Genomic DNA, 49,620 nt, shown 5'->3' with positions numbered 1-49,620 from the left:
GCGGCGGCCGCCGGATCCTTATGCTCCAGGGCCAGCTGCCTCAACACCGCGCAGATGCGCTCGAATACGGCTTCGTCGGGCTCTTCGGAGGCCCGGTAGGCGTCCAATTGGCTTTTGAGCACGTCTTTCGTTTCCAAGAATATGTCCACCATGTCCGTGCGCAGCGCCATTTCGCCGCGACGGATCGCGTCCAGAAGGTTTTCGAGCAGGTGCGTGGTGCCGGCCAGCTGCGTGAAGCAGCCGAACGTCGCCGCACCGCCCTTGATCGAGTGGGCGGCCCGGAAAATGGCGTTGAGCTGCTCGATGTTGGGCGAGCCCACGTCCAGCTCCAGCAGCAGCTGCTCCATCTGCGCGAGCAGCTCATCCGCCTCGTCGAAAAAGGTCTCGTAAAACTGACTGAGATCCAAACCAGAACTCATGGCCGGTACGCCTTCATAAATGAACTCGCCTACGCGCCCGGCTGCTCATTGAGCAGTTCGGACGCCAATTCCACCAGCACGTCGGGATCGACCGGCTTGGACAACCAGCCGCACACTCCCAGATCCCGGGCGGCCATCTTGCTGTCCACGTCGTCTTCCGTGGTCAGCACGAGAACGGGCACGTCCACGTACTGGTCCTCTCCCCGCAGACCCTGGATCAGCTCCAGGCCGCCCATCACGGGCATGTTCCAGTCGCTGACCACCAGGTCGATGGGATGGCTGCGGGCCATTTCCAGCGCTTCCTGGCCATTGCCTGCCGTCACGACCTTCCAGCCCGCGCCGGTCAGCGTCGCCTGCACAATCATGCGCATCGTGGCCGAATCATCGGCCACCAGTATCGTTGCCGCCATCGTTATTGAACCCCTTCGGCGCGCGGGGTGCTTTCCGCTGCGCCCTGATTGGTTTGCCCGGCGGCCCTAACCGCAGCCTGGGCCGCCTCCACCGCCGTTCCGACCTCGCGTGCATCGCGCGCGCTCACGTCGGCGGCCGCGGCGTTTTCATTCTCGATGCGCCGCTGGGTGCCCTGATTGAGCACCACAAGGCTGATACGTCTATTAACGGCTGCATACGGATCATCTTTAACCAGGCTCATGCTGGACGACAGCCCCTGGATCCGCATGACCTTGCTCTCGCTCATGCCGCCGGCCACCAGCTCCTGGCGGGACGCGTTGGCGCGGTCGGCCGACAGTTCCCAGTTGCTGTAGGCGCGCTCCCCGCGCGCGTATTGCGACGCGTCGGTATGGCCCGAGATGCTGACCTTGTTGGGCAGCTCGTTCAGGACCGGCCCCAGCTCACGCAGGATGTCGCGCATGTACGGCTGCACCTCGGCGCGACCGGTGGCGAACATGGGGCGGTTCTGATTGTCGATGATCTGGATTCGCAGGCCTTCGGTGGTCATGTCGATCAGCAGCTGCGGCCGGAAGCTCTTGAGCACCGGGCTGTTCTCGATCACGTTTTCCAGGCGCTTCTTGAGGTTTTCCAGGCGATGGTGATCGCGCCGTTCGGCGTCCACCATCGGCTGGGCCTCGACCCGGTTGCCCTGGGCGCGGCGCTCGTCGCCATCGCTGCGCAGCGGATCGCGGCCACCGCCAGGCACGGCGCTGGTCTCGGCCGAGCTGCTGGGTCCGCCGGTCAGCGCCACCCGCAGCGGCATGCGGAAGTACTCCGCGATGCCCTTGAGCTCTTCGCGCGGCACGATGCTGATCAGCCACATCACCAGGAAGAACGCCATCATGGCCGTGATGAAGTCGGCGTAGGCGATCTTCCAGCTGCCTCCGTGGTGGCCGCCGCCCCTGACCTTCTTGCGGCGGATCACCACACGGTGGTTGTTTACGGTGCTCATGGCCCGCTGCTCCGTCAGGCCTTGCCGGTGGACTTGGTCTGCCGGACGTGCTCTTCCAGCTCACCAAAGGTCGGGCGCACGGCCGAGAACAGCACCTTGCGGCCGAACTCCACCGCCAGCTGGGGCGGATAGCCATTCATGCTGGCCAGCAGCGTGGTCTTGATGCATTCCAGCACCTTGACCGCCTCGGCCGTGCGGCGGTCGACGCGCGAGGCCAGCGGTCCGACGAAGCCGTAGGCCAGCAGAATGCCCAGGAACGTGCCCACCATGGCCTTGGAGATCAGGTCGCCCAGGATCGCGGGCGGCTGGTCCACCGCCGCCAGGGCCTTGATCACGCCCAGCACCGCCGCCACGATGCCGAAGGCCGGCAGGCCGTCGGCCATCTGTTGCAGTGCATGGGTGGGGATTTCGCGCTCGTGGCGGTAGGTTTCGATTTCCTCGTCCATGAGCGTTTCGATTTCGAACGAGCTCATGTTGCCGCTGATCATGATGCGCAGGTAGTCCGTGATGAACTCCATGAGCTTGTTGTCCTTCATGATGCGCGGGTACTCGCTGAAGATCGGGCTGGAGGCCGGATCCTCGATATGCGATTCGATGGCCATCAGGCCTTCGCGGCGCGCCTTGTTCAGCAGGACATACAAGAGCGCCATCAGCTCCATGTACACCTCTTTGCTGTACTGCGAGCTCTTGAGCGCGTCGGGCAAGGCTTTCTTGACCAGCATCAGGGACTTCTTGCTGTTGCCGGCCAGGAACGCGCCGAAAGCGGCTCCGAAGATCAGCGTGAGCTCGAAAGGCTGGTACAGCGCGCCCAGGTGGCCGCCGAGCGCGATGAAGCTGCCGACGACCGAGACGCTCACCACGAGATAACCGATAACAATCAACACATCAGGCCCCTGCCAACGAAGTCTAAAACCGGCGTCAATGATCCCCTGTTCCCCCCGACCCAAAAAGGCGGGTTACGGGGAGTTTTCCAGGGCTTTTGATGTATTTGGACGCCGCCGCTCAGGAACGGGCGGCGTCGGAGGCAGGCACGGGGCGGCTGCCGGCGCGCGCCTTGGCGGCCGCGCGCGTCTTTCCGGCGCGGGGTGGCGGCCGGCAAATGGCGCACACGAAGTCGGATTGCGGGTCGTGCGCATGGGCGATGAAATGGCCGCCGCACTGGCGGCAGGCCGACAGTTGCAGCATGCCGCTGTCGAAGAAGCGGACCAGCATCCAGGCACGGGTGAAGCTCAGCACTGGCTCGCCGGACTCGGCGTTGTCCACGCCCGAGTTTTCCAGGTACAGCCGGTAGGCGTCGATGACCGCGCGGATGCCCTTGCTGGTGGTGCGCGCGTTCAGGAAGGAATAGACGTTGTAGAACAGCGAGGAATGGATATTCGGCAGCCAGGTCATGAACCAGTCCACCGAGAAAGGCAGCATGCCCTTGGGAGGCGAGCAGCCGCGTATTTCCCGATACAGGCGCGCCAGGCGGTCGTGGCTGAGACTGGTCTCAGCCTCCAGCACCTGCAACCGCGCGCCCAGTGAAATCATCGAGCTGGCAAGCAGAATGTCGTCGGCTTCCTGCGAAACGCTCTTGATGGCCATGACTGATTATCCGTGTGGGATCCGGAAAGGCCGTCAGGCCAGCTCTTCGACCGGCTGTTTCGCCAGCAGGATCGTCGCATGCGCTTGCTGCAGCGCGCCGCCGAGCACATCGTGCGTCAGCGCGGACAGCAGGCTGTAGTCATCGAAACGGAAGCGGCACAGCAGCGAGCTGGAGCTGGCCAGCTTCACCAGCTGCGCCGGCGACAGGCGCATCAGGATATCGGCGACTTCGTTGCTGAATCCCAGACGGAACATGGATGCGGCATAGTCGTCGCGCAGCATGCGCTGCGCCAACAACAGATAGGACAGATTCACTTCACGAATATCTGCCAGCAAAGAATTCTCGACTTGTTGCACGCCCGACTCCCTATTCCCTATCCCACGCAAGGGGCTTGATTACCAAGGGCAACGCATGTTTTGTTGCATGATTGCCCGCTGCATCCTGTTTTAATGCGAAATGTATCATTTGTTCGCAATTTAAGTAAAATTTACCACAGGTCATGTCATTTTCTATGACTTATATGACAAATCTTTGTTGATATTGCGCAACTTGCGATTTTAGATACACCTTGACATGCAATTCTTGGCCAAATTTACGTCAATTTGCCAAATAGGCATTCAAAAAGTTGCGTGCTTTAAGGAATGAAAAGAGCGCATTTGCCGACAATGACAACTTGCCGATCACTTATCCTTGCCCCGCTTTAGTGCAGCCGCGCGTTTGTCGACAATGTCGCAAATTGACAACGATCGACGGCGCGTGAAGATGGACACCGCCTGACCTTTCCGCAATGCCCCACGCAGATGACAGCTTGGTCGAATATGCCCCGCTAGTGCGGAAGCTGGCCCTGCAATTGCTCGCCCGCCTGCCGGCCAGCGTCGAGCTCGACGACCTCATACAGGCCGGCATGATCGGCCTGCTCGATGCTGTCCGTCGTTATCAGGAAACCGCCGACGCGCAGTTCGAGACCTACGCCACCACCCGCATCCGCGGCGCCATGCTGGACGAGTTGCGCGGCCAGGACTGGCTGCCTCGCAGCGTGCGCGCCAAGGCGCGCAAGATCGAGCAGGCCATCCAGCAGCTCGAGCAGCGCCTGATGCGCGCGCCCACCGAGGCCGAGATCGCCCAGCAGCTGGAATTGCCGCTGAATGAATACCAGGCGCTGCTGCACGACGCGCAAGGCGTGCAGATCGTGCATTACGAGGATTTCACGACCGACGCCGATACCGGCCCGGGCGCGCAATCGGACTGGAGCGCCACGCTGAACCACGGCTCGGCCACCGGCAATCCGCTGGATTCCCTGCTGGCGGGCGATTTCCGCCAGGCGCTGGTGCACGCCATCGACGCCCTGCCCGATCGCGAAAAGCTGCTGCTGTCGCTGTGTTACGAGCAAGGCCTGAACCTGAAGGAAATCGGCGCGATCATGAACGTGACCGAGGCCCGCGTCTGCCAGCTGCGCTCGCAGGCCACGGCGCGGATTCGCGCCAAGCTGAAGGAACAGGCCTGGCAGGATCTGCCCAAGGAAGGGCAGATCGCGCAGATTATTTAGCGCTCTGTTTACAGGGTTCGCACGCGAGCTGTTCGTGCCAAGCGTGCAAGATCCCGGCGAATTCCGCCGTTATTCCCCCCATTTCTTCGCGCGAGCGACAGCTAACCTTCAGACTGGCGCGCATCATGGCGCCGGCATGGGCCGGCGCCAGCGCACTCGCTCTACCGCCCCCCAGGAATACGCAATGACCGATACCGACGCCGTCACCCAGGCGCTAGCCGCGGCCTACGACGAAACGCCTTACCAATCGAATGCCTTCTCGATCTCTGCCCCCGGCCATCTGCGAGCCGTGGCGGCGCTGTATGGCATCAGCGCGCCGCCCGTGGCGAACGCCCGCGTTCTGGAATTGGGCTGCGCCGCCGGCGGCAACCTGCTGCCCTACGCCGTCGCCCATCCCGAAGCCCGGGCCGTGGGCGTGGACCTGTCTGTGCAGCAGATCGAAGCCGGCCAGTCCATCGTCAAGGCCATGGGCCTGAAGAATCTGGACCTGCGCGCGATGAGCATCACGGACATCACGCCCGAGTTCGGACAGTTCGACTACATCATCGTGCATGGCGTGTTCAGCTGGGTGCCGCCGGAAGTGCGCGAAGCCATCTTGCGTGTGTGCCGGGAAAACCTGGCGCCTGAAGGTATTGCCTATGTCAGCTACAACACCTATCCAGGCTGGAAGGCGTCGGACGTGGTGCGGGATGCGATGATCCTGAACAGCCATGACGCGCAGACGCCGGAGGAACGGCTAGCGCGGGCCAAGGATATGCTGGCCATGCTGGAAAACGGGCTGTCCAACAACAATCCGCTACGCTCAGCCTTGCAGCAGGCGGCGCGCCAGGTACGCAAGCAATCCGACTATTACCTGATGCACGAGCACCTGGAGGAGGTCAACGCGCCCTGCTATTTCCTGGAATTCGTCGCCGCGGCCCAGCAAGCGGGGTTGGCCTATCTGGCCGATGCGGAACCGCAGTCCATGATCTCCACCAACTACGGCGACAACGTGGCCATGCTGCATGGCGCCTTGTCCGCCGATGCCGGCCGTGAAATGCGCGAGCAGTATCTGGATTTCGCTGTAGGCAGGCAATTTCGCAAGAGCCTGCTGATCCACGCCGACCGAGCAGAGAAAATCCTGGATCGTCCCGAAGCGAACGCGCTGGAAAAAATGCATGTGGCTGCGCGCCTGACACAAGCGCGGGCGCCAGCCGGCGCCCCGTCCAAGGAACGACACTATCTGACCGCAAATGGCGTCGGCTTGTCTTCCCAGGCGTCCAGTTTCGTGGCCATCGCCGAAGCCCTGCGGCTGGCCTGGCCCCGCGCCCTGACCTTCCAGGAACTCCTGGACGCCGCGCGCCCAAAGGCAAAGAAGACGACGACCGATGCACAACTGGGCGAGGAAATCCTGACCCATCTTGTGCTGCTCCTGAACGCCAATGCGCTGTGCTATCGGCTTGAACCCGTGGGCTACGCCCATGAAGAGCCGCAGCCTCGCTGGATCCCGGGCCTGACGCACCTGCGTGCCATCGACATCCAGGGCAGCAGAATGATTGGCCAATACAACCTGTGGCATCAATCCCTGCGCCCGCCGGTCGACGAGGTACACCGATTCGTGGGCCAGCACATCGACAAGGGCACTTCGCTACCCGAACTGCGCACCAGGCTGCGCGATGCACTCGCATCTGGCGAACTGGCACACCCCAATGGAAAATCAATGAAGCGCGTCCGCAACCTGGATCCTGTTGCACAATCCCTCTTGTCTGACGTGCTGAATCAGTTGCGCACTCTCGGTCTGCTTATATAGAAGGGCAGCGCGATCATCGCCAGGCATGGGAAAGGGGCTATCTGCCCCTTTTTTCTTATGACGCGGCGCACAGCAGCCACAGCATGGCAATGATCGAAAAGCACGCCTTTCTCAAATTTGCCCTAAAGAATGTTTTTTGACTGCCGTAATCCTGGCAACGGATGAACTTGAAAACCTCAAATTCAGTTCCTCACGTTACAGTTGGGCGGCCTAGCTGCCCGGTTTGAAGAAGCCTTTCTCTCCTTGGGAGCCTAAACATGGCTGCAGTCATCAATACCAACTACTTGTCGCTGGTTGCCCAGAACAACCTGAACAAGTCCCAGTCCGCCCTGGGTACCGCCATCGAACGCCTGTCGTCGGGCCTGCGCATCAACAGCGCCAAGGACGACGCCGCCGGCATGGCCATCGCCAACCGCTTCACCGCGAACGTCAAGGGCCTGACCCAAGCCGCCCGCAACGCCAACGACGGCATCTCGCTGGCTCAAACGACCGAAGGCGCGTCGAGCGAAGTCAACACCCACCTGCAGCGCGTGCGCGAACTGGCCGTTCAGGCCGGTAACGGCAACTACTCGCAAGAGCAGCTGGATTCGATGCAAGATGAAATCAACCAGCGCCTGTCCGACATCAACCGCATCTCGCAACAGACCGACTTCAACGGCGTGAAGGTCCTGTCGGCCAACGCCAAGCCCCTGACGCTGCAAGTTGGCGCCAACGACGGCGAAACCATCACCCTGAACCTGTCGGAAATCAGCGTCAAGACGCTGGGTCTGAACGGCTTCAACGTGAATGGCAAGGGTGTGGTGGACAACCGTTCGGCCAACATCAATGATCTGACTGGCCCGAATGTCACCGCGTCTGCATCTGGTTTGCCGAACCAATATGATGTCACGACCAAAAACGTTGATGCGAAGGCGTCTGATTTGCTGGGTAAGTTCAAGAACGGTGACAGCATTACCGTTGATCCCGCCGGCACGCCGACGAAGTATACATATGATGCTACTGCTGGCAACTTCACCTACACCAAGGTTGACAACAGCGCAAATATCGAAGCGGCAATTAAGGGCAAAATCGGTTCGACCCCTGTAAGCGCTACCTATAAGAACACCAAGGAAACGGTCGATATCAAGATCGATTCCAACGGCAATATTACTGATACCAGCGGCAAGGCGCTGTATTGGGATCCCACTGCCGGCAACCTGTCTGCGACCGACAATAAGGCTGCTGGCGGCAATCTGTCCCAGGCTAAACTTAAAGATCTGACCGACTATGCAGCAGGCGGCTCGGCTACCGTGGATCGGTCGGGTGTGGCTCTGAGCATCGGCGGCACTACCTACAAGGGACGAGCTGCTGCTGCTGATATTGCCTTCCAAACCACCGCAACCACCGACCAAGTTCTGACAGCCCTCAACGGCAAGACTGGTTCGGCCACGATGGGCACTGGCATCCAGGCCGCCACTGTCGATATCAGCGCTACCGGCGTCTTGACGCAGAAGGATGCAGTCGTGCCCGCCAACAACAACAAGCTGTACCTCGACGGCAAGGGAGAACTGAGCATCGTTGAAAAAACCGTTCAACGCTTCCAGTTCGATCAGCTCACGGGCAAGGTCCTGGCCATTGCCGGTGGCGATACCTTCAAGAACGATGGCGCCAGCAAGTCCATGTCCACGGATCCCAATGCCGCCTCCATCGGCAAGGAACTGAAGATCGACTCGAGCGGCAAGATGACGTTCGAAGCCCAGAGCAAAGGCGACAAGACCACCGACCCGCTCAAGACCCTGGACTCCGCGTTCAAGGTCCTGAACAAGCTGACCGGCGAGCTGGGTGCTGTGCAGAACCGTCTGGAATCGACGATCGCCAATCTGAACAACGTCGTCAACAACCTGTCGGGCGCCCGCTCGCGGATCCAGGACGCGGACTACGCCACGGAAGTGTCGAACATGTCCAAGAACCAGATCCTGCAACAGGCTGGTACCTCGGTTCTGGCGCAAGCCAACCAAGTGCCGCAAACCGTTCTGTCGCTGCTGCGTTAATCACGCCTCAGCAGGAACGGCCGGGCAGGTCCGGACCGCGAGGTCCGGCTTGCCCGACCTGGCACGGGGACCTTCGGGTCCCACCCAAGCACAAAGCCGGCGCAAGCCGGCTTTGTGCTTTCCAGCGCGCGGGCCACTCTGACCACAGATCCCGGATCTGCCGCGGTCGCCGGATCGCATGCTGCGCGCCGCCAGGCGCGAGAAAACCCGCCTGAACTTGCATGACAGCACGGCTTCCCCTTCGTGTCGCGTCCGCCTTCCGGACACATGCCTACACCCTGCTGGCAAGTGCCTGCCGCAGCCGGCCTTTTGCCCGCTTATTCGTTTTTTTGACCGCTACGCGCGCCCCTCATAATTGCGGTCGCATGATTTTGTATCTATAGTTTTCTCAACATGACCGCCACGCCGTCCGATCCCCTCGCTACGCAGCATGACAGCACTCCGGATCGCAATGATCAGGCGCCGGCGGATGCCCAACGCCTGCTCGAGGAAAACCGCGCCCTGCGCGAATTGCTGGCCGCCCAGGTCAGCGCGCAGCTGCCCCGTCCGCCCGGCGTGGTCCGGCGCCTGGCCTGGTGGCTGATCAGCGCGCCCGGGGCCACGCTTGTCCGCTGGCGCAGCCTGCTTGGCCGCGAAGACGCGCCCCCCATCACCGGCAAGCGCGTGGGCTGGGCCACGCTGACCGTGCTCTACACCCTGGCGATCTACGGCGCGCTGGTGCTGCTGGTCGTGTACTGGAGCACGCCCAATTCTGAGCGCACCGGCGCGTCGGCCGCCAGCCCCGTGCGGCTGCCGCTGCAGCCCTTGCAGCCGCTGCCGGGCCTGGGACAGGAACATGCCGATAGCGCCCCGGAAGAATCCCGCCACGCGTCGGAGCGCGAGCCGGCGCCGCCTGCGTCCGCCGCCACGCCATCAACGCCCGCAGCCGATGCGCCGGCGCGCGCGCCGCATGCCGACACGCCGCAGACTGAGACCCCTGCCACGGCCACGCCTCAGCCAGCCCCGGCGCCCGCGCCCGTCCCCACTCTCCGAGTCACCGAAATCCCCGCCGAACCGCGCGACAGCTGGCTGGATGCATTGAAGGCAGAGCTGCAACGCTGCGCCGGATTGAGTTTCTTCGACCGGCCGGACTGCGCCTGGGCCGCACGCAAGCAATACTGCGAACCCAACCAAGGATGGGGCACCGTCAAGGAATGCCCCGCTCGCCCGTGAACGGCCCGTGGACGCGCTGGTCGGCCCATCCGCGCCCACGTCTCGCCTCGTCAGGAACGAGCGAAAAAATATCCGGCAAGACGCAGCAAGACGCTCCCCGAAACGCGAAAACTACGCGACAATAACTCTCCATCAGGCTCATTCCCGAGCCGCCCACGCAGGAACCTCAGACATGGACTCCGTCAACAACGCCGTCAATACCGTCCTGGCCATGCGCGACGCGCAAACGGTCGATCAGGTCCAGGCCACCCTGCTCAAGAAGGTGCTGAACATGCAGTCGCAAACCGTAGCCACGCTGATGCAGGGCGCCGTGCCGGCCATGGCCCAGGACGCCACGCTGGGCTCGCGGGTCAATACGCACGCCTGAGCACGCGGGCCTCGCTGCGCCCGCCTGCCCTTGCGGCGATTGCCGAATCCCCACACAGCAATGGCTGCGTGGGGATTTTCTTTTTGCAGCCTGCGGTGGCGAGGATCGGATATCAGCCCGATCACCGTGGCTTGCGCAACATGGAGCACCCGAACGACGAGACTGAATTCAGACTAAAATAAGTCCGATACATCTATTTAGCTGGAGCTCTGCCCATGAAGTACTCAACACAGGTCAAACCGATCTCATATCTCAAGAGTCATGCGGCCGAAATCGTCACGACCCTGTCCCAGACGCGCGAACCGTTGTTGATCACCCAAAATGGCGAGGCCAAGCTCGTCGTCATGGATGTGCAAAGCTATGAAGAGCAGGAACAGGCGATTGCCTTGCTCCAGCTGCTTGCGCAAGGCCGCAGGGAAATAGAGGAAGGCCGGACGATCCCGGCCACGGATGTATTCGCGCGGATTGAAGCCATGGACCAGGAAGACCCTGCATGACGCATCGGGTCGTGTTTCTTCAGTCCGCAGCCGACGATCTGTTCGAGATCCGGCGCTATGTCATCAAGCACTTCTCTCCGTCCACCTGGCTGGACGCCTACGCGAAGATCAAGAAGGCGGTCCTGAATCTGGAGCGCTTTCCCGGCGCCGGCCATGCGCCGCCCGAGCTGCCCGCCACTCACTTTCTCGAGATCATTGCCGCCAAGAACCGGGTGATCTACGAAGTCGTCAGTGACGTCGTTTACATCCACGTCATCTGCGATTGCAGGCAGGACTTCAAAACGAAACTGGCGAGACGGCCCTTGCGCGCGCTCAGGCCGTAGCACGACAGCCCGGCAGATGCCCCGATGCAAGCCGAACCAGCAGCCCACAACGGCACGGCACCGCGCCGTGCATGTCCGCCGCAACCGTGCGGGCCGCTATATCGTTTCACCGCCACGCAGCTCAATCCGCAGACGAGCCCGCGTCGCCGCCTGCTGCAACTTCTCACCCAACACCTCGCGCGACGGCAAGGCCGTCAGGTACTCGGCGACGTGTATCCCTGATCGGTCCAGTTCCAGCAGTTCGATCTGCTCGCGCTTCTTGCCCGTGCACAGGATGATTCCCAGCGGCGCGGCCTCGCCGGGCTCGCGTTCGTGCCTGTCCAGCCAGCGCAGATACAGCTCCATCTGGCCCTTGTGCGCCGCCTCGAAGTCGCCGATCTTCAATTCGACGGCGACCAGACGCCGCAACTTGCGGTTGTAGAACAGCAGATCCAGATGGAAGTCCTCGTCGTCGATCTGGATGCGCTTCTGCCGCGCCAGGAAGGAAAAGCCCGCGCCCAGTTCCAGCAGGAAGGATTCCATCTCGCGGATGATCGCGCCTTCCAGGTCGCCTTCCTGCCAGCTGTCCTGCAGGCCCAGGAAGTCCAGGATGTACGGGTCGCGCATCACCAGCGCCGGCGACATGCGCTGCGCGCCGGCCAGGGTTGCCAGTTCCTGGGCGATCAATTCATCCGGTTTTTGGGACAGCGCCGTGCGTTCGTAGAGCATGGAGTTGATGCGCTCGCGCAGGGTGCGCACGCTCCAGCGTTCGATGCTGGCCATTTGTGCGTAGTAGTCGCGTTGGAGCGGGTCTTTCAACGGGATCAGGGCGATAAAATGGGTCCAGCTCAATTGTCGTATCAGCGATACGACAATCTGCTCGTCTGGAAAGGTCGTGGCGAACTGCACCATGCGGCGCAGGTTCTTGACCGAAAAACTGCTGCCATACTCCCGCACCAACTGCGCCGCTACATTGGGCAGCACTTCCTCGCCGTAGTCGGCCCGCCGCCCCTCAAGTACTTGCGCGTGGATGCGTTGGCCGATACGCCAATAGAGCATCGTCAACTCGCTGTTCACCGCCGAGGCGGCACGCTGCCGAGCCCCCTCGATCAATATCCGGATATCCCCCAGCAACGCCTCCGGCGCCGTCTCGGGCACCGTCGCTACGGATGTCTTGCCTTTGGCCATGCCATCACCTCCCATAGGATGGATGAGTCGGCCATCGCACCATGCCAAGCTGCCACATGCCCGCACACCCTGGGCGTGAACATAGCGCAGGGCCGCCATCCCGGTCCGGCCGACAGTGACAAATCTGTCCATCCTTGTCCGCCCCTTCTGGCGCTGTTCCCCCCAAAGCACGCGGCGCGCACCCGCATCGGCCAGACAAAAAAAATCCCCGCGCAGCGTCGCCGCCGCGCGGGGATTTCGCAGACAAACCGCGTCTGCTTACTTCTTCTTCATCGGCGGCAAGTCCGTGCACACGCCTTCGGCCACTTCCGCGGCCATGCCGACCGATTCACCCAGCGTGGGGTGCGGGTGGATGGTCTTGGCGATGTCGATCACGTCCGCGCCCATTTCCACGGCCAGGGCCACTTCGCTGATCAGGTCGCCGGCGTGGGTGCCCACGATGCCGCCGCCCAGGATGCGGTGCGTATCCGCGTCGAAGATCAGCTTGGTGAAGCCCTCGTCGCGGCCATTGGCGATGGCGCGGCCGGAGGCGGCCCAGGGGAACACGCCCTTCTCGAACTTGATGCCCTGCTTCTTGGCCTCGTCTTCCGTCAGGCCCACCCAGGCCACTTCCGGATCGGTGTAGGCCACCGACGGAATGACGCGGGCGTCGAAGAAGGACTTCTGGCCGGCCGCCGCTTCCGCCGCCACGTGGCCTTCATGCACGGCCTTGTGCGCCAACATGGGCTGGCCCACGATGTCGCCGATGGCGTAGATGTGCGGCACGTTGGTGCGCATCTGCTTGTCGACCTCGATGAAACCACGGTCGGTGACGGCGATGCCCGCCTTGTCGGCGCCGATCTTCTTGCCGTTGGGGCTGCGGCCCACGGCCTGCAGCACCAGGTCGTAGCGCTGGGGCTCCTTGGGCGCGCCCTCGCCTTCGAAGCTGACGTAGATGCCGTCCTTCTTCGCCTCGGCGCCCACGGTCTTGGTCTTCAACATGATGTTGTCGAAGCGGTAGGCATTCTTCTTCTGCCACACCTTGACCATATCGCGGTCGGCGCCCTGCATCAGGCCGTCCAGCATTTCCACCACGTCCAGGCGCGCGCCCAGCGTGGAGTACACCGTGCCCATTTCCAGGCCGATGATGCCGCCGCCGACGATCAGCATCTTCTTGGGGATCTCGCGCAGCAGCAGCGCGCCGGTCGAGTCGACGATGCGCTCGTCCTGCGGCAGGAACGGCAGCTTCACCGACTGGCTGCCGGCGGCGATGATGGCCTGCTTGAAGCGCAGCGTCTGGACCTTGCCGTCCTTGCCCGTGACTTTCAGGTGATGCGGATCGACAAACTCACCCACGCCGTGTGCCACGGTGACCTTGCGCGCCTTGGCCATGCCGGCCAGGCCGCCGGTCAGCTTGGCGACCACGCTGTCCTTGTAGCCGCGCAGCTTGTCCAGGTCGATCTTCGGCTCGCCGAAGCTGATGCCGTGGGCGGCCAGCTCGCGTGCCTCGTCGATGATCGCGGCGTTGTGCAGCAGCGCCTTGGACGGGATGCAGCCCACGTTCAGGCAGACGCCGCCCAGCGTGTCGTAGCGCTCCACCAGCACGGTGGACAGACCCAGGTCGGCGGCGCGGAAGGCGGCCGAATAGCCGCCGGGGCCGGCGCCCAGCACCAGCATGTCGTACTCGGCATCGGCCGAGCCGCCGAAGCTGGCGGCGGCCGGAGCCGGGGTCGACGCAACGGCGGCGGCAGGCTTGGCCGCTTCCGCAGCCTTGGCCGGCGCGGCGGCGGCGGGCGCGGCGGCCGGCGCGGCGGCGGCTCCTGCCGCCTCCACTTCCAGCACCACCGTGCCTTCCGCGACCTTGTCGCCTACCTTCACGCTGATCGACTTCACCACCCCGCCCTGCGAGGCCGGAATCTCCATCGACGCCTTGTCGGACTCCACCGTGATCAGGCTCTGCTCGGCCTTGATCGTGTCGCCCACCGACACCAGCACTTCGATGACTTCCACTTCCTTGAAGTCGCCGATGTCCGGAACCTTGATTTGAACGGTATTGCTCATGAAGGCTCCCCGGTTACAGCGCGATGCGACGGAAGTCGGCCAGCAGCGCGCCCAGATAGGCGTTGAAGCGGGCCGCGGCGGCGCCGTCGATGACGCGGTGGTCATAGGACAGCGACAGCGGCACGATCAGGCGCGGCACGAACTGCTTGCCGTCCCAGACCGGCTTGTGCGACGAACGCGACACGCCCAGGATGGCCACTTCGGGCGCATTGATGATGGGCGTGAACGAGGTGCCGCCGATGCCGCCCAGCGACGAGATCGAGAAGCAGCCGCCCTGCATGTCGGCCGGCGAGATCTTGCCGTCGCGGGCCTTCTTGGACAGATCGGTCATTTCCTGGGCGATCTGCAGGATGCCCTTCTTGTCGGCATCGCGGATCACCGGCACCACCAGCCCGTTGGGCGTATCGGCGGCGAAGCCGATGTGGTAGTACTGCTTGAGCACCAGGTTGTCGCCGTCCAGCGAGGCGTTGAACTCGGGGAACTTCTTCAGGGCCGCGACCACGGCCTTGATCAGGAAGGCCAGCATCGTGACCTTGATGCCCGACTTCTCGTTTTCCTTGTTCAGCGTGACGCGCAGCGCTTCCAGGTCGGTGATGTCCGCTTCGTCATTGTTGGTGACGTGCGGGATCATGACCCAGTTGCGATGCAGGTTCGCGCCGGAGATCTTCTTGATGCGCGACAGCGGCTTGGCTTCGATCGGGCCGAACTTGGTGAAGTCGACCTTGGGCCACGGCAAGAGGCCCAGCGCGGCGCCGTCGGCCGAACCGCCGGCGACGGCGGCCGGAGCGGCCAGCGCCTGCTTGACGAAGGCGCGCACGTCGTCGGCCGTGATGCGGTCCTTGGGACCGGAGCCCTTGACCTTGCTCAGATTCACGCCCAGCTCGCGCGCGAACTTGCGCACCGAGGGCGAAGCGTGCGGCAGCTGGCCCGGCTTCAGGTTGGCGTCTTCCAGCGCGGCGGCCGGAGCCGGACGCGCGGCCGGCGCGGCGGCGGGAGCCGCCGGTGCCGGCGCCTCGGCCTTGGGCGCGGGCGCGGCGGCAGCGGCCTGGGCGGGCGCGGCGGCGGCCGGAGCCGAGCCTTCCACCACGACCACGACCGAGCCCTTGGCGACCTTGTCGCCGACCTTGACCTTCACTTCCTTGACCACGCCGCCCTGCGAGGCGGGAATCTCCATCGAGGCCTTGTCGGACTCGACGGTGATCAGGCTCTGCTCGGCCTTGATCGTGTCGCCCACGGCGACCATGACTTCGATGACCTCGACTTCCTTGAAGTCGCCGATGTCCGGCACCTGGATCTCGACGGGACCGGCGCTGGCAGCCGGAGCCGGCGCGGCAGCAGCGGCAGGCTTGGCAGCTTCAGCGGCCTTGGCCGGCGCAGCAGCAGCGGGCGCGGCGGCGGGCGCGGCGGCGGCGCCTGCCGCCTCCACTTCCAGCACCACCGTGCCTTCCGCAACCTTGTCGCCAACCTTCACGCTGATCGACTTCACCACCCCGCCCTGCGAGGCCGGAATCTCCATCGACGCCTTGTCGGACTCCACCGTGATCAGGCTCTGCTCGGCCTTGATCGTGTCGCCCACCGACACCAGCACCTCGATGACTTCCACTTCCTTGAAGTCACCGATGTCCGGAACCTTGATCTGCACGATATTGCTCATGTCTCTTTACCCTCAGGCGTATTGCGGGTTGGCTTTGTTCGGATTGATGCCGTACTTCTTGATGGCCTCGGCCACCTTGGCGAGCGGCAGCTTGCCTTCGTCGGCCAGCGCGCGCAGCGCGGCGACCACGACGAAGTGGCGGTCCACCTCGAAGTGCTCGCGCAGCTTCGAGCGGAAGTCCGAGCGGCCGAAGCCGTCGGTGCCCAGCACCTTGTATTCGCGGCCCTTCGGCACGAACGGACGGATCTGGTCGGCGAACAGCTTCATGTAGTCGGTCGACGCGATGATCGGGCCTTCGGTCTTGGCCAGCTGCTCGGTGACATAAGCCACCTGCGGCTTCTTCTCGTCCGGGTGCAGCATGTTATGGCGCTCGGCGTCCAGGCCGTTGCGGCGCAGCTCGGTGAAGCTGGTGACGCTCCACAGGTCGGAGGCGACGCCCCAGTCGGCTTCGAGCAGTTCCTGCGCGGCCATGACTTCGCGCAGGATCGTGCCCGAACCCATCAGCTGCACGCGGTTCTTGCCCTGGCCGTGCGACTTGAGCTTGTACATGCCCTTGATGATGCCTTCCTCGTCGCCCGTGGTCAGACCGGGCTGCGGGTAGTTCTCGTTCATCACCGTCAGGTAGTAGTAGACGTTTTCCTGGTCTTCCACCATGCGCTTCAGGCCATGCTGGATGATCACGGCCAGTTCATGGCCGAACGTCGGATCGTACGAGACGCAGTTGGGGATGGTCGAGGCCAGGATGTGGCTGTGGCCGTCCTCGTGCTGCAGGCCCTCGCCGTTGAGCGTGGTGCGCCCGGCGGTGCCGCCCAGGAGGAAGCCGCGCGCCTGCATGTCGCCGGCCGCCCAGGCCAGGTCGCCGATGCGCTGGAACCCGAACATCGAGTAGTAGATGAAGAACGGGATCATGATGCGGTTGTTCGAGGAGTACGACGTGGCCGCCGCGATCCACGAGCTCATCGCGCCCGCTTCGTTGATGCCTTCCTGCAGGAGCTGGCCATCGGCCGCTTCCTTGTAGTACATGACCTGGTCCTTGTCGACCGGGGTGTACTTCTGGCCTTCCGGCGCGTAGATGCCGATCTGGCGGAACAGGCCTTCCATGCCGAAGGTGCGCGATTCGTCGGCCAGGATCGGCACGACGCGCGGACCCAGGTCCTTGTCGCGCAGCACCTGGTTCAGGATGCGCACGAAAGCCTGGGTGGTGGAGATCTCGCGGCCTTCCGCGGTGGGCTCCAGCACGGCCTTGAAGGCGTCCAGCGCCGGGGCCTTGAGCTGTTCGTCGGCCTTCTGACGGCGGCGCGGCAGGTAGCCGCCCAGCGCGGCGCGGCGCTCGTGCAGGTACTTCATTTCGGGCGAATCTTCCGCCGGCTTGAAGTACGGCAGATCGGCCAGCTGGTCGTCCGGGATCGGGATGGCGAAGCGGTCGCGGAATTCGCGGATCGAGTCCAGCTCCAGCTTCTTCTGCTGGTGGGTGGGGTTCTTGGCCTGGCCGACGTGGCCCATGCCGTAGCCCTTGATGGTCTTGGCCAGGATGACGGTGGGCTGGCCTTCGTGCTTGGTGGCGGCGTCGAACGCGGCGAACACCTTGTGCGGGTCATGGCCGCCACGGTTCAGGCGCCAGATGTCCTCGTCGCTCATGCGCGACACGGCTTCCAGCAGCTTGGGGTGCTTGCCGAAGAAATGCTCGCGCACGAACTTGCCGTCGTTGGCCTTGTACGCCTGGTACTCGCCATCGACGGTCTCTTCCATGATCTTGCGCAGGATGCCTTCCTTGTCATGCGCCAGCAGCGGATCCCAGTAGCCGCCCCAGATCAGCTTGATCACGTTCCAGCCCGAACCGCGGAAGTCACCTTCCAGCTCCTGGATGATCTTGCCGTTGCCGCGCACCGGGCCGTCCAGACGCTGCAGGTTGCAGTTGATGACGAAGATCAGGTTGTCCAGCTTCTCGCGCGCAGCCAGGGCGATGGCGCCCAGCGATTCCGGCTCGTCCATCTCGCCGTCGCCGCAGAAGACCCAGACCTTGCGGCGGCTGGTGTCGGCGATGCCGCGGGCGTGCAGGTACTTCAGGAAGCGCGCCTGGTAGATGGCCATCAGCGGGCCCAGGCCCATCGACACCGTCGGGAACTGCCAGAAGTCCGGCATCAGCTTCGGATGCGGGTACGAGGACAGGCCCTTGCCGTCCACTTCCTGACGGAAGTGGTTCAGCTGGTCTTCGGTCAGGCGGCCTTCGAGGTAGGCGCGGCCGTACATGCCGGGCGAGGTGTGGCCCTGGAAGTAGACCAGGTCGCCGCCGTGGTTCTCGGTCTCGGCGTGCCAGAAGTGGTTCTGGCCGCAGCCGATCATGGTGGCCAGCGAGGCGAAGGAGGCGATGTGGCCGCCCAGGTCGCCGCCGTCCGGCGGGTTGTGCTTGTTGGCCTTGACCACCATGGCCATGGCGTTCCAGCGCACGTACGAGCGGATGCGCGATTCCAGTTCCAGGTTGCCCGGATGCGCCGGCTCCAGGCCGGGCGGGATCGTGTTGACGTAGGCGGTGTTGGGCGAGAACGGGATGTGGGCACCGGAGCGGCGCGCCTCGTCGATCAGGCGTTCCAGCAGGTAGTGCGCGCGCTGCGGTCCTTCGCGGTCAAGGACGGCTGCCAGGGCTTCGAGCCACTCCTGGGTCTCTAGGGTGTCTTCGTCGTTGGCAGCCTGCACGGCGCCAGCCTGGGCGAAAGAGGACATCGTGTGTCTCCTATTGGGGTTCGTTCATGACCACACCCGCGCTTATTGGTCTGCTCGCGGCCAGTCCGTGGCGTCCGGATCATCCGGGCTACCATGTCCTGCATGGGTCGTGGGTGTTCTGGAAACCTGCCTTCGGGTAGGGTTCCCTTATCAGCCGGCATTCTAAGAAAGAAGATTAACCGGTCGCAAGGAAAATTTCATGTTGCGGTACGGCATTTCACAAAGTGAAATCATGACCGCAAGCTGAAAGGTGCAACGGCGCAATTTTTTAGCCTGTCCACGCAATCGGCCGCTTGATTCCCGGCAATTCCCCGGCAACACGCACTAAAATGCCGGGTCTATCTGGCCCGAATTCCATGTCCAGCGCGCCCAAGTCCAACATCCCCACCCCATTCCACGACCACGCCCGCACGCGCCGCCGCGGGGTGTACTGGGTCACGCCAGCCCTGGTGCTGATCCTTTATATCTGTGTGATGGCGGTGTTCTTCTGGCTGCAGCGCATCCACGACGACAGCGTCATGTTCGTCACCATCGACCAGGAAATGCGCCAGCAACGGCTGCTCTGGGTGGTGCTGGCGCTGTCCTGCGTGATCATCATCAGCCTGCTGATGCTGTGGCGCTATACCCGCTTCCGCTCGACGGCCGAGGCCGCGCTGATCGCCGAGACCGGCTTTCGCCGCGCCATGGAGAACTCCATGTCCACCGGCATGCGGGTGCTCGACATGGAAGGCCGCATCGCCTACGTCAACCCCGCCTTCTGCCGCATGATCGGCTGGAACGAGGCCGACCTGATCGGCCGCAGCCCGCCCTTCCCCTATTGGGTGCCCGGCCGCCACGAACAGCATCAGCACACGCTGGACGTGCTGATGTCGGGCAAGACGCCCAGCAGCGGCCTGGAGGTCGAGGCCCAGCGCCGCGACGGCTCGCGCTTCACCGCCCGCATGTACGTGTCGCCGCTGCTGGACCCCAACGGCAACCAGATCGGCTGGATGACCTCCATGACCGACATCACCGAGCCCAAGCGCATCCGCGAGGCGCTGACCGCCGCGCACGAACGCTTCATGACGGTGCTCGAAGGCCTGGACGACGCCATCTCGGTCACGGCCGACACCCACGACGGCCTGGAGCTGCTGTTCGCCAACCGCACCTACCGCCGCGTGTTCGGCGCCCAGACCGGCGGCCATGACGAACTGCTGGCCGGCCGCCGTGGCCGCTTCACCGACGAATCCGTCGAAGTGTTCGCGCCTTCGGTGCAGCGCTGGTTCGAGGTGCATCACCGCATGCTGGCCTGGACCGACGGCCGCCGCGTGCGCATGCAGGTGGCGCGCGACATCACCGAGCGCCGCACGCATGAGGAAGCCTCGCGCGTGCAGCAGGAGAAGATCCAGCTCACCAGCCGCCTGACTACCATGGGCGAGATGGCCTCGTCGCTGGCGCACGAGCTGAACCAGCCCCTGACCGCCATCGCCAACTACAGCATGGGCGCGGTGGCCCTGGTCAAGGCCGGCCACACCAGCCCCAACATGCTGCTGCCGGCGCTGGAAAAGGCCGCCTCGCAGGCCGAGCGCGCCGGCAAGATCATCAGCCGCATCCGCGAATTCGTGAAACGCAGCGAGCCGCGCCGCCAGCGCGTGGCCATCGGCCGCATCGTAGACAACGCCATCGGCTTCGCCGAGATCGACGCGCGCAAGCGCCGCATCCGCATCGACAGCTTCGTGCCGTCCAACGCGCCGGACGTGCTGGCCGACCCGATCCTGATCGAACAGGTGCTGCTCAACCTGCTCAAGAACGGTCTGGAAGCCATGGAAAAGAGTGAGTCCGACGAGCTCAAGGTGGCCGTGATCCTGCACGAGCAGCACATCGAGGTGGCCGTGGTCGACCGCGGCCACGGCCTGGCCGAGCCCGAGCGCCTGTTCGAACCTTTCTTCAGCACCAAGTCCCAGGGCCTGGGCATGGGGCTGAATATCTGCCGTACCATTATCGAATCGCACCACGGCCGCCTGTGGGCAGACCCCAATCCCGCCGGCGGCACCATTTTCCGCTTTACCCTGCCCTGCGCTGCACCCCAGCCGCAGGCCCAGAATGACCAGTCAGAGGAGTTGCACGCATGAACACGCCCCACCTGTCGAGCACGGTATTCATTGTTGACGACGACGAAGCGGTCCGCGATTCGCTGCGCTGGCTGCTGGAGGCCAATGGCTATCGCGTCCGTGCCTACGCCAGCGGCGAGTCCTTCCTGGAAGACTACGATCCGGCCCAGATCGGCGTGCTGATCGCCGACGTGCGCATGCCCGGCATGAGCGGCCTGGAACTGCAGGAACAGCTGATCGCCCGCAACGCCCCGCTGCCCATCGTCTTCATCACCGGCCACGGCGACGTGCCCATGGCCGTGTCCACCATGAAGAAGGGCGCGGTCGACTTCCTCGAAAAGCCGTTCAACGAATCGGACCTGCGCGAGATCGTGGCGCGCATGCTGGAGCAGGCGACGCAGCGCGTCAGCAAGCACCAGGCCCAGAAAGACCACGAAGCCATGCTGGCGCGCCTGACCGCGCGCGAGCAGCAGGTGCTGGAGCGCATCGTCGCCGGCCGCTTGAACAAGCAGATCGCCGACGACCTGGGCATCAGCATCAAGACCGTCGAGGCGCACCGCGCCAACATCATGGAAAAACTTGAAGTGACCACCGTAGCAGACCTGATGAAGGTTGCCCTGGCCAAGCCCGAGGCGCATGCATGACAGCAAGAATCATTGACGGCGTCGCGCTCTCGCAGCGTATCCGCGAAGAAGTCGCCCAGCGCGTTGCCGCGCTGGCCGCGCAAGGCGCCCGCCCCGGCCTGGCCGTGGTGCTGGTGGGCGAAGATCCCGCCTCCCAGGTGTATGTGCGCAACAAGGTCGCCGCCTGCGAAAAGGCCGGCCTGCATTCCGTGAAAGAGCAATACCCGGCGGACATGACCGAGGCCGATCTGCTGGCCCGCATCGACACGCTGAACCGCGATCCGGCCATCCACGGCATCCTGGTGCAGCTGCCGCTGCCCAAGCACATGGACGCGCACAAGGTCATCGAGGCCATCGCCGCCGAAAAGGACGTGGACGGTTTCCACGTCAGCAACGCCGGCCTGCTCATGACCGGCCAGCCGCTGTTCCGCCCCTGCACGCCCTACGGCGTGATGAAGATGCTGGAATCCGAAGGCGTGGCCCTGCGCGGCGCCGAGGCCGTCATCGTGGGCGCCAGCAACATCGTCGGCAAGCCCATGGCCATGCTGCTGCTGCAGGCGGGCGCCACCATCACGATCTGCAACTCCAAGACCCGCGACCTGGCCGCGCAGACGCGCCGCGCCGACGTGCTGGTCGTGGCGACCGGCAAGCCGGGCATGATCGACGGCTCGATGATCAAGCCGGGCGCCGTCGTCATCGACGTGGGCATCAATCGCGGCGCCGGCGGCAAGCTGTGCGGCGACGTGGACTTCGCCTCCGCCAGCCAGGTGGCCGGCGCCATCACGCCCGTGCCGGGCGGCGTGGGCCCCATGACCATCGCCATGCTGCTGGTCAACACGGTCGAGGCCGCCGAGCGCGCGGCCGGGCTGACCGCCTGAGCGACCGGGGCCGTCCGGCCCCACTCCCGTCCGCCCTATCCCGGCCCGTCGCGGCCCGGCGGGCGGGCGGCTCCCCCCAGCCAGCGCGACAGCACAGGATGTTCTATCCTGCCCTTGCGTTCGGGCCGATCGCCCCTACCTGTTAGGCATATGCCGCGCCGCCATCCGCCGCGTCCCGCAACCCCTTCCCACCCGCTACCGCCATGACCCAGAATCCCCTGCTTGCCCCCGTCTCCGACCTGGTCGACTACGCGGCCGTCACGCCCGCGCACATCGTGCCCGCCGTCGAGGAACTGCTAGGCATCGCGCGCCAGGCCGTCGAGCACGCCGCCGACCCGTCGCTGCCGGCCACCTGGGAAGCCGTGGCCGAGCCGCTGGACACCGCGTCCGAGCGGCTGTGGCGCGCCTGGTCGGTGGCGGGCCACCTGAACGCCGTGGTCAACACGCCCGAGCTGCGCGAGGCCTACAACGCCGCGCTGCCGCTGGTCACCGAATTCTCCACCTGGGTCGGCCTGCACGAGGGCCTGTACAAGCAATACCAGCGCCTGGCCGCCGCGCCGGACTTCGCCGCCTGGACGCCGGTGCGCCGCCGCATCGTCGAGATGGCGCTGCGCGACTTCCGGCTGAGCGGCGTCGAGCTGCAGGGCGCCGACCGCGAGCGCTACGCCGCCATTTCCGACCGCGAGGCCCAGGCCTCGCAGAAGTTCTCCGAGAACGTGCTGGACGCCATCGACGCCTGGTCGCTGTACGTCGAGGACGAAGCGCGCCTGGCCGGCATCCCGGCCGACGTGCTGGCCGCCGCCCGCGCCGCCGCCGAGGAAGACGGCAAGCCGGGCTGGAAGCTGACGCTGAAAATGCCCTGCTACCTGCCGGTGATGCAGTACGCCCGCGACCGCGACCTGCGCGAGGCGCTGTACCGCGGCTATGGCACCGTCGCGTCGGAACAGGGTGACGCGCAGTTCGACAACTCGCCGCTGATCGAAGAGCTGCTGTCGCTGCGCGCCGAGGAAGCCGGCCTGCTGGGCCTGGGCACCTTCGCCGGGCTGCGCCTGCAGACCCGCATGGCGCGCGACGCCCGCGAAGTCACCGAGTTCCTGCGCGACCTGGCCGCGCGCGCCAAGCCCTATGCGCAGCGCGACCTGACCGAGCTGCGCGCCTATGCCGACGCCGAGCTGGGCCTGGCCGAACTGCAGCCCTGGGACGTGCCCTATGCCTCCGAGCGCCTGCGCGAATCGCGCTACGCCTACTCGGAAGACGAGGTCAAGCAGTACTTCACCGAGCCGCGCGTGCTGGCCGGCCTGTACGAGGTCATCGAGACCCTGTTCAACGTGCGCCTGGTGGAAACGCCGGTATCGTCCTGGCACGCCGACGTGCGCGGCGTGCGCGTGGAAAGCCCCGAGGGCGCGCTGATCGGCCATCTGTACCTGGACCTGTACGCGCGCGCCGGCAAGCAGAGCGGCGCCTGGGTCGACAGCGAACGCACCCGCCGCCTGGCCGGCGGACGCCTGCAGACGCCGGTGGCCTACCTGACCTGCAATTTCTCGCGCCCCAACGGCGAGCGCGCCGCCGTGCTGACGCATGACGACGTGATCACGCTGTTCCACGAGACCGGCCATGCGCTGCACGCGCTGCTGTCGGAAGTGGACGAGCCCGGCGCGGCCGCCTTCTCCAGCGTGGAATGGGACGCCATCGAACTGCCCTCGCAATTCATGGAGAACTTCTGCTGGGAATGGGCCGTGGTGCAGAAGCTGTCGGCCCACGCCGACACCGGCGAGACGCTGCCGCGCGCGCTCTACGACCGCATGATCGCGGCGCGCAACTACCAGAGCGGCATGCAGACCGTGCGCCAGATCGAGTTCGCGCTGTTCGACATGCTGATGCACGACCGCGCCCAGGGCATTTCCATCGCCCAGGTGCTGGCCCTGCTGCAGGAAGTGCGCCAGGAAGTCGCGGTGCTGTTCCCGCCCGCCTGGCACCGGCTGCCGCATGCCTTCTCGCACCTGTTCGCCGGCGGCTATGGCGCCGGCTACTACAGCTACAAGTGGGCCGAGGTGCTGTCGGCCGACGCCTACGAGGCCTTCGAGGAAGCCGCCGCCCGCCAGCCGTCCGGCTCGGCGCTGGGCACGCTGGACCCGGAGACCGGCGCGCGCTTCCGCCGCGAAGTGCTGGCCGTGGGCGGTTCGCGTCCGGCGGCGGAATCCTTCGCCGCCTTCCGTGGCCGCGCGCCGCGTATTGACGCGTTGCTGCGCCACAGCGGCATGAGCGCCGCCTGACGCGACGATGCAGGTTGCAGGACAAGACGGCCCGCGCACGCGGGCCGTCTTTGCGTGCGCCGGGACTGCGCGGGCCGCGCGGCGCCACGGCATGCGCGCCTGCGGCCCGTCCCTGTCAGGCCGCCATGTCCTCGACCGACCGCCGCGCCGACACCACCAGCCAGCGGCCATGCACCGACTGGTCGCGCGCGGCTTCGCGCCAGAACTGCCGCGCTTCCTCGCTTTCGGCACGCTTGATCCGCTGCCGGTAATACAGGCGCGACGGCAGCGCCAGCAGATGCTCCAGCATCCGCTTGGGCTTGACCTCGTCGACCTCGTGCAGCGTGATGTCCACGTAGCCGTAGTGCGACAGCAGCAGATGCAGCTGCGGATAGCTCCAGGGGAAATACGTGATGTAGTCCTGCCCGCGCTGGCGGCCCACCATGGGCCGGAAGCCGGAATGGAAGCCGCGCAGCAGGAACTGCAGGCGCGAGCGGAAGTACCAGGTGTTGGGCGTGGTGATGACCACGGTGCCGCCCGGCCGCAATGCGCGCCGCAGGCTCTCGACCAGCACGCCGGGATTGGTCACCAGGTGGATGGCTTCGCAGCAGACGGCGGCGTCGTACTGGCGATTCAGCGACAGCGGTGTTTCCAGGTCATGCTCGATGACCTCGCGGTAGCCGCCGCCGGCTTCGGGAAACTCCCACAGCCCCACGCCGTCCAGTTCGACGCTGCCCCGGGCCGTCGCGTGCAGGTTGTCGCCAAGCCAGCCGGTGCCGCAAGGCGCGTCCAGCACCTGCTCGGCGGCGCGCGAATGAAGAATGTCGAGGACGACGGGAAAGTATGGATAGTACGGGTAGCGCATGGTCCAGCCTTCAAGTGCTTGCAGCCACAAACCTGACTGATGGCTGAATATATTCCGGCCGGCGCCCCCAGCGGGCCCGAAAGCGCTTTTCACGACAAAGCTCCGACAAAACTTCACAAACGCCCACGCCGGCGCGCGGCGCGCTTGCGCCAACGCAAGCGGTCCAGGGGCGCCCGGCGCGTCCGCCGCCGACCTGCGGGTAGAATCGATGGGTTTATCTTTCTCGACCGGCCTTGGGATACATGAGACACCTCACTTGCGGCCGCGCCTGGCGCGGCCTGCTGCTGACCCTGTTCATCCTGCTCGCCGCCTGCGGCGACCGGAACGTGAACTGGACCCTCTACGACGTCAAGGGCCACCTGCCCGACCTGAAGTTCTCGCTGCCCGGCGCGGGCGGCAAGACCGTCAGCAGCGACGACCTGAAGGGCAAGACCGTGCTGCTGTTCTTCGGCTACGCCAGCTGCCCGGACATCTGCCCCACCACCATGGCCCAGCTGACCGCCGTGCTGCAGAACCTGGGCGACAAGGCGCGCGACGTGCGCATCGTGTTCGTCAGCGTGGATCCGCATCGCGATACACCCGACATCCTGCAGGCCTATGTGGACGCGTTCAACAAGAACGCCATCGGCGTGACCGGCGACGAAAAGCAGATCGCCGACCTGGCGCGCCGCTACCGCGTCGCCTACCAGATCGAAAAGCCCAAGCCCGGCGACGACGCCGAGATCTACGATGTGACGCACAGCCGAGGCGTGTACATTTTCGACAACAAGGGCCGCGCGCGGCTGCTGGCCTCGGAAACCGACAGCATCGAGGCGCTCACCCGCGACATCCGCCAGCTCATAGACATGACGTCATAGACCCGTCGGCGTCCATCGCGATGCAGCATGTTGCGGGCGCGCCGCGCATACGTGTTGTTACACCCCATGAACGCGGCGCGTGAGTATGATCGGGACGCATCGCAACCTTTTCCTTACGCAAGGAGCACGCGCATGAGCATCATCATCATGATCATCGTCGGGTTCATCGTCGGCCTGATCGCCCGCGCCGTCATGCCCGGGGACCAGCCCATGGGCATCGTCATGACGACCATCCTGGGCATCGTCGGCTCGGTGGTCGCCGGCTTCCTCGGCCGTCAGCTCGGCTGGTACCACGACGGCGAGCCGGCAGGCTGGATCGCCTCGGTGGTGGGCGCCATCATCGTGCTCTTCGTGGTCGGCCTCATCGCCAAGAAACGCGCCTGACGCAGCGCCCTGCCCGGCCAGTTCCGGCGCGCAGGAAAACGGGCCGGCCCCTCGCGGGGTCGGCCCGTTGCTTTTGCTGCCTGGCCGCCAGCCGGCCCGCGGATCAGCCGCCGGCGGCTTGCGCCGGTTGCGCCGCGCCCGCCGCCGAGGCGGTGCGCTCGGTCCAGCCGCCGCCCAGCGCCTTGTACAGGTTCACCAGGTTGGACAGGCGCGCGCGGCGCGTGTCCACCAGCGACTGCTGGGCGCTGTACAGCGAACGCTGCGAATCCAGCACGCTCAGGTAGTTGTCGATACCCTGGCGGAAGCGCTGGTCGGACACATCGTAGGCGCGCTGGCTGGCGTCCACCAGCAGGCGCTGCGCCTGGATCTGCTCGTCCAGCGTGCCGCGCCCGGCCAGCGCGTCGGCCACTTCGCGAAAGCCCGACTGGATCGCCTTTTCGTACTGCGCGATCTGCACGTTCTTCTGCACATGGGCCAGGTCCAGTCCGGCCAGCAGCGAGCCGCCGGCGAAGATCGGCACCGTGATCTGCGGCGTGAAGCTCCAGGCCCCCGAACCGCCATCGAACAGGCCGCCCAGGCTGGAGCTGGCCGTGCCCGCCGTGCCGGTCAGGCTGATGGTCGGGAAGAAGGCCGCGCGCGCCGCGCCGATGTTGGCGTTGGCGCCCTTGAGCTGGTGCTCGGCCGCGCGGATGTCCGGGCGGCGCGCCAGCAGGTCGGACGGCAGCCCGGCCGGCAAGGCGGTGGGCAGCATGCCGTCGTCCAGCCTCACGGCCTGGTCCAGCGCCGCCGACAGGTCGTCAGGCAGCGGCTGGCCCGCCAGCAGCACCAGCGCATTGCGGTCCTGCGCGGCCTGGCGCGTGTACTGCGACAGGTTGCGTTCGGCGGTGCGCAGGCCGACCTCGGCCTGGCTCAGGTCCAGCGCGGTCGACAGGCCGATGTCGTAGCTCTGCTGCGTCAGCTTGAACGAATCCTGCTGGCTCTTGAGCGTTTCGCGCGTCAGCGCCAGCAGCTCCTGGTCGGCGCGCAGCGTCAGGTAGGCGTTGGCAACTTCGGCGACCAGCGACAGCTGCGTGGCCGTGCGCGTCTCGTCCAGCGCCAGATACGACTCCAGCGCCTTGTCGCTCAGGCTGCGGATGCGGCCGAACAGGTCCAGCTCCCAGGTCGACAGCGCGGCGCCCACCTGGTAGTTGTGGCTGGTGGTGGCCTCGCCGCTGGGCGTCAGGCTGCCCGGCGTGCGCTGCGCGGTTTCCTTGCCGGCCAGGCCGACGCTGGGCATCAGGTTGGAACGCTGAATGCGGTATTGCGCGCGCGCGGCCTCGACGTTCAGCGCCGCCACGCGCAGGTCGCGGTTGTTGGCCAGCGACATCTCGATCAGCCGCTGCAACAGCGGGTCGGTGAAGAAGTCGCGCCAGCCGACGTCGGCCGTGGCCACGCCGGCGGGGTTGACCGCGTCGGGCTTGTAGGCCGCGCCGGCAGGATAGGCGGCGCTGACCGGCGCGTCCGGGCGCTCGTAGGTCGGGGCCAGCGAGCAGCCCGCCAGGGCCGCCGCCAGGGATACGGACAACAGGGTTCTCATCGGAATCATCATTGCGCAGGTCCCTCCGCCGCGACGTCGGTTTCGTGCTTGTCGCGCTGTTCGCTCATGCGCTTGACCTTGAACAGCTTGAGCATGACCACGAAGAAGGTGGGAACGAAGAAAATGGCCAGGAAGGTGGCGGTCAGCATGCCGCCGATCACGCCGGTGCCGATGGCGTTCTGGCTGCCCGAGCCCGCGCCCGAGGAGATCGCCAGGGGCACCACGCCCAGGATGAAGGCCAGCGAGGTCATCAGGATGGGCCGCAGGCGCTGGCGCGCGGCATGGATGGCCGACTCGACCAGCCCCGCCCCCGACTCGTAGTGCTCCTTGGCGAATTCCACGATCAGGATCGCGTTCTTGGCCGCCAGGCCCACGGTGGTCAACAGCCCCACCTGGAAGTACACGTCGTTGGACAGCCCGCGCAACAAGGTCGCGGCCAGCGCCCCGATGATGCCCAGCGGCACCACCAGCATCACCGCCGACGGGATCGACCAGCTCTCATACAGCGCGGCCAGGCACAGGAACACCACGATCAGCGAGATCGCGTAGAGCGCCGGCGCCTGCGCGCCCGACAAGCGCTCTTCGAACGACATGCCGGTCCATTCGTAGCCCACGCCAGTCGGCAGCTGCGCGGCCAGGCGCTCCATTTCCTGCATCGCGGCGCCCGAGCTGTAGCCCGGCGCGGCCTGGCCCTGGATGTTGAAGGACGGCGAGCCGTTGTAGCGGTTCAGCTTCTGCGGGCCGTAGGTCCAGCTGGCAGACGAGAAGGCCGAGAACGGAACCATGTCGCCGTTCTTGTTGCGCACGTACCATTTCTCCAGGTCCTCGGGCAGCATGCGCGCGGATGCGTCGCCCTGCACGAACACCTTTTTCACGCGACCCCGGTCGATGAAGTCGTTGACGTAGGACGAACCCCAGGCGGTGGCCAGCGTGCTGTTGATGTCGGACACCGCCACGCCCAGCGCGCGCGCCTTCTCGCGGTCGATGTCGAGCTGGTACTGCGGCGCGTCCTCGATGCCGTTCGGGCGCACGCCCTGCAGCACCGGGCTCTTGGCCGCGGCGCCCAGCAGCTGGTTGCGCGCGGCCAGCAGCTTCTCGTGGCCCACGCCGGCGCGGTCCATCAACATGAAGTCGAAGCCCGTCACGTTGCCCAGCTCCATCACCGAGGGCGGCGGCACCACGAACAGCATGGCGTCGCGCACGGTCTTGCGGAAGTGGGCGTTGGCGCGCGCGGCCACGGCGCGGGCCTTCAGGCTGGCGGCGCCGCGTTCGTCCCAGTCGCGCAGCTTGATGAACAGGATGGACGCGTTCTGGCCACGGCCGCCGAAGTTGAAGCCGTTGACGGCGAACACCGAGGTGACAGCGTCCTTCTCTTCTTCCAGCAGGTACTTGGTGGCCTCGTCGATGACAGCCTTGGTGCGCTCGGCGGTGGCGCCCGACGGCGTCTGGATCTGGGCGAAAAGAATGCCCTGGTCCTCGTCCGGCAGGAACGCGGTCGGGATGCGCGTGAACATCCAGGCCATGGCGATGACGATGGCCAGATAGACCAGCATCAGCCGCTTGCCACGGTTCAGCACGCGCGACACCGTGTTGGCATAGCCCTCGGTGCTACGGTCGAACGTACGGTTGAACCAGCCGAAGAAACCGCGCTTGGCGCCATGATGGCCCTTGGGAATCGGCTTGAGCATGGTGGCGCACAGCGCCGGCGTGAAGACGATGGCCACGATCACCGACAGCACCATGGACGAGACGATGGTGATCGAGAACTGGCGGTAGATCACGCCCGTCGAACCGCCGAAGAAGGCCATGGGAATGAACACGGCGGCCAGCACCATGGCGATGCCGATCAGCGCGCCCGTGATCTGGGTCATGGACTTGCGCGTGGCCTGCTTGGGCGTCAGCCCTTCCTCGGCCATCACCCGCTCGACGTTCTCCACCACCACGATGGCGTCATCCACCAGCAGGCCGATGGCCAGCACCATGCCGAACATGGTCAGCGTGTTGATGGAATAGCCGAAGGCCGCCAGCACGCCGAAGGTGCCCAGCAGCACCACCGGCACCGCCAGCGTCGGAATGATGGTGGCGCGGAAGTTCTGCAGGAACAGATACATCACCAGGAAGACCAGCACGATGGCCTCGGCCAGCGTCTTGAACACTTCCTCGATCGACAGGCTGACGAACGGGGTCGTGTCATACGGATAGACCACGTCCATGCCCGGCGGGAAGAACGGCTTCAGGCTGTTGATGGTGTCGCGCACCGCCTGCGCCGTGTCCAGCGCATTGGCGCCCGGCGCCAGCTTGACCGCCAGGCCCGAGGCCGGCTTGCCGTTGAAGTAGCTGTCGATGGCGTAGGTCTGGCCGCCCAGCTCGATGCTGGCCACGTTGGCCAGGCGCACCTGCGAGCCGTCCTGATTGACCTTCAGCAGGATGCGGCCGAAGTCTTCCGGCTTCTGCAGGCGCGACGGTCCGATGATGGTGGCGTTGAGCTGCTGGCCGCGCACGGCCGGCAGGCCGCCCAGCTGGCCGGACGACACCTGGACGTTCTGCTCCTTGATGGCGTTGACCACATCGGTGGTGGTCAGGCCGTAGTTGATGAGCTTGTCCGGATCCAGCCAGATGCGCATCGCGTACTGCGAGCCGAACAGCTGGAAGTCACCGACGCCCTGCGTGCGGCTGATCGGATCCTGCACATAGGACGCCACGTAGTCCGCCAGATCGTCCTTGGTCATGGTGCCGTCGGTGGAGACGAAACCCGCCACGATCAGGAAGTTCTTGGTGGCCTTCGTGACGCGGATGCCCTGCTGCTGCACTTCCTGCGGCAGCAGCGGCTGCGCCAGCGACAGCTTGTTCTGCACCTGCACCTGCGCGGTGTCGGGGTTGGTGCCCTGACGGAAGGTCAGCGTGATGGACATGCTGCCGTCGGAGTTGCTTTCCGACGAGATGTACTCCAGCCCGTCCAGGCCGTTCATCTGCTGCTCGATCACCTGCACCACGGTGTCCTGCACCGTCTGCGCCGAGGCGCCGGGATAGGTCACCGCGATGCCGATGGCCGGCGGCGCGATGTTGGGGTACTGCGAGACCGGCAGCTTCAGGATGGAAAGCGCGCCGGCCATCATCAGCACGATCGCGATCACCCAGGCGAATACCGGCCTGTCGATAAAAAACTTTGCCATGCGTGGCTCCCTGACTTACTGCTTCTTCGCGTCGGCGGCCACTGGCGGCTGCTGCGCCGTCTGCGGCTTGGCGCCGGCCTCGGTGGCCACGACCTCGACGCCGGGACGCACCATCTGCAGACCCTCGACGATCACCTTGTCGCCCGCCGCCAGCCCCGAGCTGACCAGCCACTGGTCGCCCACGGCGCGGTCGGTCTTCAAGGTGCGCAGTTCGACCTTGTTCTCGGCGTTGACCACCATCGCCGTCGGCTCGCCGCGCTGGTTGCGCGTCACGCCGCGCTGCGGCACCAGCAGGCCCTGGCTGGCCACGCCGTCGACCAGGCGGGCGCGCACGAACATGCCCGGCAGCAGCCGGCGGTCAGGATTGGGGAACACCGCCCGCAGCGTGACCGAACCCGTGCCCGGATCCACCGTGACTTCCGAGAACTGCAGCTTGCCCTGCTGCTTGTACTGCGTGCCGTCTTCCAGCGTCAGCGTGACCACCGCGGACTGCTCGCCGTCGGCGCGGGTCAGCTGGCCGCTGGCCAGCGCTTCCTGCAGGCGCAGCAGTTGCACGCTGGACTGCGTCACGTCGACGTACATCGGATCGATCTGCTGCACGGCGGCCAGCGCGGCGGCCTGATTGGCGGTCACCAGCGCGCCCTCGGTCACCGAGGAGCGGCCAATGATGCCGTCGATGGGCGACAGCACCTTGGTGTAGACCAGGTTGATGCGCGCCGTGTCCAGCGCGGCCTTGGCCGACAGCACATCGGCGGCCGCCTGGTCGCGCGAGGCGACGGCGTTGTCATAGGTCTGCTGGCTGACGGCGCGCGTGGCCACCAGCGGCTTGTAGCGTTCGACCAGCAGCGCGGCGGTCTTCTGCTGCGCCTGGGCGCGCGCCAGGGCGGCCTTCTGGCTGTCCAGCGTGGCCTGGTACAAGGCGGGATCGATCTGGTAGAGCTGCTGCCCGGCCTTGACGTCGCCGCCTTCGGTGTACAGCCGCTTCTGCACGATGCCGTTGACCTGCGGCCGGACCTCGGCCACGCGGAACGGCGAGGTGCGGCCCGGCAGCTCGGTGGTCAGGGAAACCGCCTTGGTGGACAGGGTCACGACCGAAACCTGCGGCTTGCCCGCCTGGGGCGCGTCCTGCTTCTTGCCGCAAGCGGCCAGGGTGAGGGCCGATGCCGTCAGCGCGACGACCGCCGCGCCGCGCCACATAGCGCTTTTCTTGTTCATACGTTCAGTTCCCAATCACGATAAAAGTTGCCCCCCGACCGGCCGCGCGGACTGACGCGCGACGCAACGGCGGAAGACGGCCTTGCCCGGAAGCGCCGAGCGTACCTCGCCCGGACGGCTTGTGTACGGCCCGCCCGCTCTACATTTTGGAAAACAACAGCTCTGGGTCCACGCGGCGCGCGGATCGGGTAGCGGTTCGGGGAAATGGTGGACTCGGACGGTCAGGCAGGGCGTTGCTGCAATGCAGAACTCGCATTCTGCGTTATCCCGCACGAGAAACAAAGAGCAATCAAGAGAAAACATCATTCCATCTGTGGGACAATCTTACGACTCCCTCTATGACAAAATTCCGCCATGAAACGTTTACAAGGCATGGAGCTCTTCGTCGAAGTGGCCAAGACGCATAGTTTCAGCCGCGCCGCCGCCAGCCTGGGCATCCCCAAGTCGACTTTGTCTCGCCAGGTGGCCGAACTCGAACGCTCCGTGGGGCTGCGCCTGCTCAGCCGCACCACGCGCAAGGTCGAACTGACCGACGCCGGCCGCCTGTACTTCGAACGCTGCCAACTGATCGTGGCCGAGGCCCAGATCGCCCATGAAGAATTGCAGAAGCTGGTCGACACCCCGGTCGGCCCGCTGCGGGTCAACATGCCCGCCGACTTCGGCACGGACTTCCTGGCCGAATCGTTCATGGAATTCTCCCTGCGCTATCCGGACGTCACCTTCTATCTCGACCTCGCCAACCCGGACCACGCGCAGCGCGTGTTCCAGACCTGCGACGTGTCCATCGAGATCGGCGAACTGCCCGACTCGACGCAGATCGCGCGCCTGCTGGGCATGCTGCCGGCCTATCTGTACGCGTCGCGCGAGTACCTGGAAAAACACGGGGAGCCCAAGCATCCCAGCGACCTCACCCGCCACGAGTGCATCGAGTTCCGCGCGGAAGGCGCCGGCCGCGTCACGCGCTGGCCGCTGAACAACGGCGACCAGCACATCGAGTTCACGCCCGGCAACCGCTTTTCGGTCAACGGCGTCGCCATGGCGCGCCGGCTGGCGATGCTGGGCGCGGGCATCGCGGTGCTGGTCGGCGGCCAGCGCGAGGAACAGCGTTCGGGCCAGCTGTTGCGGGTGCTGCCCGACTGGCAGCTGGGGCCCTTCCCCGTCTATGCGGTCACCGAGACCAGGCTCCTGCCCGCCAAGACCCGGATCTTCATCGAATTCCTGATGGAGCGCCTGGGTAGCGGGCCAACGAAGGATAGCGCCGCTTTCATGAAATGACGGCGCGCTGGAAACAGACTGAAAAATCTGTGCGCGGATAAGGCCCGGGGCGGCGCCCGGACCGGGACGGGGCAGACCTAGAAGCGCTCGTCCTCGCGCAGATAGCGCCACTGCCCCAGCGGCAGGTCGCCCAGCGCCACGCGGCCGATGCGCACGCGCTTCAGGCCCACCACCTTGAGGCCGACCAGCTCGCACATGCGGCGGATCTGACGCTTCTTGCCCTCGCGCAACACGAAGCGCAGCTGGTCGCTGTTCTGCCAGCGCACCTGCGCCGGCCGCAGGGCCTTGCCGTCCAGCGACAGGCCGTGATTCAACAGTTCGAGGCCGCGATCCGACAGGCTGCCCTGCACGCGCACCAGGTATTCCTTGTCGACCTCGGAATCCTCGCCGATCAGCTGCTTGGCGATGCGACCGTCCTGCGTCAGCACCAGCAGGCCCTGGGAATCGATGTCCAGCCGGCCGGCCACGGCCAGGCCGTCCAGATGGCCGCGCTCGAAGCGCTGCGGCGCGCGGTCGGCGGCGAAGCGCGAACGCGCGTCGATCAGCGCCACGGCCGGGGTATAGCCCTTCTCGGCCTGGCCGGACACATAGCCCACCGGCTTGTTGATCAGTATCGTGACGCGCGAGGTCTGGCGCGCCTGCGCGGCGCGTTCCAGCGTGATGACCTGGTCGGGAAACGCGCGGGCGCCCAGTTCGGACACCACCACGCCGTCGACGCGGACCCAGCCGCGCTCGATATAACCATCGGCCTCGCGGCGCGAACAGAGCCCACGCTCGGACATGAGCTTGGAGATGCGTACTTTTTCCATGGCCGCCATTGTATGCCCAGCCCCGCCGCCGCCCGGCCTGCGGCATCACGCCGCAAGGGCCCGGGCGCGGCTCTTGGCATAATACGCAGCCATGATCCTTCCCGCAGCATTCCGCCCTCCTCTCGCCGCCGGCTGGCTGGCCAGCGCGCCGCCCGCCCTCACCCCCGCCCAGCGCCACTGGCTGTTCCGTCCTGGCGCCCTGACCGCCGGACTGCGCCAGGTGGGCCAGGTGCGGCTGCGGGTGCTGGCCGAGTACGCCGACGGCGCGCCGCAGGATGAAGCGCGCGCCATGCGCATCGCGCCCGGCGCGCCGGTCTGGATCCGCGAAGTGCTGATGTCCGTCGACGGCGTGGACAGCGTGCCGGCCCGCAGCCTGACGCCGCTGGCCGCCTCGCACGGCGCCTGGCAGGGCATGCGGCGCCTGCGCACGCGGCCGCTGGCCGACATGCTTTATCACGATCGCACGGTCATCCGCTCGCCTTTCGCCTGCCGCCGGCTGGCCTCGCCCGTGCCCTTTCACGCCACCGCCATCGGCGCGCTGCCGCCCGACGCGCGCGAACTCGATGCCGCCCGCATCTGGGCGCGCCGCTCGGTGTTCTGGCGCCAGGGCCGGCCGCTGCTGGTGGCCGAGTGCTTCCTGCCCGCCTTCTGGCAACTGGTCGCCGGCAAACCCGTGCCGCCGCTCATGCCGCACCAGCGCACGCCGCGCTGAGGCCCGCCTCAACGCGCCGGCCTTGCGGCGGGCGTCGCGGTCGGCCTCGTGTCCACCGCCAGGCACAGCAGCCCCGTCAGCAAGGCCAGGCCCACATGCGCCATGTACAGCGGATCGAAATCCGCGTGGCTCAGCGCACCCTTGCCCAACAGCAGCACCGTGATCGCCACGCCCAGCACGGCGCCGATCTGGCGCGTGGCCTGATTGACGGCGCTGCCCACCGCATAATGCTGCGCCGGCAGCCGGCTGACGGCCGCGCCGGCCAGCGAAGGCAGCACCATGCCCACGCTCAGGCCGCTCAGCACCAGGCCCGGCAACCAGGCGCCCAGATAGTCAGGCTCCGCGCCCGGCACCAGCAGGAACCACAGCCCGGCCACCGCGTACAGCAAGGCGCCGCCGACCAGGAACGGCCGATGCCCCATGCGCGCGGCCAGCCTGCCGGTCACGATGGCGGTGGGCATGACCAGCAGCGGCCCCGGCGTCACCGCCAGCCCGGCCTTGGGCAGGCTGTAGTGCCAGACGCCCATCATGTAGAAGAAGAAGGCGAAGAACATCATCGCGAAGGCGATGCCGAAGCTCAGCGTCGCCAGGTTCGCGTAGCGATAGCTGCGGTGCTGGAACAGCGCCAGGTCCACCAGCGGCTGCGGCGCGACGCGGGCCCAGGCCACGAAGGCGGCCAGCGCGCCCGCGCCGACGGCGGCGGCAACCCATAGCTCGCCGGCCGACCAGGCCGGCGACTCCGACTGCACGATGGCCAGCGCCACCGCGCCCACGCCCAGGATCAAGAGTGCCATGCCCACCCCGTCCAGGCGCCGCCGCGACTCGGGCCGCACCGATTCCTGCAGCAGGCGCGCGCCGCGCCACAGCGACAGCGCGCCCAGCGGCACGTTGATGTAGAAGGCCCAGGGCCAGCCCGCCGCGTCCACCACGAAAGCGCCCAGGCTGGGGCCGACCGCCGCCGCCAGCCCCGCCACCGCGCCCCACAGGCTCACGGCCACGGTGCGCTGCGCGACCGGAAAGGCGGCCAGCACGATGGACAGCGACGCCGGCGTCAGCAAGGCCGCGCCAACCGCCTGCGCCACGCGCGCGGCCACCAGCCAGCCCACGCCGCCGGCCAGGCCGCAGGCCGCCGATGCCGCCAGGAACAGGGCCACGCCGGTCAGGAACATGCGCTTGCGGCCATAGGCGTCGGCCAGCCCGCCGGAAGGGATCAGCATGGCGGCATAGACCACGGTGTAGCCGTTCAGCACCCACGACATATCGGCCGCCGAGGCCTGGGGAAAGCCTGCTCGCAGCGCGCCGAAGGCGGCGTACAGCAAAGTGGCGTCCAGCGACACCAGGAAGACCGCGACGCTGGCGATCCAGAAGACCGGCCAGGGAGACCCCGCGAATTCCGCCGAAGACGGCGCGGGCGTATGAACCGAGGAAGACATGATTGAACGGATTCCAGGAAAACCGCGCCTTGCGGGGCGGGCGTTGCGCTTCACGCGCGGAAAAATATGATGATCATCATATTCAGAAATAAGAAAATGGCCGCGCACGGCGGCCGCGACTTGCATCCCCTCAATGCGGCGCGCGTTCACCCTCCGGTTCGTAGCGCGACAGCAGCGCCTGGCGCGCCTCGGCCAGCACCGCCCGCCCCTCGGCGTTGTCGCCCAATGCGCGCGCCAGTTGCAAGGCGCCCACCAGGGTGCTGGTCACGGCCGTCGCCGCGCCGGGCCGGGCATCGGCCGGCAGGAAACGCCGCACCAGATTCATCAGCCCGCGCACCCGGCCCGCGCCGGACTCGCGCAGCTGCGGCGACTGGCGCGGCATTTCGGACACCAGCGACGACACCGGGCAGCCGCCCTCGCAGCCGCCCAGATGCGCTTCCGACAGATAGGTCTCGACCAGCGCGCGCAGCGGGCTGGCGCCCTGCTCGCGCCATTGTTCCATCCGCTGCATCAGGCGCGCGGCGCCATCCTGCCCGGCGCGCTCGACCGCCTCGACCAGCATCGCGTCGCGCGACGGAAAGTGCGCGTAGAAGCCACCGTGGGTCAGCCCCGCTTCCTTCATGATGTCAGCCACGCCCACGCCGGCGTAGCCCTCGCGGCGCACGGCGCGCGCGGCGACCTCGACGATGCGCTCGTGGGTCTGCTCTTTGCGGGGAGTGGAACGGGACATGGCGGCGGCAGTAAATATGATGATCATCATATTAATGAGCCGCGACATCGGCGCGCAAGCATTTTTTATTCGTGCCGTCCTCCGCAATGCGGAATGGGCTTGCGCAATATAATTCACCACACAACGTTTTCACCGCCAGACCCACCCCCGGCGGGCCTCGCGCCCGCCCCACTCTGAGAGATGGTTCATGACTGAAGCGCAGCAAACGGAATTACTGTTTTCTTACGGCACTCTGCAGCAGGAAAGCGTGCAGCTGTCGACCTTCGGCCGCCCCCTGGGCGGCGAGAACGACGCCATGATCGGCTACCGCCTGGACATGGTCGAGATCACCGATCCCGAGGTGCTGCGCGCCAGCGGTCAGAAATTCCATCCCATCGTGTCGCCCACCGGCATGCCCGCCGACGAGGTCGCCGGTCAGGTCTTTCGCATCACGCCCGCCGAGCTGGCGGCCGCCGACGACTATGAAGTCTCGGACTACAAGCGCGTGCTCGCGCCGTTGAAGTCGGGGAAGAAGGCCTGGGTGTACGTGCGCGCGCAATAACGCGGCCTGGCGCCCGCGTGCCTGAGCATGCGCCCCCCTTGCGGCACGACGGCCGCAAGGGATGACTGGCTCAACGCCAGGTTTCCGGCTCGATCGTAGCCTCGCCCTTGTCGGCCGAGAAATAAACAATGCCGTCGGAGATATTGACGTTGACCTGCATCGTGCGCTCGGCCAGCTGCGCCAGCGCGCGGCTCTGTTCGGACGGCAGGTTGACGATCTTCAGGTTGCGGGCGCGTTCCAGCTTGTTGCGCACGCCGTCCCACCAGATCTTGCTGGCCGAACCGCCGTAGCAATAGACGATGACCTGCTCGGCGCGGCCGCAGGCGCGCAGGATGCGGCGTTCCTCGGGCTGGCCGACTTCGATCCACAGCTTGACCGCGCCGGTCAGGTCCTTTTCCCAGAGGTCCGGCTCGTCGGTATCGCTCAGTCCCTTGGTGAAGGCCAGCTCCTCGCTGGCGTGCAGCGCGAACGCGACCAGGCGCACCATCATGCGCTCGTCGGTCTCGGACGGATGGCGGGCCACGGTCAGGCCGTGCGTGCCGTAATAGTGGCGGTCGGTGTCGGCCACGTTGAGGTCGGCCTTGTAGATGGTGGCGCGCAGGGCCATGATGGAATTCCGGAAGTGAACGCGTATCGCGAAACCCGCCATGATACCGCCAGCCGCCTTCCCCTGCCGCGCCCCGGCGCGCGGCGCTACACTGCGTTCAGGCCGCGCCCGGCCCGTGTCCCATTGCAGTCGCGGACGCAGCGCCGATGACCATCGCGACCGCCCCTCATCGCAAGCCCTACTGTCGCCTGCCCACCCGCGAACCCCGCCATGACCGCCACCGCCGCCCTGCTCGCCTTCACCCTGGCCGCCGCCATCCTCACCGTCACGCCGGGCCTGGACAACGCCCTGGTGCTGCGCACCGCCGCGGTCGAGGGCGGACGGCGCGCGCTGCTGGCCGGACTGGGCATCAGCACCGGCTGCCTGGCCTGGGGCGCGGCGGCCGCGTTCGGGCTGGGATCGCTGCTGGCCGTGTCCACCGTCGCCTACGACGTGCTGCGCATCGCCGCGGCCGCCTATCTGTTCTACCTGGGCGCGCGACTGCTGTGGAACACCTGGCCCGGACGCCGCCAGGCAGGCCAGGCCGGCGGCTCCGCGCTGCTGGCGGCGGAACTGTCCGCCCGTCCCGCCTCCGGCGGCGCCGGCTGGTTCATGCGCGGCTGCCTGACCAACGCGCTCAATCCCAAGATCGGCGTGTTCTACGTCACCTTCCTGCCGCAATTCATCCCCGCCGGCGCCGACGTGATGCGCTTCAGCCTGCTGCTGGCCGCCGTGCATGCCGTGCTCGGCATGCTGTGGTTCGGCCTGCTGGTCGCGGCCACGCGCCCGCTGGCGCGCTGGCTGTCGCGCCCGGCCGTCATGCGCGGGCTGGACCGGATGACGGGCGCGGTGTTCATCGCGTTCGGGCTGAAGCTGGCGCTGGAGAAACGCTGAGCAGGAAGCTCTCGATGGCGGCCGCCAGCGCCAGCGGCGTTTCGTTCATCGGATAGTGGCCGGCGTTCTCCAGCACTTCCACGCTGGCCAGCGGATAACGGCGCGCATAGGTGTCGGCCATCAGGGCGGCGTTGAACACGGGATCATGTCGACCGACCAGCGCCTTCAGCGGATGCCTGCCGTCGATCGCATCGCTGAAATCCGTGTCGGCCCAGGCGTGAAAATAGGCGGCGAAGGCCGCTGGCATCGAGCGTGCCGCCGAATACGCCGCCTTCCACGCCACCCACGATGCCGGCAGGCGCCCGCCGGTGCTGCGGTCGATGATGGTCCGGCGCTGTTCCACCTGCACAGCCGCGCCCTCAAACAAGGCCCGTCGCGCCGCATCCATCCGTATCCCGCCGCAGGGAACGGGCGCGACGGCGACCAGCGCGCGCACGCGCTTGGGCGCGAGCGCGGCGATCCGCTCGATCGCCATGCCGCCCATCGAATGCCCGATCAGGCTGAACGACGCGAACCCCAGCTCGTCCGCCAGCGCGAGCGCGTCCGTGGCGATTTCGTCGATCGTGTAGTCGCCCGGCGCGTCCCGCATGCCGCCATAGCCCCGGTAATCCATGAACACATAGCTGAACGCGCCGCCGTCCAGCCAGGCTTCGATCGGCTCGAAGGCATGCGCATCGCCAAACCAGCCGGGCAGGACCAGGACGGGATGGGGGCCATTGCCCACGCGGTGAAAAGTGTTTGCCATACGGACTCCATGATGATCGCGCCGCCCTGGCGCCCGGCCGCAACGCGGGCCTGGCACTGAACGGCAACATAAAAACCCATCGTAGAAGCGCGCGCGACGGCCCGCCTTCGATGGCGGGCCAATCGCTATAGAATCCGGGCCATGCGCAATACCCTGCTCGATCCCTACGAACACCTGCCGCGCAGCGTGGTCGTCACCGCCAACGACTATCCCGCCGGCTCGACCTTTCCCGCGCACACGCATCTGCGCGGCCAGTTCGCCTATGCCTCGCGCGGCGCCATCAGCGTGGCGACGCCGCAAGGCCGCTGGCTGGTGCCGCCGCAACGGGCCTGCTGGCTGCCGGCGGACATGGCGCATGAGATGACGATGAACGGGCCGGTCACGATGCTCAACGCCTTCATCGCCCCGCCTGCCGCGCAAGCCGCGCGCCTGCCGGACCATTGCTGCGTCCATGGGGTGTCGCCCTTGCTGCGCCTGCTGCTGGATCAGGCGGTCGACCTGCCAGCCCTGTACGACGTCGAGGGACGCGACGGCAAGCTGATGGCGCTGCTGATCGCGGAAATCGCGGCCATGCCGCGCCTGCACCTGCACGCGCCGCTGCCCGAAGACCCGCGCCTGGCGCGCGCCTGCCTGCGCCTGTTCGCCGCGCCCTCGATCGGCGCGAGCCTGGACGAGATGGCGGCCGACGCCGGCATGAGCCGGCGCACTTTCACCCGGCTGTTCCGCGCGCAGACCGGCGCCAGCTTCGCCGCGTGGCGGCAGCAGGTCTGCCTGCAGGCGGCGATCGCGCGCCTGACACAGGGGCAGTCCGTGACCCGCGTGGCGCTGGACCTGGGCTATGCCAGCCCCAGCGCCTTTGCCTCGGCGTTCCGCCGCGTCCTGGGCGCGACGCCTAGCGCCTATCTCGACATCGGATAGCGCTCAGTACACCCCGATAGGGTGCCGCGCCACGTAGTGCCCCTCACCCACCTGCGCCAGCGGCTGGACCAGCGGATCGTCGCCCAGCTTGCGCATCGGGCTGGGAATCTCGTCCACCAGCAATGAGCGCTCGCGGTGGCGGCGCGCGGGATCGGCGATCGGCACGGCCGCCATCAGCTTCTTCGTGTACGGATGCTGCGGGTTCTCGAAGATCGCGCGGCGCGGGCCGATCTCGACGATCTGGCCCAGGTACATCACCGCCACGCGATGGCTGACGCGCTCGACCACCGCCATGTCATGCGAGATGAACAGGAAGGACACGCCCAGCTCGCGCTGCAGGTCCAGCAGCAGGTTCACGATCTGCGCCTGGATCGACACGTCCAGCGCCGACACCGATTCGTCGGCGATCACCACCTTGGGGTTCAGCGCCAGCGCGCGCGCGATGCAGATGCGCTGGCGCTGGCCGCCGGAGAACTCGTGCGGATAGCGGTCGATCATCTCGGGCAGCAGGCCGCACTTGTCCATCAGCCAGCGCACCCGCTCCTCGGCCGCCTTGCCGCGCGCCACGCCGTGGATCAGCAGCGGCTCCATGATGGAGTAGCCGACCGTCATGCGCGGATCCAGCGAGGCGAAGGGGTCCTGGAAGATGAACTGGATGTGCTGGCGCAGCGTCTGCATGGCGCTGCCGCGCAGCGCGCCGATGTTCTTGCCGTCGAATTCGATGGTGCCGGCCCGGCTCTTGACCAGCTGCAGCAGCGAACGGCCGGTGGTGGTCTTGCCGCAGCCGGACTCGCCTACCAGCGACAGCGTCTCGCCGGGGTACAGGTCGAAACTGACCTTCTCGACCGCGTGCACGCGCTTCTGCACCCGGCCCAGGATGCCGCCGGTGATGTCGAAAGTGGTGGTAAGGTCGCGCACCTTCAGCACCGGGCCGTTCTCGCGCCGCACGGTCGAGGGCCGGGCGACAGGGGCCGGGGCTGGAGCCGAGGCTTGCGGCGCGCCCTTGACCGCGTCGTCCACGCGCAGCAGCGGAAATGGCGCGGGCTCGTCCGTGCCGTGCATGGCCCCCAGGCGCGGCACCGCCGACAGCAGCGCGCGCGTGTAGGCGTGCTGCGGCCGGGCGAAGACCGCGTCCGAACCGCCCTCCTCAACCTTGTCGCCGCGATACATGACCAGCACGCGGTCGGCCACCTCGGCCACCACGCCCATGTCGTGCGTGATGAAGATCACGCCCATGTCCATTTCCTCCTGCAGCTGCCGGATCAGTTGCAGGATCTGGGCCTGGATGGTCACGTCCAGCGCGGTGGTGGGCTCGTCGGCGATCAGCAGCTGCGGCTTGCAGGACAGCGCCATGGCGATCATGACGCGCTGGCGCATGCCGCCGGACAGCTGGTGCGGATAGCGGTCCAGGATGGCACGGGCCTCGGGGATGCGCACGCGTTCCAGCATGCGCAGCGTCTCGGCGCGCGCCGCCGCCGCGTCCAGGCCCTGGTGCAGCCGCAGCGCCTCGGCGATCTGGTTGCCGGCCGTGAAGCTGGGGTTCAACGAGGTCATCGGCTCCTGGAAGATCATGGCCACGTCGGCGCCGCGCACGCGCTGCAGTGTCGCGTCGGACGCCGCCACCAGGTCCAGCACCTCGCCGCTGCGCCGGCGCAGCAGCATGCCGCCGTTGACGATGCGCCCGCCGCCGTACTCCACCAGCCGCATCAGCGCCAGCGACGTCACCGACTTGCCCGAGCCCGACTCGCCGACGATGGCCAGCGTCTCGCCCCGGTCCACATGGAACGACACGTTGCGCACCGCTTCCACGACGCGGTCCGGGGTCTTGAAGCGCACGGTCAGGTCATTGACCTGAACCACGCGTTTGGAATCCATTGTTGCCATGATGATTACTTTTCCTGGCGCGGATCCAGCGCGTCGCGCAGCCCGTCGCCCAGCAGGTTGAAGCCCAGCACCACCAGGAAGATGGCCGATCCGGGGAAGATCGACATCCACGGCGCCTGGGTCATGAAGTTCTTGGCGGTGTTCAGCATCGAGCCCCAGGACGGGTTCGGTGGCTGCAGGCCCAGGCCCAGGAACGACAGGCTGGCCTCGGCGATGATGGCCGTGGCGATGGTGATGGTGGCCTGCACGATCAGCGGCGGCATGACGTTGGGGAACACGTGGCGCGCGATGATGCGCAGGTCCGACGCGCCCAGCGCGCGGGCGCTCTGCACATAGTCCTCGCTCTTGACCGCCAGCACCTGCCCGCGCGTCAGGCGGATGAACTTGGGCGCGGCCGACACGCCGATGGCGATCATGGCGTTCATCAGGCTGGGCCCCAGGAAGGCGGCCAGCGCGATCGCCAGGATCAGGAAGGGAATGGCCAGCAGCGCCTCGGTGGCGCGCGAGATGCAGCTGTCGGTCCAGCCACCAAAATAGCCGGAGGCCAGGCCGAACGGCACGCCCACGGCCAGCGCGATCAGCACCGACACCAGGCCGGCCATGAGCGAGGCGCGCGCGCCATAGACCATGCGGCTGAAGATGTCGCGGCCCAGCTCGTCCGTGCCCAGCCAGTATTGCGCCGACGGCGCCTTGCGGATGGTGGTGAAGCTGGTCTGGAAGGGATCGTGGTTGGCCACCAGCGGCGCCAGCAGGGCCAGCGCCACGAAGAACAGCACGATGGCCAGGCCCAGCATGGCGATGTGGTTGCGCTTGAACTTGCCCCAGGCGCGGTTGCGGCTGCGCGGCGGCGCGGCGGCGGCGGGATTTGCGGAAATGGCGCTCATGCGTGCCTCAGGCGGGGATTGACCAGGATGTACAGGATGTCGGCCAGCAGGTTCATCAGGATGAAGCCCACCGCCACGCACAGCACCACGCCCTGCACCACGGCGTAGTCGCGCGTGAACACGGCATCCACCACCAGCTTGCCGAAGCCCGGGATGGTGAAGACCTGCTCGGTCAGCACGGCGCCGGCCAGCAGCTCGCCGAACAGCAGCGTCACCAGCGTGACGATGGGCATGAGCGCGTTGCGCAGCGCGTGCCGCAGCACCACGCTGCGCGCCGGCACGCCCTTGGCGCGGGCCGTGCGCACGTAGTCGGCCGACAGCGCTTCCAGCATGGCCGAGCGCGTGTGCCGCATCAGGTAGGCGGCGATGGCCGTGGACAGCACCAGCGCCGGCATCAGCATGGTCTTGATCGACAGCCAGAAATCCTCGGCCGGCGACACATAGCCCGAGGCCGGCAGCAGCTTCCACTGCACCGACACCACCATGATGAGGATGATGCCCAGCCAGAAGTTGGGAATGGACATGCCCGACAGCGCCGCGATGTTGGCGCCCATCTCGACGGGCTTGCCCTTGCGCACCGCGGCCACGATGCCCATCGGAATGCCGACCAGCAGTGCGAAGAGCATGGCCATGGCCGCCAGTTGCAGCGTGACCGGCAGCTTCTGGCCGATCAGCGTGGTGACGGGCACGTCGGTGCGCAGCGACTTGCCCAGGTCGCCCTGCAGCACCTGGCCGGCCCAGGCCGCGTACTGCATGGGCAGCGGGTCGTTGAGCCGGTATTTGTCGCGCAGGTAATCGAGCACGGCCGGGTCGCGCTCCTCGCCGGCCAGGGTCAGTACGGGATCGCCGGGCAGGATCTTCTGCAACATGAACACGATCATCGACACCAGTATCAGTGTCGGGATCGCAACCAGCACGCGGCGCAATATGAGTTTGAGCATGGGAAAAACCGTAAGGGCAAGACGGCGGACGGAACCGGGCCGCGACAGCCTGGCGCGCGTCCGCCGGGAACAGCGGCCGACGCCAGGGATGGCGCCGGAACGGGCGGCGGCGCCTGGCCGCCGCCCGCTACATCATCAAGACAGGGATCGCGACGCCCCCTACTTCTGCGCGAAGGTCACGCCCTTCAGGCGGATCATGCCGTCCGGATAGGGCACGAAACCCTTGACCTTCCTGGCCAGCGCGAAGGGCCAGGGCTGGTAGTAGTTGTACACGCCCGGCAGCTCGTCCTGGATGATGGCCTGGGCCTGGTCGTAGATGGCGCGGCGCTTGGCCTCGTCCGGCACCGTGCGGGCCTCGTTGAGCAGCTTGTCGACTTCCGCGTTGCAGTAGTGACCGTCGTTCAGCGCGCCCTTGCAGGTGACGAAAGCGTGGATGTTGCCGTCCGGATCGACGCGGCCGGACCAGCCCAGCATCACCACCTGGAAATTGCCGCCGGCCGATTCCTTTTGCAGCGCGGCGTACTCGGTCGGGCGCAGCGACAGGTCGAAACCGGCCTCGGACGCCATGGCCTGCACCATCTCGGCCACCGACGAGGTGGTGGTGTTGTTGCCGAACATGACCTCGGCCTTCACGCGCTCGAAGCCCGCCTGCTTGAGCAGCGCGCGGGCCTTGGCCACGTCGCGCTGGGTCGGCGGGAACTTGTCGCTGTGATAGGGACTGGCGGGCGGGTACGGCTGCTGCGCCGGCTCGAAGATGCCGCCGCCGGCCACTTCGTTGATGGCGTTGCGGTCGATGGCGTACTGGAAGGCCTGGCGCACCAGCTTGTTCTTGAACGGATTGTCCTCGGCGCGCTTGCCGTTGGCCACGTTGAACATGAACTGCTGGAAGCCCAGGCCCGCCACCGGCGCGAAGGTCAGGCTGGCGTCGGTCTTGACCTGGGGCACGTCGGACGGGTTCAAGCGCTCGAGCAGGTCCAGGTCGCCGGCGCGCAGATTGGACAGGCGCACGGTGGTGTCCGGAATCGGCAGGAAGGTCAGGCGCTTGAAGGCGTAGTCCTTGGCGTCGTAATACTGGTCGAACTTGTCCAGCACGATGCGGTCGTTCTGGATGCGCTCGACGAACTTGTACGGGCCGGAGCAGACCGGCTTGCGGCCCACGGCGGCCACGTCGTCGCCGAAGGTCTTGGGCGACAGCATCATGCCGGCGCGGTCGGACAGCTGGGCCAGCAGCGTCGCGTCGGGCTGCTTGAGCGTCAGCACCAGCGTGGCGGCGTCCGGCGCCTCGACCTTGGCCACCGAGCCCAGCTCGCCCTTGCGCAGACTGTCCGGCAGGGACATGGCGCGGTCCAGGTTGGCCTTGGCGGCGGCGGCGTCGAACTTGCTGCCATCATGGAACAGCGCGTCCTCGCGCAGCTTGAAGGTCAGCGTCTTGTTGTCTTCGCTGAACGTCCACGAGGTGGCCAGCTGCGGCACGAAATGCAGCTTGGGATCGATGTCGATCAGCTTGTCGCACAGCGAGGTGAAGACGATGCGGCCCACATAGGTGCGGGCGCGGTGCGGATCCAGCACGTCCGGATCCTCCTGCAGGCCGATGCGCAGGTTCTGCGCGCTGGCGGCGCAGGCGCCCAGCGCCAGGAGGCCGGCGCCGAAGGTCAAGGCAAAGCGTTTCATCGTGGTATTTCCCCTTGTATGTGCAATGCGCCGGCCCGGTGTCCCCGGGTCCGGCTGACGGCCGTCAGAAGCCCACGGCCTGGCCGTCGCGGCGGCTATCGCTGGCGGCCACGTAGCCCAGCTCGTTGTCGTTCTCGGACATGCGCCAGATGAACTGACCTGCGCCGAAGTCCATGTACGGATCCTGCACCGACTTCAAAGGATGCCCCAGGTCCTTCAGGCCGGTGACGGTGGCGCCGGCCATGTTGGTCTCGATGTCCAGCGTGAAATCGCGGTTGACCTTCCAGCGCGGCGCGCAGCAGGCGGCCTGCGGTTGCTGGTGGTAGTCGATCATGCGCACCACGGTCTGCAGGTGGCCTTGCGGCTGCATGTCGCCGCCCATCACGCCGAAGCTCATGACCGGCTTGCCGCCGCGCGTCAGGAAACCCGGGATGATGGTGTGGAACGGACGCTTGCCGCCCTCGACCACGTTGGCCGACTTCGGATCCATCGAGAAACCCACGCCCCGGTTCTGCAGGCTGATGCCGGTGCCCGGCACCACCACGCCCGAACCGAAGCCCATGTAGTTGGACTGGATGAACGAGATCATCATGCCGTTCTCGTCGGCGGCGGTCAGGTAGACGGTGCCGCCGGCATGCGGACGGCCCGCCTCGAAATGCGTGGCGCGGTCCAGGCGGATCAGCTTGGCGCGGCTGTCCAGGTAGGCGTCCGACAGCATCTGCTCGGGCGTGACTTCCATCGAGCGCGGGTCGGCCACGTACTTGTACAGGTCGGCGAAGGCCAGCTTCATGGCTTCGATCTGCACGTGCTGCGACTGCACCGAATCCACCGGCATCGAGGCCATGTCGAAGCGCTCGACGATGCCCAGCGCGATCAGCGCGGCGATGCCCTGCCCGTTCGGCGGGATTTCGTGCAGCTCGTAGCCGCGATAGGACCGGGAAATCGGCTTGACCCATTCCGGCCGGTAGCCGCGCAGGTCTTCCAGCGTCATGGCGCCGCCGCATTCCTTGCTGAAGGCGGCGATGCGCTCGGCCAGCTCGCCTTCGTAGAAGTCGCGGCCCTTGGTCGCGGCGATGCGGCGCAGCGTGTAGGCCGCGTCGGGGAAGCGGAAATGCTCGCCCACCTTGGGCGCGCGGCCCTCGGGCATGAAGGCCTGGGCGTAGCCGGGCTGCGCGCTCAGCTCATTGGCGGCGGCGGCCCACTTGTGCGCCACCACCGGCGGCACGGCGTAGCCGCGCTCGGCGATCTCGATGGCCGGCTCGAACAGTTGCTCGAACGGCAGCTTGCCCAGCTTTTCATGCAGCGCGGCCCAGCCCGCCACCACGCCCGGCACCGTGACCGAGTCCCAGCCGCGCTTGGGCTGCACCGCCAGCCCGTTCGGGCCGACGCCGTGCTTGCGCTTGAAGTATTCGACGTTCCAGGCGGCCGGGGCCACGCCGGAGGAATTCAGGCCATGCAGCTGCTGGCCGTCCCAGACGATGGCGAAACAGTCGCCGCCCAGGCCGCAGGAAACCGGCTCGACCAGCACGATGGCGGCCGCGGCGGCGATGGCCGCGTCCACGGCATTGCCGCCCTTGAGCAGCATGCGCAATCCGGCCTGCGCCGCCAGCGGGTGCGAGGTGGACACCACGTTGCGGGCGAACAGCGGAATGCGGACGGAGGGATAGGGATTGCTCCAGTCGAAGGCTTTCATGTCTCGGGTCTCTGCGGATGGGATTCGTTATGTTGAACCGGATGACATTACTCTTGGGATTTGATTAAATCAATTTGATTTTTTGTTCGGTCATAAAAGAAAATTTTGTGAATCGATGACCCGCTTCTCCACGCCCTGCCGACACGCCGCGAGCCGCCAACACCCGCTCGCGCCATGGCGGCGGCAACACCGTACTAACCCTTAGAAGACGCCATGAGCACCATCCGTTTCCTGCGCACTTTCCTGGCGGTGGCGCATCACGGCTCCTTCTCCGAAGCAGCCGAGCAGGTCGCCCTCACCCAGGCCGCCGTCAGCTTCCAGATGCGCTCCCTGGAAACCGAACTGGGCCGCGAGCTGTTCGACCGCAGCGGCCGGCTGGCCATCCTCAACGCCGCCGGCCGCGAGCTGCTGCCCGAAGCCAGGCAGCTGCTGGACATGTACGACCGCCTGCGCCTGCCGCGCACCGCGCCGGGCGAGCTGGCCGGCTCGGTGTCGGTGGGCAGCATCGTGTCCTGCATGGGCACGCTGTCCAAGGTGGTGTCGGGCCTGAAGAAGGCGCATCCGAAGCTGGACGTGCGCGTGCTGTCGGGCAAGGCCAGCGAGCTGGCCGGCCGCGTCGAGGACGGCGACCTGGATGCCGCCTTCCTGGTCGAGGCCGGCCGCAAGATGGCCAGCACCCGCTGGACGCCGCTGTATGAAGAAGAGCTGGTGGTGATCGCCCCGCCCGGCGCGCCCGGCAAGGACGCGCGCCAGGTGCTGGCCAACAATCCATTCCTGCGTTTCGACCGCACCCAGCGCACGGGGCTGCAGATCGACCGCCTGCTGCGCCGCCTGGCCGTGCCGCTGAATGAATTCCTGGAATTGAACGCGATCGAGACCCTGATCGAGCTGGTGCGCCAGGAAGTCGGCGTGACGTTGCTGCCGCTGATCAATGGCTCGAACTGGCAACAGAGCCCGCAGTTGCGCATCCTGCCGCTGCCGGCCGACCTGGGGCCCTCGGCGCGCGCGATCGGCATGCTGGAACGGCGCGAGCATGCGCGCCAGGGCATCACCGCGGCGATCTGCGCGGCCTGCCACGCGGCCTTCGAGGCGCGCGCGGCGCAAGCCGCGCGCTGAGGCCGGACACGCCGGCCCACGGTCCCATGGACCGCGGGGCCCCGGCCCCCGGGGCGGGGGGCGGGGGGGGGGGGCCCCCCGGCGCGGCGGGCGCCACCGGCGTCACGTCGGTCGCCTCGGCCT

The 49,620-nt window shown here is 66.6% G+C and carries 43 protein-coding genes; 19 read left to right on the top strand and 24 right to left on the bottom strand.

The window, feature by feature from the left end; genetic code table 11:
• The 6 genes from ACEU5R_RS18765 to flhD all read right to left on the bottom strand — a co-directional run.
• Window positions 1-419: Hpt domain-containing protein (locus ACEU5R_RS18765; RefSeq protein ID WP_392411209.1), on the bottom strand; the 419-nt coding region annotated here is incomplete at its 3' end.
• A 29-nt stretch (window positions 420-448) separates the two neighbouring features.
• Window positions 449-829 (bottom strand): response regulator, encoded by a 381-nt coding sequence (locus tag ACEU5R_RS18760; RefSeq protein ID WP_103274009.1) that lies wholly within the window; start codon window positions 827-829, stop codon window positions 449-451.
• A 2-nt stretch (window positions 830-831) separates the two neighbouring features.
• Entirely contained in the window at window positions 832-1,821 is a 990-nt protein-coding gene (gene motB / locus ACEU5R_RS18755) for a flagellar motor protein MotB (RefSeq protein WP_103274008.1), read from the bottom strand.
• A 14-nt stretch (window positions 1,822-1,835) separates the two neighbouring features.
• Window positions 1,836-2,705 (bottom strand): flagellar motor stator protein MotA, encoded by an 870-nt coding sequence (gene motA / locus ACEU5R_RS18750; protein ID WP_103274007.1) that lies wholly within the window; start codon window positions 2,703-2,705, stop codon window positions 1,836-1,838.
• Between the two features lie 118 nt (window positions 2,706-2,823).
• Window positions 2,824-3,405 (bottom strand): flagellar transcriptional regulator FlhC, encoded by a 582-nt coding sequence (gene flhC, locus ACEU5R_RS18745; RefSeq protein WP_392411207.1) that lies wholly within the window; start codon window positions 3,403-3,405, stop codon window positions 2,824-2,826.
• Between the two features lie 33 nt (window positions 3,406-3,438).
• Window positions 3,439-3,762, bottom strand: a complete 324-nt coding sequence (gene flhD / locus ACEU5R_RS18740; RefSeq protein ID WP_006219025.1) for a flagellar transcriptional regulator FlhD — start codon at window positions 3,760-3,762, stop codon at window positions 3,439-3,441.
• Window positions 3,763-4,193: 431 nt separating this feature from the next.
• On the opposite strand from flhD, the gene ACEU5R_RS18735 reads away from it, so the two are divergent.
• The 7 genes from ACEU5R_RS18735 (at window position 4,194) to ACEU5R_RS18705 (ending at window position 11,170) form a co-directional block, all read left to right on the top strand.
• Window positions 4,194-4,952, top strand: a complete 759-nt coding sequence (locus ACEU5R_RS18735; RefSeq protein WP_392411206.1) for an RNA polymerase sigma factor FliA — start codon at window positions 4,194-4,196, stop codon at window positions 4,950-4,952.
• A 184-nt stretch (window positions 4,953-5,136) separates the two neighbouring features.
• Window positions 5,137-6,741 carry a methyltransferase regulatory domain-containing protein gene (locus ACEU5R_RS18730; RefSeq protein WP_103274004.1) on the top strand — a complete coding sequence of 535 codons (1,605 nt, stop codon included), beginning with the start codon at window positions 5,137-5,139 and terminating at the stop codon, window positions 6,739-6,741.
• A 257-nt stretch (window positions 6,742-6,998) separates the two neighbouring features.
• Entirely contained in the window at window positions 6,999-8,771 is a 1,773-nt protein-coding gene (locus ACEU5R_RS18725; RefSeq protein WP_392411205.1) for a flagellin, read from the top strand.
• Window positions 8,772-9,164: 393 nt separating this feature from the next.
• The gene (locus ACEU5R_RS18720; protein WP_392411204.1) at window positions 9,165-9,983 is read left to right on the top strand and encodes a hypothetical protein; all 819 of its coding nucleotides are present in this window, start codon (window positions 9,165-9,167) and stop codon (window positions 9,981-9,983) included.
• A 172-nt stretch (window positions 9,984-10,155) separates the two neighbouring features.
• On the top strand, window positions 10,156-10,350 hold the full coding sequence (locus ACEU5R_RS18715; protein ID WP_212320818.1) for a putative motility protein: 195 nt from the start codon (window positions 10,156-10,158) through the stop codon (window positions 10,348-10,350).
• Between the two features lie 215 nt (window positions 10,351-10,565).
• Window positions 10,566-10,847, top strand: a complete 282-nt coding sequence (locus tag ACEU5R_RS18710) for a type II toxin-antitoxin system Phd/YefM family antitoxin (protein ID WP_103274000.1) — start codon at window positions 10,566-10,568, stop codon at window positions 10,845-10,847.
• Complete coding sequence (locus tag ACEU5R_RS18705; protein WP_103273999.1) at window positions 10,844-11,170, top strand: type II toxin-antitoxin system RelE/ParE family toxin; 327 nt, start codon at window positions 10,844-10,846, stop codon at window positions 11,168-11,170. The genes ACEU5R_RS18710 and ACEU5R_RS18705 overlap by 4 nt, the downstream gene beginning before the upstream one ends.
• Window positions 11,171-11,266: 96 nt before the next feature.
• Here the strand turns inward: ACEU5R_RS18705 and ACEU5R_RS18700 are convergent, their stop codons facing one another.
• The 4 genes from ACEU5R_RS18700 to aceE all read right to left on the bottom strand — a co-directional run bounded on the left by ACEU5R_RS18700 (window position 11,267) and on the right by aceE (window position 18,752).
• Window positions 11,267-12,337, bottom strand: coding sequence for a YhcG family protein (locus ACEU5R_RS18700; protein ID WP_103273998.1), 1,071 nt, complete (start codon window positions 12,335-12,337; stop codon window positions 11,267-11,269).
• Window positions 12,338-12,595: 258 nt separating this feature from the next.
• Window positions 12,596-14,377 carry a dihydrolipoyl dehydrogenase gene (lpdA, locus tag ACEU5R_RS18695; protein ID WP_103273997.1) on the bottom strand — a complete coding sequence of 594 codons (1,782 nt, stop codon included), beginning with the start codon at window positions 14,375-14,377 and terminating at the stop codon, window positions 12,596-12,598.
• A gap of 13 nt (window positions 14,378-14,390) precedes the next feature.
• The gene (aceF, locus tag ACEU5R_RS18690) at window positions 14,391-16,031 is read right to left on the bottom strand and encodes a dihydrolipoyllysine-residue acetyltransferase (RefSeq protein ID WP_392411203.1); all 1,641 of its coding nucleotides are present in this window, start codon (window positions 16,029-16,031) and stop codon (window positions 14,391-14,393) included.
• Between the two features lie 12 nt (window positions 16,032-16,043).
• Window positions 16,044-18,752, bottom strand: a complete 2,709-nt coding sequence (gene aceE, locus ACEU5R_RS18685) for a pyruvate dehydrogenase (acetyl-transferring), homodimeric type (RefSeq protein WP_392411202.1) — start codon at window positions 18,750-18,752, stop codon at window positions 16,044-16,046.
• A 356-nt stretch (window positions 18,753-19,108) separates the two neighbouring features.
• Between aceE and ACEU5R_RS18680 the strand changes: the two genes are divergently transcribed.
• The 4 genes from ACEU5R_RS18680 (at window position 19,109) to ACEU5R_RS18665 (ending at window position 24,616) form a co-directional block, all read left to right on the top strand.
• Window positions 19,109-20,863: a PAS domain S-box protein gene (locus ACEU5R_RS18680; RefSeq protein ID WP_103273994.1), complete on the top strand. Its 1,755-nt coding sequence runs from the start codon at window positions 19,109-19,111 to the stop codon at window positions 20,861-20,863.
• Window positions 20,860-21,486, top strand: a complete 627-nt coding sequence (locus ACEU5R_RS18675; RefSeq protein WP_103273993.1) for a response regulator transcription factor — start codon at window positions 20,860-20,862, stop codon at window positions 21,484-21,486. Before ACEU5R_RS18680 ends, ACEU5R_RS18675 begins: the two co-directional genes overlap by 4 nt.
• Window positions 21,483-22,343 (top strand): bifunctional methylenetetrahydrofolate dehydrogenase/methenyltetrahydrofolate cyclohydrolase FolD, encoded by an 861-nt coding sequence (folD, locus tag ACEU5R_RS18670; protein WP_392411201.1) that lies wholly within the window; start codon window positions 21,483-21,485, stop codon window positions 22,341-22,343. Before ACEU5R_RS18675 ends, folD begins: the two co-directional genes overlap by 4 nt.
• A gap of 203 nt (window positions 22,344-22,546) precedes the next feature.
• A complete protein-coding gene (locus tag ACEU5R_RS18665; RefSeq protein WP_392411200.1) occupies window positions 22,547-24,616 on the top strand; it encodes a M3 family metallopeptidase in 2,070 nt (689 codons plus the stop codon).
• A gap of 115 nt (window positions 24,617-24,731) precedes the next feature.
• Here the strand turns inward: ACEU5R_RS18665 and ACEU5R_RS18660 are convergent, their stop codons facing one another.
• Window positions 24,732-25,490, bottom strand: a complete 759-nt coding sequence (locus ACEU5R_RS18660) for a class I SAM-dependent methyltransferase (protein WP_392411199.1) — start codon at window positions 25,488-25,490, stop codon at window positions 24,732-24,734.
• 212 nt (window positions 25,491-25,702) lie between these two features.
• Between ACEU5R_RS18660 and ACEU5R_RS18655 the strand changes: the two genes are divergently transcribed.
• Window positions 25,703-26,317, top strand: coding sequence for an SCO family protein (locus ACEU5R_RS18655; protein WP_103273990.1), 615 nt, complete (start codon window positions 25,703-25,705; stop codon window positions 26,315-26,317).
• 132 nt (window positions 26,318-26,449) lie between these two features.
• Window positions 26,450-26,701: a GlsB/YeaQ/YmgE family stress response membrane protein gene (locus ACEU5R_RS18650; protein WP_103273989.1), complete on the top strand. Its 252-nt coding sequence runs from the start codon at window positions 26,450-26,452 to the stop codon at window positions 26,699-26,701.
• Between the two features lie 103 nt (window positions 26,702-26,804).
• Here ACEU5R_RS18650 and adeC read toward each other — a convergent pair whose 3' ends face one another.
• Genes adeC through ACEU5R_RS18635 form a run of 3 tightly spaced genes read right to left on the bottom strand, consistent with a single transcriptional unit; the run spans window position 26,805 to window position 32,665 of the window.
• Window positions 26,805-28,289: an AdeC/AdeK/OprM family multidrug efflux complex outer membrane factor gene (gene adeC, locus ACEU5R_RS18645; protein ID WP_392411198.1), complete on the bottom strand. Its 1,485-nt coding sequence runs from the start codon at window positions 28,287-28,289 to the stop codon at window positions 26,805-26,807.
• Window positions 28,286-31,450: an efflux RND transporter permease subunit gene (locus ACEU5R_RS18640; RefSeq protein ID WP_392411197.1), complete on the bottom strand. Its 3,165-nt coding sequence runs from the start codon at window positions 31,448-31,450 to the stop codon at window positions 28,286-28,288. The genes adeC and ACEU5R_RS18640 overlap by 4 nt, the downstream gene beginning before the upstream one ends.
• A gap of 15 nt (window positions 31,451-31,465) precedes the next feature.
• Window positions 31,466-32,665, bottom strand: coding sequence for an efflux RND transporter periplasmic adaptor subunit (locus ACEU5R_RS18635; protein WP_392411196.1), 1,200 nt, complete (start codon window positions 32,663-32,665; stop codon window positions 31,466-31,468).
• Window positions 32,666-33,037: 372 nt separating this feature from the next.
• On the opposite strand from ACEU5R_RS18635, the gene ACEU5R_RS18630 reads away from it, so the two are divergent.
• The gene (locus tag ACEU5R_RS18630) at window positions 33,038-33,940 is read left to right on the top strand and encodes a LysR family transcriptional regulator (protein ID WP_103273986.1); all 903 of its coding nucleotides are present in this window, start codon (window positions 33,038-33,040) and stop codon (window positions 33,938-33,940) included.
• Between the two features lie 77 nt (window positions 33,941-34,017).
• Here ACEU5R_RS18630 and ACEU5R_RS18625 read toward each other — a convergent pair whose 3' ends face one another.
• Window positions 34,018-34,749, bottom strand: a complete 732-nt coding sequence (locus ACEU5R_RS18625) for a pseudouridine synthase (protein ID WP_103276430.1) — start codon at window positions 34,747-34,749, stop codon at window positions 34,018-34,020.
• Window positions 34,750-34,840: 91 nt separating this feature from the next.
• Here ACEU5R_RS18625 and ACEU5R_RS18620 point away from each other — a divergent pair, with 91 nt between their 5' ends.
• A complete protein-coding gene (locus tag ACEU5R_RS18620) occupies window positions 34,841-35,461 on the top strand; it encodes a chorismate lyase (RefSeq protein ID WP_103273985.1) in 621 nt (206 codons plus the stop codon).
• An 8-nt stretch (window positions 35,462-35,469) separates the two neighbouring features.
• Here the strand turns inward: ACEU5R_RS18620 and ACEU5R_RS18615 are convergent, their stop codons facing one another.
• Together ACEU5R_RS18615 and ACEU5R_RS18610 are read right to left on the bottom strand one after the other, a co-directional pair.
• Complete coding sequence (locus ACEU5R_RS18615) at window positions 35,470-36,894, bottom strand: MFS transporter (protein WP_392411195.1); 1,425 nt, start codon at window positions 36,892-36,894, stop codon at window positions 35,470-35,472.
• 130 nt (window positions 36,895-37,024) lie between these two features.
• Window positions 37,025-37,624: a TetR/AcrR family transcriptional regulator gene (locus tag ACEU5R_RS18610; RefSeq protein ID WP_392411194.1), complete on the bottom strand. Its 600-nt coding sequence runs from the start codon at window positions 37,622-37,624 to the stop codon at window positions 37,025-37,027.
• Window positions 37,625-37,811: 187 nt separating this feature from the next.
• Between ACEU5R_RS18610 and ACEU5R_RS18605 the strand changes: the two genes are divergently transcribed.
• Window positions 37,812-38,165, top strand: a complete 354-nt coding sequence (locus ACEU5R_RS18605) for a gamma-glutamylcyclotransferase family protein (protein WP_103273982.1) — start codon at window positions 37,812-37,814, stop codon at window positions 38,163-38,165.
• A 70-nt stretch (window positions 38,166-38,235) separates the two neighbouring features.
• On the opposite strand, the gene ACEU5R_RS18600 is transcribed toward ACEU5R_RS18605, so the two are convergent.
• Window positions 38,236-38,772, bottom strand: coding sequence for a YaeQ family protein (locus ACEU5R_RS18600; RefSeq protein ID WP_103273980.1), 537 nt, complete (start codon window positions 38,770-38,772; stop codon window positions 38,236-38,238).
• Window positions 38,773-38,982: 210 nt separating this feature from the next.
• On the opposite strand from ACEU5R_RS18600, the gene ACEU5R_RS18595 reads away from it, so the two are divergent.
• A complete protein-coding gene (locus ACEU5R_RS18595; RefSeq protein WP_392411193.1) occupies window positions 38,983-39,645 on the top strand; it encodes a LysE family translocator in 663 nt (220 codons plus the stop codon).
• On the opposite strand, the gene ACEU5R_RS18590 is transcribed toward ACEU5R_RS18595, so the two are convergent.
• A complete protein-coding gene (locus ACEU5R_RS18590) occupies window positions 39,605-40,390 on the bottom strand; it encodes an alpha/beta fold hydrolase (RefSeq protein WP_392411192.1) in 786 nt (261 codons plus the stop codon). The two genes, ACEU5R_RS18595 and ACEU5R_RS18590, sit on opposite strands and share 41 nt — an antisense overlap.
• A gap of 141 nt (window positions 40,391-40,531) precedes the next feature.
• Here ACEU5R_RS18590 and ACEU5R_RS18585 point away from each other — a divergent pair, with 141 nt between their 5' ends.
• Entirely contained in the window at window positions 40,532-41,308 is a 777-nt protein-coding gene (locus ACEU5R_RS18585) for a helix-turn-helix domain-containing protein (RefSeq protein ID WP_103273977.1), read from the top strand.
• 3 nt (window positions 41,309-41,311) lie between these two features.
• Here the strand turns inward: ACEU5R_RS18585 and ACEU5R_RS18580 are convergent, their stop codons facing one another.
• The 5 genes from ACEU5R_RS18580 to ggt form a co-directional block, all read right to left on the bottom strand.
• Window positions 41,312-43,183 carry a dipeptide ABC transporter ATP-binding protein gene (locus ACEU5R_RS18580; RefSeq protein ID WP_392411210.1) on the bottom strand — a complete coding sequence of 624 codons (1,872 nt, stop codon included), beginning with the start codon at window positions 43,181-43,183 and terminating at the stop codon, window positions 41,312-41,314.
• 14 nt (window positions 43,184-43,197) lie between these two features.
• On the bottom strand, window positions 43,198-44,076 hold the full coding sequence (locus ACEU5R_RS18575) for an ABC transporter permease (RefSeq protein ID WP_392411191.1): 879 nt from the start codon (window positions 44,074-44,076) through the stop codon (window positions 43,198-43,200).
• A complete protein-coding gene (locus ACEU5R_RS18570) occupies window positions 44,073-45,017 on the bottom strand; it encodes an ABC transporter permease (protein WP_103273974.1) in 945 nt (314 codons plus the stop codon). Before ACEU5R_RS18570 ends, ACEU5R_RS18575 begins: the two co-directional genes overlap by 4 nt.
• A gap of 159 nt (window positions 45,018-45,176) precedes the next feature.
• Window positions 45,177-46,688 carry an ABC transporter substrate-binding protein gene (locus ACEU5R_RS18565; protein ID WP_392411190.1) on the bottom strand — a complete coding sequence of 504 codons (1,512 nt, stop codon included), beginning with the start codon at window positions 46,686-46,688 and terminating at the stop codon, window positions 45,177-45,179.
• A 64-nt stretch (window positions 46,689-46,752) separates the two neighbouring features.
• Complete coding sequence (gene ggt / locus ACEU5R_RS18560) at window positions 46,753-48,381, bottom strand: gamma-glutamyltransferase (protein ID WP_103273972.1); 1,629 nt, start codon at window positions 48,379-48,381, stop codon at window positions 46,753-46,755.
• 213 nt (window positions 48,382-48,594) lie between these two features.
• On the opposite strand from ggt, the gene ACEU5R_RS18555 reads away from it, so the two are divergent.
• Window positions 48,595-49,497, top strand: coding sequence for a LysR family transcriptional regulator (locus ACEU5R_RS18555; RefSeq protein ID WP_103273971.1), 903 nt, complete (start codon window positions 48,595-48,597; stop codon window positions 49,495-49,497).
• The last annotated feature ends 123 nt before the right edge of the window (window positions 49,498-49,620 follow it).

The sequence above is a fragment of the Achromobacter sp. 413638 genome (assembly GCF_043119405.1).
Lineage (GTDB): Bacteria > Pseudomonadota > Gammaproteobacteria > Burkholderiales > Burkholderiaceae_B > Achromobacter.
This window is presented reverse-complemented; position numbering and strand designations above follow the sequence as displayed.

Excerpts from the sequence above, each read along its gene's own strand:
- aceF (WP_392411203.1), bottom strand. The coding sequence starts at position 16,031 with ATGAGCAATATCGTGCAGATCAAGGTTCCGGACATCGGTGACTTCAAG.
- aceE (WP_392411202.1), bottom strand. The coding sequence starts at position 18,752 with ATGTCCTCTTTCGCCCAGGCTGGCGCCGTGCAGGCTGCCAACGACGAA.
- ACEU5R_RS18585 (WP_103273977.1), top strand. The coding sequence starts at position 40,532 with ATGCGCAATACCCTGCTCGATCCCTACGAACACCTGCCGCGCAGCGTG.
- ACEU5R_RS18655 (WP_103273990.1), top strand. The coding sequence starts at position 25,703 with ATGAGACACCTCACTTGCGGCCGCGCCTGGCGCGGCCTGCTGCTGACC.
- ACEU5R_RS18725 (WP_392411205.1), top strand. The coding sequence starts at position 6,999 with ATGGCTGCAGTCATCAATACCAACTACTTGTCGCTGGTTGCCCAGAAC.
- ACEU5R_RS18760 (WP_103274009.1), bottom strand. The coding sequence starts at position 829 with ATGGCGGCAACGATACTGGTGGCCGATGATTCGGCCACGATGCGCATG.
- flhC (WP_392411207.1), bottom strand. The coding sequence starts at position 3,405 with ATGGCCATCAAGAGCGTTTCGCAGGAAGCCGACGACATTCTGCTTGCC.
- ACEU5R_RS18595 (WP_392411193.1), top strand. The coding sequence starts at position 38,983 with ATGACCGCCACCGCCGCCCTGCTCGCCTTCACCCTGGCCGCCGCCATC.
- ACEU5R_RS18610 (WP_392411194.1), bottom strand. The coding sequence starts at position 37,624 with ATGTCCCGTTCCACTCCCCGCAAAGAGCAGACCCACGAGCGCATCGTC.
- ACEU5R_RS18600 (WP_103273980.1), bottom strand. The coding sequence starts at position 38,772 with ATGGCCCTGCGCGCCACCATCTACAAGGCCGACCTCAACGTGGCCGAC.
- ACEU5R_RS18735 (WP_392411206.1), top strand. The coding sequence starts at position 4,194 with ATGCCCCACGCAGATGACAGCTTGGTCGAATATGCCCCGCTAGTGCGG.
- motB (WP_103274008.1), bottom strand. The coding sequence starts at position 1,821 with ATGAGCACCGTAAACAACCACCGTGTGGTGATCCGCCGCAAGAAGGTC.
- ACEU5R_RS18565 (WP_392411190.1), bottom strand. The coding sequence starts at position 46,688 with ATGAAACGCTTTGCCTTGACCTTCGGCGCCGGCCTCCTGGCGCTGGGC.
- ACEU5R_RS18675 (WP_103273993.1), top strand. The coding sequence starts at position 20,860 with ATGAACACGCCCCACCTGTCGAGCACGGTATTCATTGTTGACGACGAC.
- ACEU5R_RS18720 (WP_392411204.1), top strand. The coding sequence starts at position 9,165 with ATGACCGCCACGCCGTCCGATCCCCTCGCTACGCAGCATGACAGCACT.
- ACEU5R_RS18715 (WP_212320818.1), top strand. The coding sequence starts at position 10,156 with ATGGACTCCGTCAACAACGCCGTCAATACCGTCCTGGCCATGCGCGAC.
- ACEU5R_RS18555 (WP_103273971.1), top strand. The coding sequence starts at position 48,595 with ATGAGCACCATCCGTTTCCTGCGCACTTTCCTGGCGGTGGCGCATCAC.
- ACEU5R_RS18640 (WP_392411197.1), bottom strand. The coding sequence starts at position 31,450 with ATGGCAAAGTTTTTTATCGACAGGCCGGTATTCGCCTGGGTGATCGCG.
- ACEU5R_RS18630 (WP_103273986.1), top strand. The coding sequence starts at position 33,038 with ATGGAGCTCTTCGTCGAAGTGGCCAAGACGCATAGTTTCAGCCGCGCC.
- ACEU5R_RS18575 (WP_392411191.1), bottom strand. The coding sequence starts at position 44,076 with ATGAGCGCCATTTCCGCAAATCCCGCCGCCGCCGCGCCGCCGCGCAGC.
- adeC (WP_392411198.1), bottom strand. The coding sequence starts at position 28,289 with ATGATGATTCCGATGAGAACCCTGTTGTCCGTATCCCTGGCGGCGGCC.
- ACEU5R_RS18620 (WP_103273985.1), top strand. The coding sequence starts at position 34,841 with ATGATCCTTCCCGCAGCATTCCGCCCTCCTCTCGCCGCCGGCTGGCTG.
- ACEU5R_RS18580 (WP_392411210.1), bottom strand. The coding sequence starts at position 43,183 with ATGGATTCCAAACGCGTGGTTCAGGTCAATGACCTGACCGTGCGCTTC.
- ACEU5R_RS18605 (WP_103273982.1), top strand. The coding sequence starts at position 37,812 with ATGACTGAAGCGCAGCAAACGGAATTACTGTTTTCTTACGGCACTCTG.
- folD (WP_392411201.1), top strand. The coding sequence starts at position 21,483 with ATGACAGCAAGAATCATTGACGGCGTCGCGCTCTCGCAGCGTATCCGC.
- ACEU5R_RS18680 (WP_103273994.1), top strand. The coding sequence starts at position 19,109 with ATGTCCAGCGCGCCCAAGTCCAACATCCCCACCCCATTCCACGACCAC.
- ACEU5R_RS18590 (WP_392411192.1), bottom strand. The coding sequence starts at position 40,390 with ATGGCAAACACTTTTCACCGCGTGGGCAATGGCCCCCATCCCGTCCTG.
- ACEU5R_RS18710 (WP_103274000.1), top strand. The coding sequence starts at position 10,566 with ATGAAGTACTCAACACAGGTCAAACCGATCTCATATCTCAAGAGTCAT.
- ACEU5R_RS18705 (WP_103273999.1), top strand. The coding sequence starts at position 10,844 with ATGACGCATCGGGTCGTGTTTCTTCAGTCCGCAGCCGACGATCTGTTC.
- ACEU5R_RS18615 (WP_392411195.1), bottom strand. The coding sequence starts at position 36,894 with ATGTCTTCCTCGGTTCATACGCCCGCGCCGTCTTCGGCGGAATTCGCG.
- ggt (WP_103273972.1), bottom strand. The coding sequence starts at position 48,381 with ATGAAAGCCTTCGACTGGAGCAATCCCTATCCCTCCGTCCGCATTCCG.
- ACEU5R_RS18650 (WP_103273989.1), top strand. The coding sequence starts at position 26,450 with ATGAGCATCATCATCATGATCATCGTCGGGTTCATCGTCGGCCTGATC.
- ACEU5R_RS18635 (WP_392411196.1), bottom strand. The coding sequence starts at position 32,665 with ATGAACAAGAAAAGCGCTATGTGGCGCGGCGCGGCGGTCGTCGCGCTG.
- ACEU5R_RS18570 (WP_103273974.1), bottom strand. The coding sequence starts at position 45,017 with ATGCTCAAACTCATATTGCGCCGCGTGCTGGTTGCGATCCCGACACTG.
- ACEU5R_RS18665 (WP_392411200.1), top strand. The coding sequence starts at position 22,547 with ATGACCCAGAATCCCCTGCTTGCCCCCGTCTCCGACCTGGTCGACTAC.
- ACEU5R_RS18700 (WP_103273998.1), bottom strand. The coding sequence starts at position 12,337 with ATGGCCAAAGGCAAGACATCCGTAGCGACGGTGCCCGAGACGGCGCCG.
- lpdA (WP_103273997.1), bottom strand. The coding sequence starts at position 14,377 with ATGAGCAATACCGTTCAAATCAAGGTTCCGGACATCGGCGACTTCAAG.
- ACEU5R_RS18730 (WP_103274004.1), top strand. The coding sequence starts at position 5,137 with ATGACCGATACCGACGCCGTCACCCAGGCGCTAGCCGCGGCCTACGAC.
- ACEU5R_RS18625 (WP_103276430.1), bottom strand. The coding sequence starts at position 34,749 with ATGGAAAAAGTACGCATCTCCAAGCTCATGTCCGAGCGTGGGCTCTGT.